Below are 57671 nucleotides of genomic sequence, written 5' to 3'. Positions count from 1 at the left end.
CGGATATTGCTACGCTGCAATCTCAGGGCAGAAAAGTACTGTTATCACTGGGGGGTGAGAACGGTATCCTGCAACTGAATACCGCTGCCAATAAAACTTCATTTGTTAATTCAATGAAGTCGTTGATGGACCAGTATAACTTTGATGGTTTTGATATTGACCTAGAAGGTGGTTCTAACCTGGTACTTAACAGTGGTGATAATAACTTCATGAATCCTACTACGCCTAAAGTGGTGAACCTGATCGCTGGTATTAAAGAGGTGATCAATTACCGCAAAGGCCTGGGTAAAGATTGCTGGCTGACCATGGCGCCAGAGACTTATTATGTTCAGGCAGCGTATGCTTCTACCTATTCTCCATTGGTGGGTGCTTATCTGCCATTGATCTATGGCTTGCGCAATGAGTTACAGTTCATCCATCCGCAATTGTACAATACCGGTCCAATGACGGGTATGGATAATAAAAACTACTCTTCAGGCACAGCAGATTTCATTGTGGCTATGACAGAAATGCTGTTGAGTGGTTTCACTGTTGCAGGTACCAACCAAACTTTCCCTGCCTTGCGTGAAGACCAGGTAGCCTTTGGTTTACCTGCTCAAACTTCTGCAGCTGGTTCAGGTTACACCACCCCGGCGAATGTGAAGAAAGCGTTGGATTACCTCACCAAAGGAACTTCATTCGGTGGCGGTTATGTAATGAGAAAATCAAGCGGCGGTTATCCTGGTTTAAGAGGTATCATGACCTGGTCTGTTAACTGGGATAAAGCGAATGGTGATGAATTTGCCACTAACTACTATGACTACTTCTTTGGCAATACAGGTGGTGGTAACAATGCCCCTGTGGTGAGCATTACTTCACCTGCTTCCGGTGCTAACTTTACTGCGCCAGCTACTATTGCTATCACTGCATCAGCCAGCGATAACGATGGTTCTGTTACCAAAGTGGAATTCTTTAATGGCGGTACTAAACTGGGTGAAGCAACTTCAGCTCCATACAGCTATACCTGGAGCAATGTGGCTAACGGTACCTATTCACTGACTGCCCGTGCAACTGATAATAAAGGTGCTGTAACCACTTCTGGTGTTGTTTCTGTTACTGTTGGTACAGTTACTGGTGGTGGTTGTAATGGTATCCCGGCCTGGACGGCTACCGATGTATACACAAGTGGCAAACAGGTTGTGTACAATGGTAAAGTGTATGAAGCAAAATGGTGGACACAAAACGAACAACCTGATACGCATCTGGGCGATGGCATGGTGTGGAAATATATCAGTGATTGTAACGGCGGCGGCAGCAACAATGCCCCTGTTGTTACCCTTACCTCACCTGCTTCTGGTGCTACTTTTACGGCTCCTGCAACAGTGGCTATAGCCGCAACTGCCAGCGATGCGGATGGTACAGTAAGCAAAGTGGAATTCTTCAACGGCGCTACCAAACTGGGAGAAGCCACTGCAGCTCCATATAGCTATACCTGGACCAACGTAACCAATGGCACTTATGTTATTACTGCAAAAGCAACTGATAACAGTGGAAATGCAACCACTTCAGCTTCTGCAACTATTGTTGTGAGCATCGGTGGCGGTGGTTCTGGTAATTGTGCCGGTGTAGCCGAGTACCAGCCTTATCCAAAGATCTATAACAAAGGCGACAAAGTAACCTATAATGGCAACCTGTACGAAAGCCTGTCTGATGCCCTGTACAATGTTACACCGGGTACAGCTGACTGGTGGTGGAAACCATTAGGTGCCTGCTCTGCAACTACAAGAGTTACTACGGCAACCAATATGGCAAGTACTGCAGGCGGCGCTTCTGTAGTGCCTAACCCGCTTACTGGTAGCTCTGCTCAGGTGCTGAAATATGCTGAAGCTGGCGACCAACTGGTTGTTGAAGTTCAGAATATAAGCAGTGGAAATGCAGTGAGCAGTCAGTCCTATACCGCATCAGTGACTGGGGTGAATAGTATCACTATTCAAACCGGTAAACTGACGCAAGGTATCTGGATCGTTCGCATCACCAACAAGAAAACCGGTAATGTGAGCTTGACCCGGTTGGTGAAACAATAGGATGACAACTGAAGAAAGATAAATTGATCAGTACGGAATGAGGAGTTTACATTCCGGATCTCTTCGGAGCACAGGTTATTGGAAAAACCAAACAAGGAACAGGAAGTGCGGGGTTACCCCACTTTCATGTTCCTTGTTCTTTTTATCGGCAATCCTCAATCGGCAATCGGCAGTTTTGGACTCACGAAATTTGAGCCTCACTTATCGTGAAACGTGAAATCCCGACAAGTCGGAACAGGCTGTGAAACGGCAAAGCCTACAATTCAGGTAGCCTATCAGAATCGAGTATAGCTATTAGTCGGAGATTGCCCATTGCCTTTATCAACCCTATCAACTAATTCAACTCTGTCAACTTACTCCTCTTTCATTTGACTAACCAGCCAGGTGATCAAAATGCCCAGTAAGGCAATGATGGCTATTGACCAGCGAAGATTAAATGCTTCTGCAATAAACCCAACCATTGGCGGCACAATTAAAAAGCCAAAATATCCAATGGTGGAAACACCTGCGATCGCCGGTCCGCCACTCATATGTTTTACTTTACCCGCCATACTAAATACCATGGGCACTACACACGATAAGCCAAAACCTGCCATCATAAAGCCCAGACCGGTGGTAATAATATATGGACAAATAGCCGCCAGCAACAAACCGCTTAAGATAAGCAGTCCACTATATTTCAATACGGCTTTTACTCCGAAATTGTTTGCCAGCTTATCGCCCGAAAACCGTCCCAATGTTACGGCCACCATATAAAATGCATATCCCGCAGTAGCTAATTCTTTGGAAGTATGTACCGCTTTCTTCAGATAAATAGCGCTCCAGTCGTACATGGTACCTTCGCAGGCCATGGCGGCAAAACACATGAAACCCAGTTTTAACAGGGCTTTATCGGGCATTCTGAATTTTGTTTTTTGTAACCGCTCGTGTGGTTGCGGTTGCTGGTGCACGCTGTCCTTGAAGAAGATAATACAAAGTGTGGTCAGTAAAATACAAACAGACAGGAAATGCCAGGAGGGGTCAATGCTGAAAGAAACAAGCAATGATCCAATGGCGGCGGCTGCAAAACCGGCCACACTCCAAATGCCATGAAAGGTGGCAATGATGGAGCGGTCGTATAATTTTTGTACGCCAATGGATTGTGCATTGGCCGAAATATTGAAAAGGTTGCGCGAAGAACCAAAAAAGAACAACACCAGCACCAGTTGCCAGGTTTCGCGGGTAAAGCCAACGAGGCATAACATGATATTGAACATCACGGCACCGGCAAACATGATATAACGGCTGCTGAAGCGTCGTAACAAATATCCGGTAACCGGCAGGGTGCACATTAAACCTGCAGGCAACGCAAACAATACAGCGCCCAATTTTCCTTCACTCAAATGTAAATTCTGTTGAATGGTTGGAATGCGGGAGGCCCAGGAAGAAAAACCAAAACCCGAAACAAAAAAGAAAACAGCAGTAGCAATACGGGACTTCCGTGGTGAATCGCTGGTTGAAGCACTAATCATAACAAGTATAGAACGAGATTAATTATTCAGTCAATTTTTTAATATGCCCCGATGTATCGGGGTTTCATGTTCCATGATGCAGCAGCATTGAACGCGAAACTAAGCAGTAGCCGCTACTACCATCTTTCTGTCAAACATTACCTGTTTGCGGTATCCGGTAGGGCTAATGCCTTTGTATTTTTTGAAAATGCGGTTCAAATGGCTTTCGTCAGTGAAATGCAGTTCATTGGCAATCTCGTTAATACGCATATCGCTGTGCAGCAATCTTGTTTCAACCAACCTTAACTTATAGTTGGTGATATAGGTTTGTAAGGTTTCGCCGGTATGCTTTTTAAAATATTCGCTGAGGTAATTGACGGATATCTGAAAGGAGTTGGCAATCTGTTCTGCCTTTAATAATTCAGGTTTATAAATATTGGCCTGTACATAATGAATGATCTTTAAAGTAGTGTCATCATTATTTGCTTCAGGCTTCATTCTTTTGGGCGCCTTTATATATATATTGCGGGCTACGATCGAGAGCACCGTATTCACTATCTGGTTAATGATCTCCTGGTGATAGGGTTCTTTATTGATGTGTTCTTTTATCAATCCTTCTATCAGTGCCTTTACCAGTACCCGATCGCTCATCCCTTTCAAAATGCAGCCGGGTGAATGTGTGGTATTATGGAAGATGTATTCCAGTTTATTGATCCATTCTTTTTGCTGACTATTGGCCTGTTCGTTTTGTGATTTGAAGTAGATATCGTTAAAACGGATCAGGAAAAATTTAGTAGTGGTTTTGACAGTCACTTTATGCATGTCTTGCGGTGTCAATAAAAACAAATGACCGTTGCTGTACTCGAATTTGTTTTTATTAATGCAATGGGTGCCAGTACCATCAATGATATAAACCAGTTCAAAGAAGTTGTGTTTGTGAGCTGGTTTCAGGACCTCATCGGTTTCTTTATAAACTATCTCAAAGGGGTGATGAAGGTAATCTACGTGCATACCTGCAAAAGTACAGAATAAACCCAAAATTGTACAACGGAATTCCCCGGGGTATTTGCAATTTTACAGTCCTATAGCAAACATGTATATCCTGACATTCGCCCAATCATTGATAACCTGCCTAATGAACAAGGGGCAAACATAACGACCTGGCTACGATGCTGTCATTAAAATCAGATTAAAAAAGCGAAGTATATATTCTTCTCTATAGAAGAACAGGTTCTTCGTTAACGTTCAATTAACAACCAAGCATGGTCTTACCATTTTATACATCATCAACCCAAAAAAGTACAATGCGGATTAATGCATTCCCGGCTATTGTTATAATAGGATTACTATTATTGGGCACTCAGGAAAACGCAAGGGCCCAATCGGCACAACCGTTGACATTATCTGACGCCATTAATACCGGATTAAAAAATTATCAAAGCATACAGGCTAAACGCAGTTACCTGAATGCTTCCACTGCATTGGTGCAAAATACCCGCAATGAGTATTTGCCCAATGTGATCGCCTCCGTGCAACAGGATTTTGGTAACATTAACGGACAATATGGACCATTGGCAGCGGTTGGTGGTGTGGCTGGTGTTTCATCAAGCGGCCCCATAAGCCCTTCACAAAACTGGAATTCTTCCTTTGGTGGATTATATTTTTTAAATACCAACTGGGAAGTATATTCATTTGGCCGGCTGAGATCAAAGATCAACCTGGCTTCAGCACAGGTGCAGCGCGACTCTGCTGACCTGATGCAGGAGCAGTTTGTACAAAGCGTGAAAATCGCCGGTGCTTATTTGAACCTGCTTACCGCACAACGGTTGTTGAAGACTGCACAGTCGAACCTCGACCGGTCCTTGTATGTAAAAGAAGTGGTGACTGCGCGTACCCGTACCGGTTTAAATGCCGGCGTTGATTCTTCCATTGCCAATTCAGAAGTATCTCGGGCGCGGTTGGCCATTATTGATGCCCGCAACAGTGAATTGCAGTATCGTAACCAGCTGGCGCAATTGCTAAACGTGCCACCCGCCGAGTTTAGCCTAGATACCGCCTTTATTAGTAATGCGCCGGTTGAAGTAAAGACCAATGCGGCCGTTACACAAAACCCTCAGGTAAAGTTTTACCAGTCGCGCATCAATCAAAGTGATTATGCCACTGCGTATCTCAAAAGAAGCATTCTGCCCGGGTTGAATCTGTTTGGCATTATTCAAACAAAGGGTTCCGGTTTTGATTATACTTATTCTCCCACCAATCCCAAATACTCGCAGGATTATTTTGAAGGCATAAAACCTACGCGCACCAACTATGTGGCCGGGGTGTCTATTGCCTGGAATATTACCAGCCTGGCAAAAATAAAGAACCAGGTAAAAGCGCAACAGTTCCTTACCGAGGCATATAAAAATGAATACAACCTGGTGACCACCCAATTGCAAGACCAATTGATACTGGCCGATCAGCGGATAGAGAACAGTTTGCAAAGTGTACAGGAAGTGCCGGTGCAATACAAGGCTGCTTCTGATGCTTATTTGCAAAAAAGTGTTTTGTACAGAAATGGATTGACCAATATCGTTGACGTGCAACAGGCGCAATATGCGTTGAACCGGGCCGAAGCCGATTTGAATGTGGCTTATATTAATGTATGGCAATCATTGTTGTTGAAAGCAGCTGCTTCGGGCGATTTCGATCTGTTTGTTAAGCAAGTGAAGTAAGCGAACAGCAATAAGGCGTGCCACGGTTCGAACAAAGCGTGCCACGGTTCAAAACCGTGACACACCTGGAAAGTAAGACAATAGACAAAAGTTAGTATTTCTAAATAGCGAATATGAACCTGATTAGATTAGCATTACGGAAACCTATAACGATACTGGTGTTGGTAGCGGGGTTGTGCTTTTTTGGTGTGAGCGCAGTGCGTAATATCAAAATTGACATCTTCCCATCGCTCGATCTGCCGGTTATTTATATTTCCCACCCATTTGGTGGTTATACCCCTACCCAAATGGAAGCCTTTTTCGGTAAAAACTATGTGAACCTGTTATTGTATGTATCTGGCGTAAAGAGCATTGAAACAAAGAATATTCAGGGTCTAACGTTGATGAAGCTGTCATTTTATCCCGGAACCAACATGGCCCAGGCTGCAGCGGAGGTCAGCGCGTATTGTAACCGTGCGCAGGCGATATTCCCCAACGGCTCCCAACCGCCATTTATCCTGCGGTTCGATGCCTCTACGTTACCAGTGGGCCAGCTGGTATTAAGCAGTCCCAGCCGTAGCAATAACGAGCTGATGGACCTGGCCAACGTATACGTTCGTTCGGCCTTTACTTCTATTCCCGGTCTGGTTTCACCGGCCCCTTTTGGCGGTAACGTTCGTACGGTTGTTATTAAAGCCGATCCCGAGTTGCTGCGTGCGCACAATATGACGCCCGATCAACTGGTGGCGGCCATCCGTATCAACAATCAAACGACGCCTTCAGGTAACGTGCGTATCGGTGATAAGAACTATATAACTCCGACTAATACCCTTATCAAAACCGTAAAGGATTTTGAGAATATCCCTTTATATAAAGGTGGGGTACAGAATGTGTATTTGCGCGATGTGGCCACTGTGGAAGACGGCGCCGATATTACCTCTGGTTATGCATTGGTGAATGGGAAGCGCTCGGTTTATCTGCCCATTACCAAATCGGCCGATGCCAGTACCTGGGAAGTAGTGCAGAACCTGAAAAAGGCCATCCCCAAATTCCAGGCCCAGTTGCCGGAAGATGTAAAGTTGTCGTATGAATTCGACCAATCAGTATATGTTATTAATGCGGTGAAGAGTTTGATCTCGGAAGGTGCCATTGGCGCTATCCTCACCGGTTTAATGGTGTTGTTATTCCTGGGGGATGCCAGAGGCGCGTTGATCGTGATCCTGACCATTCCTACCTCTATTATTTCAGGGGTGTTGTTCCTGTCGTTGTTCCATCAAACGATCAATATCATGACGCTTAGTGGTCTGTCATTGGCTATTGGTATCCTTGTGGATGAATCGACAGTGACGATTGAAAATATACACCAGCACTTTGCGATGGGTAAGTCGAAGGCGACGGCCATCTGGGATGCGTGTAAAGAAATTGCCTTTCCCAAATTGCTGATCCTGTTGTGTATTCTGGCGGTTTTTGCCCCGGCGTTCACTATGGGCGGCATTCCGGGTTCTTTGTTCCTGCCGCTGGCCCTGGCCATCGCATTCTCTATGATCACTTCTTATTTCCTGGCCCAAACATTTGTGCCTATTCTGGCCAACTGGATCATGAAGGCGCATCCCGCCAATCATGCTTCCCAGGAGAAAATGCATGCGGCCATTGCCGGCGATCATGACACCTGGGACCAAAAGAAAGTGCTCTTGGAAAAAGAAGAGAAGGATTTGACCCGGTTTGAAAAATTGCGGAATCGTTTCCTGCGTTTTCTGCAACGCTTATTCACCGTTCGTAAACCGGTTGTTATCGCCTATGTAGTGCTGGTAAGTGGTGCTGCGTTCTTGTTGCTGAATAATATTGGCCGCGACGTATTACCTCGTACCAACTCCGGACAATTCCAGTTGCGGTTACGGGCCCCTGAAGGTACCCGTATAGAACGCACAGAAGGTTATATGTTGAAAGCGCTCGCTAACCTGGATGATCTGGTAGGCAAAAAGAATATTTCCGTTACCTCGGCATATATTGGGCAACACCCGGGTTTGTTCAGTACCAGTCCTATCTATCTGTTTATGCCTGGTCCTAATGAAGCGGTGGTACAGGTTCAATTGAATGAAGACTATGAAGAAGATCTGGATAAGCTGAAGGAAAGGATCAGGGAGAAACTGCAAACTACCATGCCAGATGTGAAATTGTCGTTTGAACCTATTCAATTAACAGATAAGATCCTGAGCCAGGGTTCGCCTACACCAATTGAGGTTCGGCTGGCAGGCAGAAATAAAAAACTGAATGAAGCCTATGCCCAAAAGGTAATTGAAAAATTAAAAGCGATCCCATACCTGCGTGATGTACAGTTGGGTCAGAGCACTAAGTACCCCGCTATCAATATTAATATCGACAGGAACCGGGCGGCGCAACTGGGTGTAGATGTTACTGACATTTCCCGTTCGCTGATCACGTCTACCTCTTCTTCCCGGTATACAGAAAAGAACGTATGGGTAGATGAAAAGTCGAACCTGTCGTATGGCGTAATGGTGTACGTGCCTGAGAATAAAATGACGAGTGTGAACAGCATTGGTGAAATACCCATCCTTAATAACCAGCCACGCCCGGTCCTGAGTGACGTTGCCTCTATAACACCTGATACAACTTACGGCGAAAACGACAACCTGGGGGCTATGCCTGTGTTGACCGTTACTGCCAATATAAATAACAAAGACCTTGGTTCTGCTGCCCGTGATGTACAAAAAGCCCTGCAAACAATGGGTGAATTACCCCGGGGGTTAACGGTTGAACCAATAGGTATGACGAACGTGCTGACCGATACGCTGGAAAGTTTACAAAACGGTTTATTGGTGGCGATTGTGGTGATCTTCCTGATGCTGGCAGCCAACTTCCAATCGTTTAAGGTTTCGTTGGTGATCCTGGCCACTATTCCGGCGGTGATCTTAGGATCGCTGATCATGTTGAAATTGACCGGTTCTACCCTCAACCTGCAATCGTATATGGGTATTATTATGTCGGTGGGTGTGTCAATTGCCAACTCGGTGTTACTTATTACCAATGCCGAACACCTGCGCCTGCATAATGGTAATGCGTGGGAGTCGGCGAAGGAAGCGGCCGCCCTGCGGTTACGCCCTATCCTGATGACCACCATTGCGATGGTAGCGGGTATGATCCCCATGGCTTCCGGTTTGGGTGAAGGTGGTGACCAGGCTTCCCCATTGGGACGTGCGGTAATTGGTGGTTTGATCGCCTCTACATTTGCCGCCCTGTTTATTCTGCCGATGGTATTTGCCTGGATGCAGGGTAAAACAACAACGAAGTCGGTATCATTGGACCCAACCGATCATGATAGTAGATTTTATGAAGCGGATGCCGAATAGGATCATAAACAGTTTTTAGTAAGTAGTAATTTTGTAAGTACATCATAGAAAACAGCGAATATGCAACTGAGAAATTTAATACATAAAGCAAAGGGTCTTACTGCAATAGTTAATACACCTTTGGCCCTGATCGCAGGCGTAGGCCTGTTGGCTTTATTACCAGGCTGTAATTCCTCGAATGGAGAAGAGCCTGCAAAAAATAAAGTGGAGACCCCCGCCGCTGTACCCGCCCTGGAAACAGTGTCCCTGGAAAAGGGTATGCTGTCTACCAATTTGTCACTTCCTGGTGAGCTGGTTGCTTTTCAACAGGTTGACCTGTATGCAAAAGAAAACAGCTTTGTAAAGAAATTGAATGCTGATGTGGGCTCTGAAGTTCGCATTGGCCAGTTACTGGTTACCATGGAAGCGCCTGAACTGACTTCGTTGGAATCGGCTGCCCAATCGAGATTGAAATCGCAGGAAGCAATATATATAGCAAGCAAGGCAAACTACGACCGGTTGCTGGAAACCAGCAAAACACCTGGTACTGTTTCGCAAAACGACCTGGACCAGGCCCTGGCTAAAAAGAACTCCGATCTTGCGCAATGGGATGCGGCAAAAGCGCAATACCGCGAAGTTGCCGACCGAAAAGGCTATCTGGAAATAAGAGCGCCATTTAACGGGGTGATCACAACCCGTAACGCCAATCCCGGCGCCTATGTAGGCCCTTCTGGTAAAGGGTCTGAGTTCCCGTTGTTCACCCTGCAGGAGCAAAAGAAGTTGCGTTTGGTGATCTACGTTCCGGAAGCCTTTACCGGTTACCTCGATCAACAGGATAAAGTGAACTTTACGGTAAATGCCTTCCCCAACGAAAAATTCACCGCCCAGGTAAAAAGGCTCGCTGGCGCACTGGATGCCCGCCTGCGTTCACAACACATTGAAATGGATGTGGCCAATGAGAAAAAGAGGTTATTGCCCGGCATGGTGTCGAGTGTGACCATTCCTTTATCAACCAAAGACAGCTCGTTCATCTTGCCCAAATCGGCTGTTGTTAGCTCGCAGGAAAGAGTGTTTGTGATCAGAGTAGTGAATGGTAAGGCCGAATGGGTGGATGTAAAGAAAGGCCGGGAGAACGATGGCAAAGTGGAAGTATTTGGCAATCTGACCGGCGGCGATACTATTGTAAAAACAGGTAGTGAGGAAGTTAGAGATGGCAGCGCTATAAATGTAAAGAAGTCTTAATAAAGTGTAAGATTGAAACTTTTTAGTTCGTTTATAGTTTTTAGATAGGATTTGTTTTGTAGATTTAGCATTGTGCTGAAGGATAAAAAAAGCAAAAAAGCCTCTCGATGTATCGGGAGGCTTTTGACTTTCAGTGGTTTTTCAACTATCTTATTCTCTCATGTAACTTTTGTAAAAATTCGGTATTCTCATCATCTGCATATGTACCATACCCATTCACTAAGGTTCCCAGGGCTCCGGAGGGCGCTTCAATGGCAAATATTACTGCTTCATCTGCCGGGTCGGAGGGCCCTTCAAACCGGTACACTTCTTTTATCTCAAAATCGTTGTGGCCAAAATGAGTATCCAGTTTATCACTGGTGAGCCGGTTATTGCGGATATTAAAATCGTGTGTATAACCCCGTTTTTTCAAATCGGCCAATGCTTCGGTGATGGTATCGTATGCGTACATAGTAGGTGATTTAATTAATGAAAGGCTGACCTGTAAGAACTTGTCCGCCTTTGGCGGATGCATCATTTGAGCTTGCATTAATAGAGGGTTCAGTTGCACCTGACAGGTCTAGATTATTAAAAATAGTGACCTGTCAGGTTCGATTGATCTTCTTAATTGTTCAATACCCTATGACGAACCTTACAGGTCAGCCACTACAAAGTTAGGATTCTTTAAATATTAAATCATTTACCTGACTGATCTCATCCTGGTTAATGGTATGGCCCATATTCTTATAGATCTTTTGCGTAACCTGGGCATTCATCTCCGTCAAAATTGCCGTAGAAGCAAGTACCCGGTCAACGGGCACATGCGGGTCAGGATCGCTGGTGCCGATAAAGATGGGTGTTCCAGCAAAATCGCCGGTATAATTCTCTTTATAGATCTGGTCGCCAATTAAACCGCCGGTAAAAGCTACTGCACCGCCAAATCTGGAAGCGTGGCGTGCCACATACTCCAGCGTTAAACAGGCGCCTTGAGAAAAGCCAAGGAAATAAATGTTTTCCTTTTTAATTCCCGTGGCCTCTATATCTGCTACTACATCATTTACTACGGCCAGCGCGCCTGATAACCAGGGCTCATTGTCTTTAGGCGCAGCTAGAAAAGAATAGGGATACCAGGTATTATTGGTAGCCTGGGGTGCAAACAGCGCGAAGTCATTAACCGGCAAATGCTGCGCTAATCCCAGAATATCTTCTGCACTGCCGCCCCGCCCATGTAACATAACCAATGCTTTGGTGGCTTCGCCTGTTTGCTTTCCAGCTTTTATTACTTGTTTTGTATGCATATTACTGTACCAGTTTGGGTAATACTTTTTCTATCGTTTCGCGGTCGCTTTCATACTGCACGGGTAATTTCAAATGAGTACCCAATTCATTTACCGGTTCGTCTACTGCAAAACCCGGATTGTCTGTAGCCAGTTCGAACAACACACCACCTGGTTCGCGGAAATATAAAGAGTAAAAATAATTTCGGTCTATTTTCGGTGTTATATTATATCCTTTGCTTGCGATCTTTTCGCGGTATTGCATCAGTAATTGGTCGTTCTTCACGCGAAATGCTACGTGGTGATTGGTACCGCCGGCAACCAGTCCGTGTGGAACTTCAGGTTCTTCCACGAGGTCAACAATGGCGGCGTTCTCAATGGCATCGGTTACAAAGCGATACCTGTTTCCTTCCTGCTTCAGTAATTTATAACCGAAGATATCGGTCAAAATGCTGGCAGTGGGTTTTATATTTCGAAGGGTTAACACAATACTGTGAAATCCTTTAATGGCTGTGTCTTTTTTTATCTCGCTGGTTTCCCAGGGAGTACGGTTGTCTGCGCTGGCTTCCACCAGTTGTATGCGTAAACCATCAGGGTCTTCAAAACGAAGGATCTGTTCGCCAAACTGTTCATCAATTTGACCGAAGCGCACTGCATGTTTTTCAAAATGTTTACCCCAGAAATCGAGACTGCCTGTAGGTACCGCATAACCGATGTCGGTAGCCATACCGGTACCTAAACGGCCAGGGTGTACATGCGTCCAGGGGAAGAAGGTAAGAATGGTACCAGGGGTGCCGTTCTCATTACCATAATAAAAGTGATACGTGTGCGGGTCATCAAAATTCACGGTTTTCTTTACTAATCTTAAACCAAGCACTTTTGTATAAAAATCGAAATTGCGTTGGGCCTCACCGGCTATAGCCGTAATGTGATGGATCCCGAGAATTTTATCTTCCATAATTGTAAGTTCTAATGTGAAAGGCTAAGGTTTATCCGGCTGATTCCGGGTGAAACACCTGCCTTTCGACAGGGGAGGTGTTTCACCCAGGCCATGAACATTAAGCTTGTTTTACCAATTGTATCTCAGCATTGAAGCGAATATCATCACCTACTACTACATTACCTGCTTCAGTTACTGCACTCCAAGTTAAACCAAATTCTTTTCTGCTTATTTTACCATTAACAGTAAAACCAGCTTTTGTTTGTCCGTAAGGGTCAACTACCACGCCACCAGACTCAACTGTTAATACTACCGGTTTGGTGATACCTTTGATGGTTAAGTCACCGGTCAGTTTACCTTCTTCGCCATTCAGCTCCAGTTTGCTGCTTTTGAAAGCGATCTGGTTGTGATTGCCAACGCTGAAAAAATCGTCAGATTTCAGGTGGCCATCTCTTTGCTCGTTGTTGGTATCGATAGAGGATACATCAATTGTAGTTTCAACGGAATTCACTTTGCTGAAATTGTCGCCTTCAGTGCTGGCGGTTACATTAAAGGTGTTGAAACGTCCGCTAACGGTACTGATCATAAGGTGTTTTACTTTAAAAGTAATTTCACTGTGCATCGGATCGAGGGTCCATTTAACTTGTGCCATTTGTTTGTATTTTTTTGGTTGTTGTTATTATCATTTATTGACTCCACAAATTTCGCTCGGAAATAGGTGGTAGAGAATAGTGATATAATGGAATCTGTTGTACATTTTATGGGGAGTGTAAGAATGCGGTGATATATAATGGGTTAGTAGCTGCAATTTAGGAGCCATAGGGGGAGTTGATCGGGAAGTTGATAGAGTTGATAAGGGTGATAAGGGAGTGGGTAAGAGGTTGGCCAGTTGATCAGTTAACCAGTTGATCAGGAATACAAGTTGATAGAGTTGACGGAGTTGAAAGAGTTGACAGGGGGATAGGGGCGGTAGGAAGTAAGAGGTAAGAAGTAGGAAGTTGACGTTTAGCAAGACCCTGAGCGTCCTGAGCGGAGTCGAAGGATCGAAGGTGGGGCCGTGAGACCGAGCGTAGTCGAGGGCTCAGGTTAAGTAGGAAGAGTGAGCGTTCGAGCCGTAGGCGAGAAAGTGAGTGGTCAGTGGTGAGTTATGAGCGATTTCGCGACATTGCAACAATCCGAAAAATCGGAAACCGTTTGCCTTCTGCCTTCTGCCGTCTGCCGTTTGCCTGAAGCGAGTATAGCTATTAGTCGGAAATTGCCCATTGCCCATTGCCCTCTGCCTTCTGCCTTAACTAAGTTTTAACAGCTGCAGATCGCAGTGAACTTTTACTTCATCGCTTAGTAATAAACCATTCTTGTCGAACAGCTGGTTCCAGGTAATATTAAAATCTTTACGGTTTAGTACGGTGTCCATATCAAATCCAGCCTTGGTATTACCCATGGGGTCGGCGCACATACCCAAAAAATTGGCGGTAAAGGAGAATGGATGTTCTACACCTTTAACCGTTAATATGCCGGTTACTGCTATATTCTTTTCCTGCATGCTAACAGTGGTTGATCTGAACTGGATCATCGGGTACTGTTTTGCATCAAAGAAATCGGGTGAACGCAGGTGGTTGTCCCGCTCATCATTACCGGTAGTCAATGCATTTACATATATGGTGAGATTGATCTCGCTATTGCAAAAACCATCCTGGCCGCTCACCACAGTTCCTTCAAACTCTCTGAACCAGCCTGATACAGTACTGATCAACAGGTATTTGGCATCGAACCGGATGGTTGAGTGTATGGGGTCGATGGCCCAGGTTGCTTGTTTTACGCTTGTGCTCATAATTTCAAATGTCAAAATAACAGAATATCAGTGCATCAGGCAATTGATGATCGCAGGATAATGTTGTATATTTTATGGGTTGGATCATTCTTTTTGGTTCTTGTTCCGGAAATCAGTAAAGTTTTCGCCGGACGCGTTTTTGAAAAATTTACTAAAGTGGGCGGTATCGTCAAATCCCAGCTGGTAGGCAATTTCTTTCATGGTAACCCTGGAATACACGGCCTGCCTTTTGGCTTCCAGGATAATCCGTTGTTGAATATGATGACTGGCGGGGGAACCGGTTATTTTCTTTACCACTTCGTTCAGATGGTTGGGGGTAACGGCCAGTTCTTCAGCATAATCGGTAACCATCTTTTTGGTAGTGTACTGCTTTTCTACCAGCGCAAAGAATTGTTTTACCAGGTCAATGCTTTTTGAGTGTGCTTCATTTTCTTTTGGCCGTTCGTATTGCCGGGTTAGGTAGATCAGGAAGATCTTCAGGAAACCGCGCAGGATTTCGGCCCGCAAAAGGAAGAAGTTATTGAACTCCTTCAGCATCTTGTTAACGGCGTCCTGCATTTCTTCACCCATATCCCAACTTACTTTTATTACTGGTGAGTTGGAAAATGTATAGAACAAGCCGGTATTGAACAGCAGGTCATAATTCTCTTCGCCGCCGCCCAGGAACTCGGCCATAAAAGAGATCACATAACCTTCTATGGGGCCGGTTGCTTTAAGATCATGCACCTGTCCGGGTGTAATACAGTAAACAGTATTATCTTCCAGTTCATATTGCTCCAGGTCGATCAAATGCGTGCCTGTGCCTTTTTTTACCCAAATGATCGCAAAATAATTATGCCGGTGCGGACCTTCGTTTTGCTGGAACCGGTTTTGCGCTATCCATTCTGTGGTGTGTATCTCAAAAGGTACATTCACCGCCGATTTGTTGAGTTCCAGTATAGGATTGCTTAAGGACATGGTATAACTTAAAGAGCACCAATAATAAATCTTTTTTGTGGTATTATTTTATTCGCTGATCAATAAACTGTTGGCCACTTTAAAACTTACCACCACCGATTTTTTTCCCTTCAACAACAGGGTGTAATTCTTGTCAAATTCTTCCACTTCTTTCACTTTTATAGTATCACCCAGGGAAAGGCCAATCTTGTCGAGGTAATTCAAAAAGGCTGAGGAGTGATCGGTAACGCCCGTGAACTTACCCTGACTGCCAGGCGTCAAAGATGCCAGTAATACCGATTTGCTGATAGCGAAGATGCCTTTGGCATCGGGGATGGGATCGCCATGTGGATCGGTTTTTGGGAAATCAAGATAGGCGTCCAGTTTGTCTATCAGGTCCTGGCTATGAATATGCTCCAGCTGCTCGGCAATTTCATGTACCTCATCCCAGCGGAATCCCAGTTTATCAACCAGGAATACTTCCCATAACCGGTGCTTGCGAATGATGCCAATGGCTGCCAGCCTGCCTTTTTCCGTGAGTTTAAACCCTTTTGATTTTTGATAAGCCACCAGCTTTTTGGTGCTCATTTTCTTAAGCATATCGGTAACGGAAGCCATGTGAATGCCCAATACCTGTGCCAGGGCGGAGGTGGCTACCATTTCACCGTTGGCTTCCTGCAACTTATAGATGGCTTTCAGATAGTTTTCTTCTGCAGATGAATGCACGTGCGCGTTATTTTTTGGGCAAATTAGGGAAAGATGGACAAAAGCTATAATATTAGGCTCGCCTAATTTTTCTTGTTTTGTTGATCTAATTATTTATTTTTGGACAACTTTAATCTCTGTTTATGAAAAAGCAATGGCTGGTGATGGGTGCGCTCATTACTGTTATTTTGGTGGCAATTGCCTGTGAGAAGATCTTGCCGGGAGCACCTGCACATGACTCCATTCTGGATGGCCCCATTGAAGGATTGACTGGCGAACAACATCAGTTGTTCCTGCGGGGCGATGTGGCGTTCAATGACGATGTGTTTACTGCAGCCAATGGGTTAGGGCCGCTGTTCGTTTCCACCAGTTGTGGCAGTTGCCATGCCGGGGATGGCAAGGGACATCCTTTCACTACATTAACGCGGTTTGGACAAACCGATAGTACTGGAAATAAATTCATGCAATTGGGTGGCCCGCAATTACAAAATCGGGCGCTTCCTTCTTTTATGCCGGAACAGATACCCCTGGGCGCTACTTTTTCAAAATTCACACCGCCGGCGAATACTGGTTTGGGCTTTCTGGATGCGGTGACTGATCATACGATCCTTTCTTTAGCTGATGAACACGATGCCGACGGCGATGGAATATCGGGGCGTGTAAATTGGATAACGCTGCCTGTGTATATCACCCATCGTCCCGGCACCGTGGAGCGTAATAACAAATACATTGGTCGGTTTGGTAAAAAGGCTGCCGTTTACGACCTGATGCAACAAACCGCCAATGCTTACAACCAGGATATGGGCATTGTTTCAACTTACGAACCTTATGATTCGTATACCCACCAGGACCTCGATCCTGAGGTAACGAACCAGAAAGTGCTGGACCTTGTATTTTATTTAAGAACACTGAAAGCGCCGATCCAGCGAAATGAGAATGATGCCGATGTGATCAGCGGGAAGCAGTTGTTCACGAGCATCGGTTGTGCCAAATGCCATATCCCCGAATTAAAGACAGGCGATTGCTCCATTGCAGCACTGGCCAATAAAACATTTCACCCATATACCGATCTGTTGTTACATGATATGGGCCCTGGTTTGAATGATGGGTATACGGAAGGTTCGGCGTTGACTGAAGAATGGCGAACGCCACCCTTGTGGGGATTGGGCCTCTCGAAAAACTCGCAGGGTGGACAATACTACTTACTGCATGATGGGCGGGCTTCAACCATTGAAGATGCCATCAAAGGCCATGGGGGCGAAGGAAAGGCCAGCAATGAGCTTTTTCAAAAATTATCAGCCGCCGATCAGGTTTTGCTGATCAAATTCCTTGAATCACTATAATTCCGGAAAGATTAAGAAATTTAATTCACGCTAATGAACCGCAGAGAATTTCTTGTAAATAGTTGCTCCGCCTGTTTGGGCGCAACCGCTGTATCAGGTTTATTGTCGTCCTGTTCCTCCACCCGCTATACCAGTGGCACCATAGGTCAGGATGGCATTACCGTAAGCGCCGATGAATTTAAGATGAATAAGAAAGGCAAAACTGGTTACCGGCCATTCATCATTGTACGAAACGACAGCCTGAAATATCCAATCTATGTCTATCGCTTTGGCGAAACCGAATACAGCGCCGTTTGGATGCAATGCACCCACCAGGGCGCTGAATTACAGGCCTCCGGTGATCAGCTGCAATGTTCGGCACATGGGAGTGAGTTCAACAATAAAGGAAAGGTTACCAACGGCCCCGCCGATAAAGACCTGCGCAGTTTCCCCGTTATGGTAAACAACAATGAATTATTTATCGATCTGAGAAAAGTATGAAACGTCCATGATAAAATTTTCATTATCTGTATAAAGCAATGAAAATTTTATCATGGTAAGTTCCATCTGGCCCCCCCTAAAAAATAATAAATATCAGATGAAACAGTATTACTTATTAACAATGTTGCTTTGTTCATCTGCAGCCTTGTTGGCACAGATAGACCCGGTGCTGCTGCGTCAAACCGAAAAAGATACAAGTGGCCTAAAGATGAATATGGACGCCATCTACAATCGCCCGTTCTTACAATTGGGTAAACTGCCTGTGGCGCTGGGCGGTTATGTAGAAGCCAATTATCAGTACCTGAAAGAAAATGGCATCAGTGAAGGGCATCAGTTCCAGATGCGGCGGTTGACGCTCTTCGTTTCTTCTTCTATTGCCAAACGCATAAAATTCTTAAGTGAAATAGAATTTGAAGATGGCACAAAGGAGATCAACATAGAGTTTGCCTCTGTTGATTTTGAGCTGTCGCCCCTGTTGAATTTTCGTGGCGGGGTTGTGATGAATCCGATTGGCGCATTCAACCAAAATCACGATGGCCCTAAATGGGAGTTTATCGACCGGCCCATTTCGGCCACCCAAATGCTGCCAGCAACCTGGAGCAATGTTGGCTTTGGCATATTTGGGAAAAAGTATGTGAAGGACTGGGTATATGCCTATGAAGCCTATTTCACCAATGGGTTCGACGACAAGATCATCAACAATGAGGAGGGTAAAACCTTTCTGCCCGCCTCCAAAGAAAATGCCGACCGGTTTGAAGAAAGTTTTAATGGCAGTCCACTGTTTACCGGTAAGATAGCGGTTAAGAACCGGAAGGTAGGGGAGTTGGGGCTTTCGTATATGGGCGGTATTTATAATAAGTACCAGGAAGATGGATTAACGCTCGATAAAAAAAGACCGGTGAATGTGTTTGCCATTGATTTTAATACCACCCTGCCTAAATCAAATACCTACATCAATGGCGAATGGGCCTGGGTGCATGTGGATGTACCGGAAACATATACCGAACAATACGGCCGTAACCAACAGGGCGGATTTGTTGATATTGTGCAGCCCGTGCTCAAACAGCCTATGATGGGTTTTGAAAAGGCCGTTCTGAATGTGGCGCTGCGACTGGAGTATGTAGATTGGAACAAAGGCACTTTTAAATCGACCGCTGGCAAAATTTCGGATGAGGTGTTTGCCTTTGTACCAGCTATCAGCTGGCGGCCGACCCCACAAACGGTGATCAGATTGAATTACCGCCATAATACACAACATGATATTTTAGGTAATCCGCCTTCCAAAATTGCGGGTTTTCAGTTCGGGTTCTCTACCTATTTTTAATTGACGGAGTTGCCCCTGTATATTGTCGCATTTCACCCCCGGTAAAACCAGTTTTCAGGCGTAGGTTTGTTCTCTCAAAAAATACCTATATGCGACGACTGGTTTTATTCATGCACGTAAGCCTTGATGGTTTTGTTACCGATCCCAACGGGGGTATGGGTTTTATAAAAGTAGATGAAGAGATCTTTGACTATGTCGGCGATCGAACAAATCTTGCTGATATGGCTTTGTATGGCCGCGTTACTTACGAAATGATGGATGCCTACTGGCCAACGGCTCCTGATAAACCTAATGCTACCAAACACGAAAAAGAACATGGCGCCTGGTACAACAAGGTGGATAAAGTGGTGTTGTCAAAAACCATGAAAGGACAGCAGCGACCCAATACCATCATCATCAGTGAGGATGTGGAGCACCGGATAAAGTCATTGAAACAGCAGGCCGGTTCAGAGATCCTTATCTTCGGAAGCCCCTCTGCAGCCCATTCCTTAATGCAATATGGATTGATCGATGAGTTCTGGTTGTTTGTGAACCCCGTGTTGGTGGGCGGTGGCACTCCTTTGTTCAACAACACCCAATTGCCTGCAGAGTTGAAACTGGTGAAAAGTAAGTCGTTTTCTAATGGAGTGGTTTGTCTGGGTTACGAGAAAGCGTAAGATCGTTGAATTGCCGTATGCTAATAACGAGCTTGAGTGTTTATAAGAAAACGAAATAAGAGGTAGGAGGTACGAAGTAGGAAGGGGCTGATTTTCTTACCTCTTACTTCCTACTTCTTATTTCAGCAGCTTAGATCCATTTCGCAAGTCTTCTCAAACTAGCAATATTATAAACCGGGGCAAACACATCTATAAAGGGCATGGCCGCCTTCATTCCGGCAACTTCCGGTTTATAGGCACCATAGCCGGCGAGCGGGTTTAGCCAGATCACCTTTTTGGCCTTGGTGTGTATCTGGTGCATGCTTTCTTTCAGGAGGTCAATATTGCCCGTGTCCCAGCCATCACTTAGTATAATTACAATAGTTTTGGGGTCGATCAATTTGTTGCCATAGCCGGTAATAAACGCATTCAGGGATTCTCCGATGCGGGTGCCACTGTTCCAGCCTTCGTTTCCGGTACTGAGTAATTCCAGTGCTTCCTGGAAATATTTTTGTTTCAGCATGGGTGTTATTCGTTGCAGTGTGGTACTGAAGATAAACGTTTCCATCCGGGCGTATACCTGTTGAAAAGCGTATAAGAACTGCAACAGAAAGCTCGAGTACAATTCCATCGATTTGCTTACATCGCACAGCATTAATAGTTTTACGCGGTTACGTTTGGGGCGGCGATGTATGATGTCGATCAACTCACCTCCCCGGCGCAGGTTCTTTCGTAAGGTTTGCCGCAGATCGGGCAGATCGACCCTGTTCGATAGTTCGTACCGTCGGTTGGCTTTGGCGGCCAGCCGTCGCGATAAACTGCGGATGGCTTTCATTAGCTCGGCTACTTCATGGTCGGGTATGGCGGAAAAGTCTTTTTGTGTTAATGATTCCCTGATGCTGTAACTGGCGGTTTCTTCTGTTTCTTTTTTGGGATTGCCTTTTAACCAGGCACTGAGCTGTGCAAATTGCGCTTCGGGGGTGGGCGGCTTTTTCTTTTTTGCTGCTTCTTTATGCTTGGTATCCAACAAACGATCGAGTTGTTTCCAGTACTGGCGGAAGAGATTGTCAAAGTCATCGAGGTTGGCTTTGCTACGGCAGATGATCATTTTCAGCAAAAGAAAGAACGACTCCTGGCTGATGTAATCAAATTGTTCCAGCGATCTCAGAATAAGGGTTTCTTCCTCTATACCAACGGTAAACCCATGTTGCCGAAGGTAGCGGCTAAACATAATAATGTTCTGGGAAAGTGACGTTAAACGCGTTTTCATCTTTAATGAAATAAAGACATTTCTTACATCTTGCTTCCTACTTCGGGCTCTTATGATCTGTTAATTCCACTTTTGGGTTGATGCCTGTTTTTTCAAGTAGCTCACTCAATGAGAGCTGCACTTGTCTTGTATCCTGCCATTCTTTTAACACCACACCCAGCGTTTGTTCAATGATGGTTTTATCGAGGTGATCAATGTGCAACGCCGATAAGGCCATGGCCCAGTCCAGCGTTTCAGCAAGGCCTGGTGTTTTCTCCAGTTTCATTTTTCGCAGTTCCTGCATAAACCGGGTGATCTGTTCACTAAGCTTTGCATCGATGGCCGGGACTTTATTTTTTACGATCAGCCATTCTTTTTCAAAATCAGGATAGTCGATATACAGGTACAAACAGCGGCGCCGCAGGGCTTCACTTAATTCGCGGGTCCTATTACCAGTAAGTATTACCTGTGGTATATGGGTAGCTTTTATAGTGCCTATTTCCGGGATGGTGATCTGCCAGTCGCTCAGTACTTCCAATAAAAAACTTTCAAACTCTTCGTCGCTGCGGTCAACTTCATCAATTAATAGAACAGGTTGTTGCGTATGGGTGATAGCCTGTAACAAAGGGCGTTTCATCAGAAAGGGTTCGCTGAAGATAGTCCGTTCTTTTTCATCAATGGTGTGGGTATCGTGTTCTGTCATTTTTAGGTGCAACAGTTGCCGCTGGTAATTCCATTCGTACAGGGCATGCGTGGCATCGAGCCCTTCATAACATTGCAGGCGAATAAGATCGGTTTGCAAAGCATTGGCCATTACTTTGGCGATCTCTGTTTTGCCCACGCCTGCCGGACCTTCAATTAACAAAGGCTTGTTCAACTGCAACGAGAGGAACACTGACATGGCCACGGATCTGTCAGTGATATACCCTTGTTGAAGAAGCATGGATTGTATATCGTGTAGTTGGAGCGTCAAACTATACCTTAGATCTCTTTTAGCTTTTCACTGCCATCAGGGCTTTTTTCAAATACACCTTCGATAAATGCCTCCGGTAGGGCTCCGATGCATAATGATCACTCATTACGTCTACATTTTGTAAAGCAGCCAGCATGGCTGCTTCTACAGACGCATCATCGATTGCCTTTCCGCTTATTGCCTGTTCAGCGCCAGTATCACGAAATGCATGGTCCCCCACACCCGTAAAGGCGATATTTGTTCGGCCATCAGGAAAGCGCATAACGGCACAAGCGGCCAGCGCAAACCGCGAAGCAGGTTGGGCAAATTTTTGATAGGTACTTTTGGTGCCATCAGGTGGAATGGCAATGCGAACGGCTGTGATAAGCTCATTCGGTTCCAGCACGGTTGCAAACAGTCCGGTAAAGAATTCAGTGGCTTTTATGTTGCGTCTTCCTTTGACTCCCTGCATCTCAATGGTGGCGTCGGCTGCCAGCACCATGGCCGGCCAGTCTGCAGCCGGATCGGCATGCGCCAGACTGCCTCCAATGGTCCCCCAATTACGGACCTGCATATCGCCAATCGTGGCAGCACCTTCTGTGAAGAAGGGCAGGTGTGTTCTGATAAGGTTATGATACATGATATCTGCATGGGTAGCGCCGGCGCCGATCACAATCTCCCCATCTTCTTCTTTTATATCTTTTAAAGCGGTAATACCGCCAATATCAATCAGTTTACCCGGCCGGCTTAACCGCAGCTTCATGGCAGGTATCAGGCTATGGCCACCGGCCAGTATTTTGAGATCGTCGCCCGATAAAGCGGCAATGGCTTCTTCTACTGTTTTTACTTTTTCATAGTCAAATGCAACTGGGATCATAATGCTTATTAATTAAGGTTTTTGTAAATCGTGAATCGTGAATCGGCAGACGTGAAAAGGCAATGGGAAATAGGCAATGGTGAATCGTGAAATCCCGACAAGTCGGGACAGGCTGTCAAACGGGAACGTGATTCCTTATCAACTCTATCGACCCTATCAACCTGATCAAATGGTCAACTGATCAACTCATTCATCGCCCTCCACACGCGCTCTGAGGTAAGCGGCATACGAATATCCTTTACCTTATGACCACCGCTCCACAGGGCATCTATCACGGCATTGACAATAGCAGGTGCGCTGCCAATGGTACCAGCCTCGCCGGCGCCTTTCACGCCTAATGGATTGTGAGGACAGGGTGTTACCTGACTGGCAGTCTCAAACATCGGCAGGTCATCGGCCCTTGGCATGCAGTAATCCATATACGAACCATTGGTGAGTTGTCCGTTCTCGTCGTATTCGGCGCCTTCAAACAGTGCCTGGCCAATACCCTGTACCACACCACCATGGATCTGTCCCTCTACGATCATGGGATTGATCACATTGCCCACATCGTCTACCGCCACAAAGCGTTTTAACGATACCTTGCCGGTTTCTTTATCAACTTCCACTACGGCAATATGACAGCCAAATGGATACGTGAAATTGGCGGGATCATAAAAGCTGCTGAAGTCAAGACCCGGTTCCAGGTCTTTGGGATACACATGCGGCACATAGGCGGTGAGCGCTATTTCCCCAAACCCGATTGATCTATCAGTGCCTTTCACGGTGAACTTGCCCGATGCGAATTCAATATCATCAGCACTGGCTTCGAGTTTATGGGCGGCTATCTTCTTTCCCTTTTCAATGATCTTTTCGATGCTTTTCATGATCGCGCTGCCGCCAACTGCCAGGCTGCGTGATCCATAAGTACCCATTCCAAAAGCTACGCTGTCGCTGTCGCCATGCACCACTTCCACGTCTGTAAGATTAATGCCTAACTTATCGGCCACTATCTGGGCAAAAGTGGTTTCATGGCCCTGGCCATGCGAATGTGAGCCGGTGTATACGCTAACCTTGCCGGTAGGTTGTACGCGAACCTGGCCCACTTCAAACAAACCGGCCCGGCAACCGAGTGAGCCTACAACAGCCGATGGCGCAATGCCACAGGCTTCAATATACGTAGAGAAGCCAATGCCCACCAGTTTACCATTGTGGGCGGCTTCCTGTTGAGCACGGCGTACTTCGGGATAATTCACCATTTCCAACCCTTTCTTTAAAACACCCTCATAGTTGCCGCTGTCGTATTGCAGCGCTACCTGGGTTTGATAACCGGGTTGTTGTACGCCATCAAATGGTGGAATAAAATTTCTAAAACGCAGGTCGGCCGGGTCAACGTCCATTTCCAGGGCAGCCAGGTCGATCAACCGTTCCAGTAAGTAGGTAGCTTCCGGACGACCGGCGCCGCGGTAGGCATCTACCGGGGTGGTATTAGTGAAAACAGCAGTTACATCAACATTTATTTTAGGGGTGGTATATAGGCCTTGCAGCAGGGTGCCATGTAAATAGGTGGGTATGCAACTGCTGAATGTTGATAAATAAGCACCGAGATTGGCGTAGGTCTTTACTCGCAGCGCCACGATCTTTCCTTCCTCATCAAAACCCATTTCAGCTTTGGTAACATGATCGCGGCCATGTGCGTCGAGCAAGAAACTTTCACTTCTTTCTGATGTCCATTTTACCGGACGGTTTAGTTGCTTGCTACACCAGGTAAGCAAAGCTTCTTCGGTATAATGAAAGATCTTACTGCCAAAACCGCCCCCTACATCAGGGCTCACCACGCGCACTTTATGTTCAGGGATACCCAATACGAAAGCGCACATCAGTAAACGGATCAGGTGGGGGTTTTGTGAACTGGTATACAGGGTATATTTTTCCGAAACCGGATCATATGAACTATTATAGCTGCGTGGCTCAATGGCATTTGGCACCAGGCGTTGGTTCACGAATTCAAGGGTGGTCACATGCGTGGCTTTGTCCATGGCTTCTTTCACCTCTTCCAACGGATTGCCAAGGGCCCAGTCAAAACTTTTATTATTAGGCACGTCGTCATGTACCAGGGCAGCGCCGGGTTGCACGGCTTTATAAGCATCCACCACGCAAGGCAGTTCTTCCAATTCCACTTCTACTGCTTCGGCGGCATCGGTAGCCTGGTCTTTTGATTCAGCGATAACAATGGCAATAGCATCGCCTACATGCCGGGCTTTGTCGGCCACCAGCAGGGGATGTTTGGGTTCCTTCATGGTATCGCCGTTTTTGAAATTCACCTGCCAGCCGCAGGGAACGCCATTTACGTTAGCCAGGTCGGCACCGGTAAAAATGGCTATTACGCCCGGCATGGCCCTGGCCACACTGGTATCAACACGCACGATCCGTGCATGGGCATACTGGCTTCGCACAAACACCGCGTAGGTTTGCTGGGGTAGAATAATGTCGTCGGTATAATTTCCATGGCCAGTAGTGAACCGTTTATCTTCAACCCGTTTTACGGACCGGCCTATTAATCCATTGGTGCTCATATAATGTAATTAGGTTATTGTTAATGTAAATGAATTTGGAGGTTCAGACCTGGCACTTCGTACATCCTACTTCCTACTTCTTACTTCTTATTTCGGCCCATTCAGTGTACCGCTTCGCTCATCTTCATCTTCTCCGCAGCGTACTGAACTGATTTTACAATATTCTGATACCCCGTACAGCGACAGAAGTTTCCTTCCAATGCATGGCGAATAGACTCTTCCGTTGGTTGTGGATTGTGTTGCAGCAGGTCTGCAGCCATCATGATCATCCCTGGCGTACAAAAACCACATTGCAGTCCATGGCATTCATTAAACCCTTCCTGCAGCGGATGCAATTCGCCGTTGTGCGACAATCCTTCAATGGTGGTTATTTCGCAACCATCGGCCTGAACAGCCAGCAGCGTACAGCATTTGGTTGCTTTGCCATTTACATGTATAGTGCAGGCGCCACAACTGCTGGTATCGCAGCCCACATGGGTGCCTGTTAGCCGCAATACATCGCGTAAGTAGTTGACCAGTAGTAGCCGGGGTTCAACCATATGACTGTATTGCAAACCGTTTACAGTAACATTGATCCTGGTACTCATGTAGTTTGTTGGTTTAGTATTTGAACAATATATTTTTAAGCGGTCGTGTTGTTGAGTTCCTTTTCCAGGTTTGCAAAAAATTGTTTGCTGAGCGTGTTAGATACCCCACCCATGACCCGTTGCCCCAGCGAAGCCAGCATGCCGCTCAATTTTACATCACCTTCAAAGGCGATCTCTGTATCATTAGTGCCTACGGGTAGTAGGTTGATCTTAATGGCGGCATTGGCATTGCCTATTTTACTGTTTTGTTGACCTTTTAGTGTAAAGCTGCTTGGCTCCTGCAGATCATCCAGCTGCAGGTTGCCGGTAAAGGAGCCATTGACGGGACCCAACTTTATGTCGAGCGTTGATTTATAAGTATGATCACCGGTTTCTTCAAGATGGGAAATGCCGGGCACTACCCGGGCAAGGGTATCTTTGTTCATCAGGGTCGCCCAAACTTTGGGTGGCGCTGCATGTAACACATGTTTCCCTGCTAGTTGCATATGGCAATGTATTTAAGTTCGCAGGGAACGGAATAATAAGGTCAGCTTGTGATAATGGCAATCGTTAATTTTCCTCTATTAAGTTAGAGAAAAAAAATGAAGGAAAGAAAAAATAAGCTGGGGGAGGGTAGGAGGTAGGAGGTAAGAGATAAGAGATTGGAGGTTGACCAGTTAACCTGTTGATCAGCTAACAAGGCGGAGTTGATAGCGTTGATTATGTTGATATGGGAAGGAGGTAGGTCACCTGCGCCAAGGCTTCGGCGACCGAAGGAAGTAAGAGGTAGGAAGTAGGAGGTAAGAAGTAGGAAATGCAGATATTCATACTTCCTACTTCCTACTTCTTACTTTGGCTGTTATATTCCCAGATACTTGTTTATTGTTAATTGCTCCTGATCTTACGGGTACAACAAATACTTCTTCCGCATCTGTTTATATTGCGACAGGCCCGGTTCCCAGGAGTCCTGGATCTCTTTTACTGATTTGCCTTCCATGATCTGTTTTTTGAATTCGGAAACGCCGGCCAGGTAATCGATATTACCGATCTGTTTGCTGATAGACCGGTCAAAGAACCGGGCTTTATCAGGAAATGCGTTATATAATTCAATCATCCATTCAATATTGATCCTTTTGGTTTTGCGGAGTTTTGATACATCATATTTGCGCAGATCGATCCCGTAACAAACTTCATTCATATATAACGGGGTTTCACTCATGCCCGGAATGCTAACCGGAGTAAAAGAAAAGGAGTATTTGTCTTTTAACACCGGCGCGCCCAAAATGGTAAAGGGAAATTGGGTGCCGCGACCCAGGTTAACGGCAACCCCTTCAAACAAACAGGTAGATGGATATAATAGAATGCTTTGCTGTGTATTTAAATTGGGAGAAGGTTTTACCGGCAGCACATAGTCCATATCATGTTTGTAATTCTTTACTGGAATAATGGTGAGCTTACAGGTTTTTTTGCCGGGCAGCCAGCCTTCGCCGTTGATCATTTTGGCAAATTCGGCAATGGTCATGCCATGGGCAATGGGAATAGGAAACTGCCCGATACCGGATTTGTTTTTCATATCGAGAATAGGGCCATCCACCAGGTAGCCATTGGGATTGGGCCGGTCGAGGATCAACAGTTCTTTATTGTTTTCAGCGCAGGCTTCCATCACATCCCGCAGCACGTTGATATAGGTATAAAAACGGCAACCCACATCCTGTACGTCGAAGATCATTATATCAACATCGGCCAGATCGGCTTCTGTTGGTTTTCTTTTAGAACCATATAAAGAAATGATTGGAATGCCGGTAGCTGAATCGGTCTCATCAGTTACATGGATCCCGGCACTGGCCTTACCCCTGAAGCCATGTTCGGGACCAAATGCTTTTACGAATTTTACCCCGCGGTTTATAAGGCTATCTACCAGGTGTCTTTTGCCAATGATGGTAGTAGGGTTGGCCAGAATTGCTACCCGTTTATTTTTGAGAAGCGGAAGGTATTTATCAGTTTGATCAGCACCTGTTATGATCTGGACAGTAGGCCGGGGGGCGTAGGCAGTGGGTGCCTCCGGCTTCTTACTTTCTACTTCTGATCCCAGCATTAAAGAAAACAAAATAGCCATTACACTGTATAGCCTCATAATTGAAAAATTGAATGAATTAATGATCGATCTTCTTCCTTTCTGTTATATACCCAAACCGAACAAAATTTGTGCAAATGCTAAGATAACTTCTTCAACACTTCCTGATGCACCGCCCTGTAATTTTTTTGCTTTTTAATTGCTGGTTTTCACGTTTCTGCATCGCTGACTAATAATATCATTTAACAAAAGTTCAAAGAGTGCAAAAAGGCGCAACAGGCAACAGGTCTTACGAACTTAATAACAAACAAATGCGAAACCTGATTTTCCAGTCAGCTGGATAATTTATCAACACTACAACCTTATGCCAGTCAAAAAAACAGCTGTATGCGAAGGTTATGCGGGGGGAATTGCTTCGGGTATGGGCCGGGAGGACGCTGGGGTTTGTTCGGGTCTTGTTCGGCTTTTCCCAATGAAAACCGGGTGTTTCCCTTAGAGAGACCCGAAGAAATCCCGAACAATGATGTGCTTAAACCCAGCATGATACTAATGCAATATGGAAGGCAATTGCGGGCGGCTCAGGCGGTTGGGATGGGAGTTGTTGAGGAATGGGGATTAAATTTTTACGGTCTGGAATATCCGGTGCGGCAATTAAGCCCCACTTACTGGCAATGGTAAACCTTGGTTTTTAAAAGATATGGACTGTCCTGGCACAACCTGCCTGTAGCATTATAAGAAACCATTCTGGCCCTTATTTTACCTTAGTAAGAATAATCTCCATTCGGCGCAATCAAAGGCTTTTTAGGCCTATTATCGCTTAGATGTCACCGAAATAGGTGTATATCTATACCGAAACCATGTTAAGTCCTGGTCATCCTGCAGTTTACTTCCAGTCAGATTCTCTCCAGATGTAGTCCTACAGGCCATTTCCCGCCTAAAAACGCCACTGAAACGCCACCGAAATGCCACCAAAACGCCACTGCTCAGTGGCATTTTTGTGGGATTTTCCTTGCCGTTCGGTGGGATATTTAGTATATAAGTGATATATATCACTAGGATCTGCACTATGTCTGACTAGGGTCCTGCCCGGTTTTTATTATGCTTTTATCACCATATTAAGCAGTTGTGTTTAAATTCCCCAACTTTTCAACCTGATCCTTAGGATGTGTTTTTGCGTTAGATCGCGTGGCTGGCAATTAGCATCACTTTTGCTATAACGTTAGAGAAAACGTCTTGCCGCCAAAATGAATAGAGAGGGGAATTTGTCGGGATCGTGGGCGCATTAGGTTTCTATATCGGTATAGATGCAGTTCGATCTGGTTCCTGTGATTTTAATTCAGGCTATTATCGGTAACAGCCGGCTGGCAAAGAATAGTTGGGTGGCCGTCAGAATGTAGCGTAGTTGCCTGGAAGTGGTCAGGAAGTGGTCATACTACCGGAGTCTCCAGCGCATACTCAGAGCTCCCCACAACAATGCTATCAAGCCAAACTAAAAGTTGACCAGGATCAAAGACTTAGCCCTAATGCCGGTTTTTTATGCGGGGTGCCGGCCTACGCAAACCGTTCGTATGTGATATAAACCAGTTATACAGTTTTCGGCAAAAAAGTGTGGCTTTCAGGGGATACTTGCAGCCTTAGACCCGTTTTACCAATAGTCTAAACTTTTTGTTCAACCCGCTGGCAATTGAGGCATGCTTTTGACTACATGATTCCCCCTCCGTTTTTCAGCAAAAAAAATGATGTAAACCACGTATTATGCAATTCAACAAGGTTTTTGCACTCTTATTGCTCCTTTCGGCAGCCTGTGAAAGTATGGCCCAAAACAAATTCCAGTGGAAACAGGCGTCTGCTGGTGGCTACACCTATAAATATGTGACCAATGACCCCATGCAAACCAGGTTTTATACCCTGAAGAATGGATTATCGGTCATTTTAACTGTTAATCACAAAGAGCCACGTGTTGTATATCGCATGGCGGTGCGCACCGGCAGCAACAACGACCCCAAAGATCATACTGGGTTGGCCCATTACCTCGAGCACCTGTTGTTTAAAGGGACCGATAAATATGGCTCGCTCGACTGGGCAAAAGAAAAACCGTATTTAGATAAGATCGATGCCTTATACGAGCAATATGGCGCTACCAAAGATTCTGCTGCCCGTGTAGCCATCTATCACAAAATAGACAGTATTTCCGGCGTTGCTTCGCATTTTGCCATAGCTAACGAATATGATAAGTTAATGAGCAATATTGGTTCGCAAAAGACCAATGCCCATACCTGGGTGGAGGAAACTGTTTATGAAGAAGACATTCCATCCAATGCAGTTGATAAATTCCTGGCCGTTCAGGCAGAACGTTTCCGCAAACCGGTGTTCCGCCTGTTCCATACTGAGCTGGAAGCCGTATATGAAGAAAAGAACCGCTCGCTTGATAATGATGGCGCCAAAATGCAGGAAGCCATGATGGCAGGGCTGTTCCCCACGCATAACTATGGACAGCAATCAACTATTGGCACCATTGAACATTTAAAGAACCCTTCTTTAATTGCCATCAGGAACTACTACAACAAATACTACGTGCCCAATAACATGGGGATTATTTTGTCGGGCGATTTTGATCCAAATGCAATGATCAAAAAAGTAGAGCAGACATTTGGCTATATGCAAGCCAAACCTGTACAGGAATATAAGAGCGCACCCGAGAAGCCTATTACAGCCCCTGTTGTGAAAGAGATCTTTGGACCTTCTGCCGAGAACATGCGTATTTGTTTCCGTACTCCTGCCGCCAGTGCCCACGAAGCCATGGTGCTGGACCTGGCATCATCCATATTATCGAACGGGAAAGTTGGTTTGTTCGATCTGAACCTGAATATGCAACAGAAAGCTCAGGGTACACAGGCTGGCTTGATGCAATATAAAGACTATGGGGTGTTTATAATGGCTGGTATGCCGAAACAGGGTCAGAAGCTGGAAGACGTGAAAGACCTGTTGATGGGTCAACTGGAGCTGTTGAAAAAAGGTGATTTCGATGAAAGCATGATCAAAGCCATAGTGGCCAATACCAAGTTAGACCTGTTGCAGGCGCTCGATAATAGTACCAGCAGTGCACAACAGTTAATGGATGCATTTATCAAGAACCGTTGCATGCAATGGGATAAACAGGTGTCGTACCTCGATGATATGGCTAAAGTTACCAAGACCGAACTGGTAGCTACGGTAAATAAATACCTGAACGATAAAAACTATGTGCTGCTCTATAAAAGGATCGGCACGGATAAAAGTATCGTAAAAGTAGAAAAGCCAGCCATTACACCCATTGAGACCAATGCCGGCAAATCATCTGATTATGTAAAGAAGATGGAAGCTATTGCCGTGGGTGATATTCAACCGCTGTGGCTGGATTACGAAAAGGATATCAACCTTTCAAAAAATGGCATCGCTGATGTATTATACGTGCAGAATAAATCGAACGAGCTGTTCACTTTGTACTATCAGTTCGATATGGGCACCTGGAATAATAAGTTGTTGCCCCTGGCTACCTCCTATCTGCAGTTTTTAAGCACTGATAAATATTCTGCAGAGCAGATCAGTAAATCATTTTACAATATTGCCTGTAACTTCAACATCAGCGCCAGCAATGAAATGACCACCGTTGTAATAAGTGGATTGCAGGAGAATTTCGAAAAAGCGGTGGGTTTGTTTGAAGAGGTGCTGGCCAATTGTAAACCCGATGAGGCTGCATTGGCAGCATTGAAATCGCGGGTAATGAAAGCAAGGGCCAATGCCAAAGCCAATAAACAAAGCATCTTGCAGGGGCTGATCTCCTATGCCCGCTATGGCGCTAAAAATCCGTTCAATTCCGCATTAAGCGATGCAGAGATCGATCAGTTAAAAGCAACTGACCTGGTGAACGAGTTGCACAGCCTGATGCAGTACAAACACCGCATCATGTATTATGGCCCACTTGCCAATGATAATTTTAAAAATACCATTGCCAAATTGCATACGTTGCCAGCCAGTTTTAAAGCTTATCCTGCAAAAGTGAATTTTACACCAGCGGTCCAAACTGCCAACCAGTTGTTGTTCACCAATTACGATATGGTGCAAAGTGAAATTGCCTGGATAAGGAACGATGTGGGTTACGATGCTAATAAGGAAGTAGTGGTGAATGTATTCAATAACTACTTTGGTGGCGGTATGGGTTCCGTTGTATTTCAAACCATCCGGGAGTCAAAAGCGCTGGCTTATTCAACTTATGCTATGTACAATACACCTTCTAAAAAGGAAAATCCTTTTTATATGATGGCGTATGTAGGTTGTCAGGCCGATAAAATGAATGAGGCCATCAAAGGCATGAATGAATTACTGACCGAACTGCCAGCATCTGAACAACGGTTCGAACTGGCCAAAACAGGTTTCAAAAAAGACCTGGAAACCAAACGGATCACCAAGGAAGGTATTATCGATGCTTATTTGACTGCCCAGCAAAAAGGTTGGAAAGGTGATTTCCGTAAAGATGAATATGCGGCCCTGTCTGCCCTTAAACTGGAAGATGTTCAAAAGATGCATAAGGAACAGATCAGCGGCAAGCCTTATACGTATTGTGTAGTGGCTTCAGATAAAAAGATCAAACTCGATGACCTGAAGACGATCGGTGAAGTGAAGACGCTGACCCTCGAAGAGTTATTTGGGTATTAAGCTGGTGGCTTGATAAGTTAACGAGTTAACTGATTAATATAGCCTGGTAAATTGATGTCGCTTTGGCGGCCTCGGTTTACCAGGTTTTTTTATGGGGGAATGAGCTGTAACCTGTAACCGCTTTCTGGCGTCTGAAGGAATATTTTCCTTATCTTTTTATAAAATATTAACCATAATGTATAAGTACTATCTGTTATTAATAGGGCAGATCATAATTTATGCCAATACGTTAGGGCAATCAAAACCGGTTTATTCAAAAGAAGTGGAAGACAGGATAAGAAAAGTGGAAACGAGTTTGGCCAGTTGGGTGCAATTTAAAGACAGCAGCTTGTGGACGCTTGCTGACCGGATGGTTTATTACCGCGTACCGGGTGTCAGTATTGCTGTAATTAAAGATTACAAGATAGATTGGGTGCGTGGATATGGATTGGCCGATTCTGCCGATCAACGGAAGGTAACTACCACTACCAGATTCCAGGCCGCTTCCATCAGCAAATCGCTAAACGCGCTTGGGGTCTTACGCCTGGTTGATAAAAAACAGCTGGACCTGAACGGTGATGTAAATAATTACCTGCGCAGTTGGAAATTTCCCTCAGACTCCTTTACGCAACAAAAGAAAATAACGCTGGCGCATCTGTTGAGCCATACGGCGGGATTAGGTGTGCATGGTTTCATGGGATATACTTACAAGGATACTATTCCTACAGATAATGAAATACTCGATGGCAAAAGACCTTCCAATTCACCTGCTGTAAGAAGTTTTGCTGAGCCTGGTAAAAAAATGGAATATTCCGGTGGCGGTACCATGATCACCAAGAAAGTGATCATAGATAATACCGGTATGGACTATGATAAGTATATGGAAAAATTCGTGCTTAAACCACTTGGCATGGAGCACAGCAGCTTTACGCAGCCGCCCTCTCCGAAGATCAGTTCACAATTGGCAGCCGGTTATACCATGGCCGGAGCGATGCCCGGTAAATTCAATATTTATCCTGAACAGGCGCCTGATGGTTTGTGGACAACGCCGGAAGACCTTGGCCATTTTATCATTGAAATGCAGCTGTCATTACAAGGGAAGTCAAATAAGATCTTATCAAAAGAAATGACCACTACCATGGTCACACCCTTTGGTAATAAGTCATCAGCGTTGGGTGTAATGACAGATAATCGCGGCGGGATCCATTATTTCAGGCATGGTGGTTCTAATGTTGGATATAAATGCGAGTATGTTGCCAGTATGGATGATGGGAACGGCCTGGTAATTATGACAAATAGCGATGAGTACAGTATCATTCCCGAGATCATCAACAGTGTGGCCGCCGTTTATCAATGGAAAGACTTTTATAAACCGAAAATAAAAACAGTAATATACCCCGATACCAACAAATTGAAAGAGTATGTGGGGAAATACAAAATCAATAATGCTACAGTAACTTTTAAGCAGGAAGACGGCAATCTTTATCTCAGCACGAATGGAAATCCCTTTTCGCGGGTGTATTTTGAATCGGAGGATACCTTTTTTATTTATTCTGAGCCGGGTACGACGGTTCGTTTTGGCCGGGACCAGCAGGGGGTTGTTGTTACCCTGATCATCCGTAACGGCGATGAGGAAATGCGGGCTGAGAAAATAAATTAAAGAACGGCAGATGGCAGACGGCAGATGGCAGACGGCAGATGGCAGACAGCAAATGGCAGACGGCATTAATCAGTCGGTAATACTGGCGCAAACGTAGTATAGGCTTTTGGCTTGCAGCTTTTTCCGTACATTTAGTGTCAATTATACGATTAAACACTTGCTGTATGAAAAGACTGACCTGCTTTCTTGTATGTATTTTTGTTTGCATGGGTGTGGTGGTTCAGGCCCAAATGGACCAGCAACTCGTAAAAACCAAAAGCCCTTCGGCCGCCAAAGCCATAAGTCCCAACCTCTTTGGTATTTTCTTTGAAGACATTAACTACGCGGCTGACGGCGGTTTGTATGCAGAGTTAATTCAGAACCGGTCATTTGAATACAGTGCCAGCGACAAACGCGACTGGAATTCCCTGACCGCCTGGCAATTTACCAAGGAAGGGTTTTCGTATGGGACCATTTCTGTTGAGACCAGCTCACCGGTCCATTCCAATAACCCGCATTACGTAGTATTGAATATAGAAGAAACAGGCCGGGATGGCGTAGGGTTGAACAATACCGGTTTTGATGGCATTGTAATAAAGGCTGGCGAACAATACAATTTTTCTCTTTTTGCAAAACAACTCACGGCAAATGCGATCCCGGTAACAGTGCAGTTGCGAAGCAAAAAAGGAAACCTCACTAATGAAGCTACTATCAATACCGATTCAAAAGACTGGAAAAAATATACCGCTACATTGACCGCCACCCAAAGCGATGACAGCGCCATGTTGGTAATTGTTGCGAAAGCGACCGGTAAAATAGCGCTGGATATGCTCTCCCTGTTCCCGCAAAAAACATTTAAGGACCGCTCTAATGGTTTACGTGCTGATCTGGCGCAGACTATTGCCGATCTGCAACCGAAATTCATGCGTTTCCCCGGCGGCTGCCTGGTACATGGCGATGGATTGGGCAATATGTATCAGTGGAAAAACACCATTGGGCCATTAGAGCAACGCATTGAGCAAAGAAATATCTGGAGTTACCACCAGTCTGTTGGTTTGGGCTATTTTGAATATTTCCAGTTTTGTGAAGATATTGGAGCCAAACCATTACCAGTTGTAGCAGCAGGTGTTAGCTGCCAGAACTCGGGTGGTACCTGGCGTATTGGCGGCACAGGACAAAAGGGATTGTCTGAAGCCGAGATGAAAGTGTACATCCAGGATGTGCTTGACCTGATAGAGTGGGCCAATGGCGCGTCTACAACAACGTGGGGGGCTAAACGCGCAGCGGCTGGTCATCCCGAACCATTTCACCTTCAGTATATAGGGATCGGCAATGAAGACAAGATCACGCCGGTTTTTAAAGAGCGTTTTAAAATGATCTATGAGGTAGTTCATGCCAAACATCCCGAGATAACTATTATTGGCACAACAGGCCCTTTTCATTCCGGCGAAGACTACGATCTGGGTTGGAATTTTGCAAACGAAGTAAAAGTGGACATGGTTGATGAGCATTATTATGAAAAACCAGAATGGTTTATCAATAACCTTAAACGTTATGATAATTACGCCCGTGCCGCTTCAAAAGTATATGTAGGAGAGTATGCCGCACATGATGTGAAACGCAGGAATACGTTGCGTTCCGCTCTGGCAGAAGCATTATACATGACCTCGCTGGAGCGTAATGGTGATGTGGTATTGTTTGCTTCCTATGCGCCATTATTAGGCCGTAAGGGGCATACCCAATGGAATCCCAACCTGATCTATTTTACCGGAACACAAATATGTCCCACAATAAATTATTATGCGCAAAAGCTGTTCACCAATAATGAAGGGGATTTATATTATCCCAATGTTATCACTGCCAATGTAGCAGACACTGCTAAAACTTTTGCAGCTTCCTGTGTAAAGGATAGCAAAACTGGCGATGTTATTCTAAAAATAGTAAACAGGGATTCCATTAACCTATCTGCAAAAATAAACCTGTCTGGATTGGGCGCATTGAATACAAACGCAGTGGTTACCCTGTTGAGCGGCGACCCCGATGCCGAGAACAGTTGTGAGAGTACCCAAAATATAACACCGAAAACATCGAATATTACTGTAAATAAATCTTTTACTTACCAGGCACCGCCAAGTTCATTAACAGTCATTAGGATCCATACAAAGTCCTCCGGTAAAAAAGTAAATGTGGGTAAAAAATAAATCATCCCGACACAATAAAATAACATAGTGTATAACGGTACTGGTCCCGACAAAGTCGGGACTCTTTTTTTGCTTATTGGGTGTAATTAGTAATTTTGTTGTGTATAAAGTATCATAGCGATCTGCCTGCCCATTAAAATCATTTAATCAGTACTATGAAAAAACTAAGTCTAGTTTTATTGGGATTGGTCATTTCCTGCCTTGCTATTTCCCAAACCTCCACTCAATATGAAGTATATGCATTAAAGTATTCATCTATAATGAATGATTCTACTTACACGGCACATGAAAAAGACAGTGTAAGCGTTGATTTCATGATCTGGCTGATCAAGGGGAATGGGAAATATATTTTAATGGATGCGGGCTATTTGTATAGTGTGGAATCAGCGAAGAATTTTGATGTGATCGATGACCTGCGGCCCGATTCTACGCTGCAAAAGCTGATGTTGAAACGGGAGGAAGTCACAGATATTATCCTAAGCTACCAGCACCTGGACCATATTAGCAGTATCGATCTGTTTCCCAACGCCCAGGTATGGGTGCAGAAAGATGATTACAATTACTTCACTACTACGGCCTGGCAAAAAGGTGGCGTAAACGGCGAGTTCAACAGAAAGGAAGTGAAAAAGCTGGTAGATGTGCATGGTGCCGGCCGGGTAACGCTGTTTGAAGGATATAATAAAGAGATCATTCAGGGATTGAAAATGTTCCCCGGTTCAAGAAAACCATCGTTACCACAATATGCATTGGTAAAAACAAGCGTGGGCAATATGGCACTTGCTTCAGACAATATCTGGATCTATTACAACTCCGATTTTGTAACGCCAGCGCCTGCGTTCCGCACCTTCGATGCCAATGGTTATATAAAGGCCATGCAAAAGATGCAAACGCTGGTGAATGATGAGAAATTGATTGTACCCGGTTATGAAGGCTCTGCCTTCACCAAATTCCCCATAATTACGGAAGGGGTCATCAGAGTGAAATAAACAACTTACAGGTATATATGAAAGGTCCTCCTGATGCCAGGAGGACCTTTTTTATTTGGGTTGCATCTGGGCGGATTTTAGGGTATTTTTCAAAAATGTACCCATCCCGGGGTGACCTTTTATTATTTTGACCATTCATTACATAAAGATTCATACATGCAGGATCAAAGGATTATAGAATTGATTGGGTTAAACAAGCACGATCAGGCCCTGTTGGCACTGTATAAGAACTTTCCGGCCGTACGTAAGATGATCCGGTTGAAAGGCGGCAATGCCCAGGATGCAGAGGATGTTTTCCAGGAAGCCCTGATCATTTTATGCAGAAAGGTCAAAGAAACGGAATTTGTTCTCCACGCTCAATTAAGCACCTACCTGTTTAGTGTTTGTCGTTTTCTTTGGAAAGACGAATTGAAGAAAAGAAAAAAACAATCGGTACTTGATTTTGAAAGTGGTTTGAGCACGATGGAAGAGCAACAATGGGAGGGCTGGGTAGAAGAGGAAGCCCGCATCGGCCTGGCTGAAAAAGTAGTTCGGGAATTAGGGGAGCGTTGCCGGGAAGTATTATTACTCTTTTATAACGGCGGTATGAAGCTAAAAGACATTGCAGCCAAAATGGGGTACAGCTCAGAAAACACGGCAAAGAACCAGAAATACAAATGCCTGGAAGCTGCAAAAAATAAATTGAGAGACATGAAACAGGCTATTCAAACCATTTAAAGTTGTGTTATGAGAAATGAACTGGAGTTAATAGCAACTATTGAAAAATATTTGAACAATGAAATGTCTGCTGAGGAAAAAGCAGCATTCGAAAAAAATATGGCAGCCGACCCACATCTTCAGGAAGCGGTAGCCCTTCAACAAGAAGTTATGCAAGGCATAAACAATCTTCATTTAAAACAGAAAATACAATTGGCACGCAAGCGGTATTACCGGCATAGAAATCTTACAAGATGGGGGCTAACCGGTTTGGTGATCATTATTACTATTATTTCAATTCTTTATTATTTAAGGCATCACCATACCTATAAGGAAAAGCATGCTGTTGTTGAACTTAATGAGCAAGGTCAGCAACAATGGGCCGATGCTGACAAAAGGCTGATACCACAGGTGTTTGTAATAAATGCTGGTAATGACACCATCGTGGAAACAAAGGGCGGACTGGTGATACAGGTACCGGCCAATGGATTCCTTGATGAAAACAAACAACCGGTTACCGGCAAAATGGAATTGATCATAAAGGAAGCAATGGATGCTGCTTCCATAATGCGTGCAGGGCTTTCAAGCACATTTGGGATTCAATTACTGGAGAGTGCGGGCATGTTTTTCGTAGATGCACGAAAAGATGGAAAGATAATATCAATTAATCCAGCTACCGGTTTGTATATAGAACGACCAACCGATACCTTGTTACCAGGAATGAAATTGTTTAAGGGGAACCGGTTAGCTGACGGACGAATTGATTGGGTTAACCCGAAACCGCTTGAACAGGATCTTACACCGGTTGATATAAACTTACTGAATTTTTATCCGCCTGGATACCTCGACTCTTTAGCAAAATGGGGTTATAATTACAGGAATAAAAAATTTACAGATAGCTTGTATTATTCTTTTTCAGATCTCTTTCTGTACCCTTCGTATCTTGAAGAAGAAGGGGAAGATGTTGATAATACACCAAAATATAAACACACCCCGAAGCCATGTGGCATCAACCCTGCCAGGATAAAAGCTATCTGGAGTAATAAGTTTCAAAACACCTTGTTGGCCACCCGGGAATTTGAGGAGCGGCTTAGGTACATCTATAAAACCGATGACAACAAGGTACTTGATCTGTATGTAAACAATCTGGATAAAAAATTGTCGGACATCGACTCCATGGTTACACGTTTGATAACGGGCACGTTGAAACAACAATTCCTTGTCTTTGCTGCCCGGCACGACGGGAAAGTAAAGATAAGCTCAATACTCACTCAAAAACTGCGTCAGTATTATGAAACCAAAACCAGCATCTTTATGGAAGCAGTTGCTAAAACAAACCGGGAGTTTTGGAATAAACAGATGCAGATGGATAGTTTGATAAATGAAAGGCAAGTGAAGCATCAAAAGGAGTCGCAGGAAAGAACGTCCCGTCTTTTTAAGGAAGAACTGGACCTTAATCTGAAAAATGTTTATCATCAGTTAGGGTACGATACAGGTTTTACCCCGCGTATACCTACAAATAAAGTATATAAAGTGGCAATTAGGGAGACGGGCTGGTATAATATTGACCGGTTTGTAAATGAAGAAACGGCTACGCGTACATCAGGCAATTATACAGACCCGAAAACCGGTAAAACGGCCACCATCAAATACCAGCCGGTTTCCTTCCTGGTAAATAAGCAGGAACAATTTGATACGCTCTTCGTATACCTGCTTCCCGATAAACTCAGCAGCTTTATGAGGTTGACCCAGGTAAACGGGAGGTATGCAGAGAACCTGAACGAACAGATAAAGTACAAACTGGTTTGCATTGCCTGTAAAGGCGGTCGCATGTTCTATTATTTGTTGTCCGGCATTGAACCGAAGGTTTATACAGAAATTGAGTTAGTTGAAATAAGCCAAAATGAACTGACGCGGGTATTGAACAGGGAAGGAAGTGCCCAGCAAGAATCAGACGTTCAAAAGGAGCTGGCATTCTTTCGGTTTTATAACAATGATGTAAAAAGACAAAAGCGTAATGCCGAATTAGAGGAACTAAGGTGGAGGATGTTCCCTATTATTTATCATTGTATGGATGCTAAGTAAATGCAGACAGCCTTCAGTGAATTGAACTGAAGGCTGTTTTAATATATTTTACGGAATTATAAGGATAACACTTTCTTCAACTGTCCGGCAAACTGATAGTCATTTCTGGCATGCGGCACTTTCTGTTGCATGCCTGTTTTGCCAGATGCTTTCAGATAGGTCTCAAACCCACCTTTAGGTACAACCGTGATCTTTAGTGGTTCAATGGCTTTATGCGTTACTACATCTTTATAAGAAAAATTTCTTGTGCAGATCTGGTTGTCAAGGCGTTTGGCGAAATCTTCCATATCAGCAGGCGATTCACCAAACTCTATAAACCATTCGTGATAGGGGAGCGATCCATCATCCATTATATGGGGTGCCACCGTGTATTCTACTATGGTAGCGCCACATGCCGCCGCTGTTTCTGCAATCGACTTCTCCGTTTCTTCCACCGTCACGTGCTCGCCAAAAGCGGAAATATATTGGGCAATTCTTCCTGTAATTTCAATCCGGTGTGGGAAAACTGTTTTAAATCGTACGGTATCGCCGTTGATATAGCCCCACAAGCCGGCATTGGTGTTTAATACCAGGGCATAGTTTACACCGGGTTTCACATCGTTCAGTGATACCCTGTTCACCTGTTCTTTACCAAGTGTTTCTACCTCTACAAATTCAAAAAAGATCCCATTGTTCAGGATCAATTGCATGCCCCGTTCATTCAGGCGGTCCTGGTATGCCAGCAGCCCTTCGGTAGATGGATAGGTCTCGAACACATCAAATGGCATATTGATGTATTTCTTTATTTCCGGCATAAAAGGTTCATAGTCCATTCCGCTTAAAATGAGCAATTGGAAGTTCGGGAATAACTGGTTGAAATCCTTCCCGGTTTTTGCTTTGAGCGACCTGAGAAAAACCAGCAGCCATACAGGCATGGCTACTATGATACGGATGTCATTGGCTTCTGCCAGATCGATCATAGCCTCGATCCTTTCTTTGTAATCGGGAATGGCGTTTATTTCATCGGAAGGCAAACGGAGCCATTTATACCACCAGGGAACACAACTGTTTCCAATAGTGGAGATGGGCGCTGTTTTAATCCCATTGATATACTCAAAAAAATGGCCATCGGAAAAGAACAGCGATTTGCCCTTTAAAAAAGCCAGCTTTTTATTTTTATGAGAATAAGTAAGAGGAGCATATTGTCCGCCGCCAATATGGTTTTTAAGCGAGTCTTTTGTTACCGGAATGTATTTCGTATTGCTTGTAGTACCGGATGTTTTACCAAAGAAGGCTGGCCGGCCTTTCCATAATACGTCTTTTTCACCTGATTTTATTCTTTCAATGTACGGCAGTAATTGTTCGTAATTCCGCAGAGGCACATGTTGTTTAAAATCTTCATAGGTGACTATACTGTCAAATGAATGGTCTTTCCCGAAAGCTGTATGCTTTGCTTCATCAACAAAAGAATGCATAAGTGTGTCCTGGCAGGCTATGGGATCAGCCAGCATATCGGCCACGCGTTTGTACTTGATCCTGATAAAGGACGACAAAAAGGAATCTACTAATTTCAAGGGTTCTGGGGTTTAAGAGTGATCCGATCCTGCAAAGGTAGGAAGGCTTTTTAATTATACAATTCGCTGTTTGTAATTGATTCATAACCAGTTTTTTGATAGTAAATAGCAGAGGGCAGAGGGCAGAGGGCAGAGGGCAGAGGGCAGAGGGCAGAGGGCAGAGGGCAGAGGGCAGAGGGCAGAGGGCAGAGGGCAGAGGGCAGAGGGCAGAGGGCAGAGGGCAGAGGGCAGAAAAATTTTGGGCGGCGTAAGATAGTTATTAATCTCAACAGTCGCGAGCAAACCCACAACTCACAAAATAAAAAGCCCCGGCCATTACAGTCAGGGCTTTACGCTCTTAGTGAAGTTTAATTACCTGTCCGGTATTTGCGCCCAATACACTCTTGCGAAAGCCATATTCCAATTGCTTCATGGTTACCGGCATTTCACCGGGAAAAAAGGGAAAGTATTGTGGTGAATTTTCAATAACGGAGGGACTAACCGCATTGATGCGGATACCTCTTTCCAGTTCAATGGCGGCAGCCCGCACAAAACCTTCCACAGCTGCATTGGCGGCAGCCGCATTGGCAAAGTTCTTTTGCGGGTCATGCGTTAAGGCGCCCGTAATAAGGGTGAATGAGCCTTTGGGATTGATATAATGCTGTCCAATTAGCACCAGATTGATCTGACCCATCATTTTTCCTTCCACGCCTTTCCGAAATGCCGCGTCGTTCAGGTTTTTCCAGGGGCCTACATAAGTAGGGCCAGCTGTTGAGATCAATGCGTCAAAAGCGCCCACTTTCTTATACATGTTTTCTATTGATTCCGGTGAAGTGATATCCAGGGGGAGATCAGGATTACTACGATCTGTACGAACCACTTCATGTTCTTTTTCAAAAGCATTTGACAAATAAGTACCCATAGTGCCGGAGGCACCCACGATTATAATTTTCATCTTTTGTTATTTATATGTTTTTTTAGAAAAATGACGTATCAGGAATTCGAGGAATGGCAACGCGATGAACACCATCCAGGGAACGAGGGCAATGGTTAGAATAAATGTTCTTACATACAAGGAAAGCATGGACAACTGCTGCCCAAAAAGAAAAAGGAATAATGTAATAGAAGGATAAATAACCAGCCAGATCTTAAGAGCGGCTAATAATCTTGCTTTTGCTATCATCTTGAGTTTGTTTTTTCGTTACTCAAAAGTAGCCCGGGAGATACCCGTTAAGATAGGATCGTTGTGGAGTTGAATAGGACTTATTTGAAGTTCTTTCGGAATGCTTCAGGGGCATGCCCCGTGTGTTTTTTGAAAAACCTGATAAAATAGGAAACATCTTCGTAACCCAGGAGATCGGCAATGTCTTTTACCTGGTTGGAAGTGGCCAGCAAATATCTTTTTGCCTCAAGGATGATCTGTTCGTTAATAAGCTCGGAAACTGTTTTACCTGATGATGTTTTTGTAATGGCGTTTAACTGGTAGGGCGAGAGATTTAATAATTCAGCATATTGAGAAACGTTTTTTAGCCGGTCTATGTGGGTCTCGAGCAAATGGTTAAAGTCCTCAAATCGTTCCTGGGTGTAAATTCCTTCCGGCTTTGCTGTTTCTTTGGGGTTACGGCTTTGGCGGAGATATTCTATAAAGAAGATATCGAGGTTTGCTTTTATTACTTCCGCATAGCCTTCCTGTTTTGCGACAAACTCGGCATGGATGTTTTCCAGTAAGGAGTGCAGTTTTAAATATTGGGCGGCTGCTACCTGGCAATGATTTTTACTGGCTGCCTTTTTCCATCGTTGTTCGGAAATAGTATGCTTAGGCTGGTAAAAGGTTAAATCAAATTCCATTAAAAAGCCTGTACTGGCTGCCTGCAATTCCAGTTTGTGTACCTGGCCGGGGCGAAGGATGAAAATGGTATGATCGTGTATAGGGTAGGGAATAAAATCTATTTCATGTATACCCTTTCCCTGCTGCAAGGCCAGAACAAAAAAGAAATTGTGTTTGTGAAGATCATGTAACAGGTTATTGCCATTTAGCACCTGTTCCATAGCCCGGATGCTGAATTGACCGCCATCTTGTTGTTTAGGGGAGGAGACTAATTGTCTGACAGGGATGGTTTTCATTAGGCCAAAGGTAGCAAGCTTCTCCGATCATTTAATATACTTTAATACATACGATGCCACCTTATCGGTTTTATCATCAAAATGATGGCCACCTTCTTCCGTTATCACTAAATGATTTTTAGTAGTGAGGTTTTGAACAGGGAACTGACTTTTTTCTGTTCCCAGTATAAATAATATGGGTTTGGGAATTTTATTTACTTCATTTATCACACTATAAGCATCATGCGAGGCAATGCCGATCATTTCAGTCAGGTGAACCTCGAAATCTGTAGAAGTATAAGGAAGCATCAATACCATATCGCTTACTTTTTTTGTAAATGGGGTGCCTGCATAATTGTATAAAAAGGGGGTAATGTCCGCACCAAAAGAATATCCTATTAGTACCACACTGTCGCGCTTCCATTGCGCCAGGTATTTATTAATAAGCTGGCTTAATTCCATGGCCGTTGCTGCAGGCGTTCTCTTATTCCAGAAATATTTGCGGGCATTTAATGCCAGTACCGGATAACCAGCTTTGTTTATTGATTGCAGGAAGTTATCGGAAAAGCCAGTCCAGCCGCCATCGCCTGAAATATAAAATACGAGGGGTTTGGTGGTATCGTTAGCAGGGAATGTTTTTATAGGTAGCTGTGTGTCCTGTGCACCTGACCATTTAAATGAAAATAACAGGGCAAGGACTATAATATATTTCATACAATCAATTTGTTTTCATGACAGCATTCAAGGCAAGTGGCAGTTGCAGCAGGTCGAAATCATGATCGTATACCAGGTATTTGTTTTCCCAAAAGCTGGCATATTTTTCCTTGAATTCACGCAGACCCTGGTAATGCTGAAAGCGTTTTATTTTAAGCGCGGCCAGTTTTACCACTCTTTCAGCCATGTTCTCAGGTTGTGTAATGCCGGTCATAGGCACCATACCCAGGTTAATGTAGGCTTTATTTTGGGTGCGTGCATATTCTATGAGTTTTATGATCAATGCATCCATGGCAGCAGGGGGGGCGTCGGCAGTTTTTCGGATCAGATCGTACGTGCATTCATCTTCTGCATAATCGGGTATAATATTGAGAAATGCCTTGATCTTTCCTTCTGGGTCCTTTAATAATATTATATCCTGTTTTTCCAGTTCACTTTTATCGAACATGCCCTGAGAAAAAATGGCTTCTTCCTTATTAAAGCTTTGTAGCCAGTCATCAGAAACCTGCTTCAGCTCCTGTAATATATTGGTTTCATGCGGGGCTTTTTCTATGTGTACGGTGAAGCCTTTTTTTTGTAAACTGTTCAGCCCATTGCGCAATGATTTTTTATCTCTTCCTTCAATACTGAAACGCGTTACATCAAGGATGGCTTCCTGGCCGATCATCATCCTGCTTTTACGAAGCCGGGTAAACCAGGGAATGCTGCTTTCATTCACCCGGTAAAAAGCTGTATGTAAACCCATTTTTTTGCAATGCTGATCGAATTCCCTCAGGATGCTGTATTTGTTTTCAGGCGCGGAAACAGGTTCTTCCAGCACTATAGCAAAACCGCGTGCAATACGATAGGCAATAAAGCCTTCATGCAGATCTGAAAAGAAATAGAGTTTGTCCTTGTAGTATTTAAAATAATCCACTGCCGAGTTCCCAAACTGTGCCAGCAAATTATTTACTCTTTCGCGGGCGTTTTCAGGTTCTGCGTGCTTTTGCAGCCCTGGTCTTATGAGGGAATACAACAGGAATCCCCAGGTTACAAAACCGGTAACTCTTATCACCCACACAAATTCATTACCAAATCTGGTAAGAGGGCGTAGTGTGGTATCCTGCATCAGCAAAAACATTTTCAAGGTATGCAGCAACGATTGTTGCCAGGTAAAGTCTACACCAAAATGTTTTTTATCAATAAAATAGAAACTGATAAATCCGAACAGCATTACGGCTGCCACACTTATGGCGGCTGTTTTTAAACCCGCTTTTATACGTTGTCTGCTGCTTTGTATCCGGTACTGCGATCTGGTAGCCAGTAATAACAGCATAGTAAAAGCAGCCAGGCTTGCTTCTTCATAATCGAGGGCTTTAGTGAGGTGACCTACCAGCGAAAAGAAAGCAAGGCCAATCGCCATGATCCAGGCATTACGCAAACCTTTCAATAAAAAGGCGGAGGTTACCAGCAGGGCAAGGCCTGTAAAAAGCACCAGCATGTTACTGGCATGAATGCTGCTCAGGGGCAGGTATTCGCGCAGGAGGCGCATTCGTTCATGCACGGGTGGGGTTATAGCAGAAAGGATGTTGATGATGCCCAGCATAAACACCAGCACTACCGGCGCCATTCGGGCAAACAGTTTTCTGCCTTTCCAGCTAAACGCCACCAACCCGCCAGCCAATGGAAGCCAGAATTCAAATATGCGGTACAAGATGGTAATAGATAATGCTTGTGGGGCCGTATAACCAAATTTTTGAAGTATAAATGCCATGAAAAGCTCCACTGCTCCCAGGCCACGCAGGAACGGCGAAATAACCATCATTAACACGGCAATAATGTACGCCGCTGCCGATGCGCTGAATGAAACAGGTAAACCCAGTGCCAGCATGGCCAGGTAAATATGCAGTATGCCACAACCCTCCACGCCAATAGATAAATAAGTGGCGTTTACAACCCCGGATCTTTTTACATCGGCTGACAGCATTTCATGCATCCGTGCTGAGAAGGAAGGGAACCGCTGTTCGATCCAGCGGTAAGGGCCTTTTTTTTGTTTTACGGTAATGGCAATTCCGGTTAGCAGAATAATAATAATAAGCAGGGTTAGTAAGCCCAGCCAGGCGCTGCCTAAACCATTTATGCCAAACATCGTATAAAGAACAACTGGCAGCCCCACTAAAAATACCGTTAATAAACCAGTGAAGGCATACAACGCACTGGCCTGATGTACCTGTAATCTGTTAAAACCCTGCTTGCGTAATTGTGAAGGGAAATAGGCGAGCGCGCTTACACCTCCTGCAGGAAGAAATACGCTGATGAGGTTACGTTTCAAAAACAGGGATACCGCATGTGACCATTTTAAACGAAGGTGTACCGCGGCAAAAGTCTTTACATACATGCCGCTTTGTAACAACACACAGGCTATTGAGATAATGAATGCTGCCGCCAGCCAGGTCCCATTGGCTTGTTTTATCTGGGGAACTATCGCCAGCAATTCTTTTCTTTCGCTCCTGAAAAAAACAATGGCCAGTAACAGGATCACTACCGCTATAATTTCACGCCAGTAAACCTGTGGGGACGCTGATTGTATTTTCAAGCGGGTAGCTTTGATCAGGTTAGCCATAACTTAAAAATTATAGTTAATCAATTGGGTGTTTTTCTTCCTCCAGAATATGCATAACCACGTCTACCAACTGTTGTATTTCAGCCATTTCTCCGGAAGAATCTTTGACCTGGTTTTTCAGCCGGTTCATTTTGGCATTAATAACCTGCATGATGCCTACAGTATACTTTAGTTTGGCCTGTAGTTTCTTCTCATCTTTCAGGTGCGTTTCAATAGCTGAAAAATTATTGACGCCTATTCCAATAAATATAGATGCAACAGCAGATATTATTATTTCAATGGCATTGTTGTGGGTTAGAAAGGTCAGAAAGATCACCAGACCTCCTATTAGTATAAAAAGAAAAACCCTTGGTTGCCTGAATGAACGCCAGATATGAGGAATGTCCGTTTTTAACATCATAACATTGAAAGACCGTATTCGGGTGTAATAATTTGGTGTTCAAGAGGTCTGGAATGCTATCAGTAAAAAACTGTGATATCCTGTTGTATAAAGGTATTTACTTCTTACAAGCTCACTAACTAATGCTTTGTTAATGACCCTGGCAGGTTGCTGATAAAAGCGGAAGGATGCGTAATTAATGGACCCTGATCAACTTATATTTTATATCGCCCAAACTTACTTCCAGGCAGGAATTGTCGGTGCTGTCGGTTTCCAGACAATTTAGTTTATGAATGGTTAAGGTATCCTGATCAAACTTAAACCCAAACTGCTCCATGTTTTTGGGATTTTGCCCCATATCGATCAGGTCCACTTCCATGCCTGGTCCCAGGTAATCATATACCACATCATAGACAGAATAGGTGCCGAGCCCTGTAATATGTCCGTCTTTCGAAAACTGAATGGTGGTCCCAATGGTATCCTTGTATTCGCCGCTGAAAAGGATATCTGCTAAAAAGTTTTCATTGGTTTTGATGAAAGTTTGTTTACCAACTTTCAATTTATTGGCAGATATGATCTGGATGTCATAAGCCAGGTGGCTTACGGTGTCATTCTCTTTGTGAAAAAACTGAAACGAATTATCTTTTTTTACAATCACCATGTCAGGTCCCCCCTCATGAAGGTTTGAAGCCATAGAAGCGGGCTGTAGTGTGCTGGCCGGGATAAAAAGGCAGCAGTTAGCCGAAGCGTGCTGGCTTTCCAGGGGTGATCTGGTGTGTTCTATTTTTTTTACATATGTTTCATTTAACCAAAAACCTGCAAACGGCACAACGGTGTCCGGTGTTTTTAAATTTGAGACAATATGGTCATCGGGCTTTCTGTTGGCTGAATGGCATGCAAATAAAAAGACACTGATCAAAAGAATAACGGATAGTCTAGTCATGGGTTGTTAAGCATTTTTCCGGGAGCACAAAATAGGATACTTGTTAGCGATTTGCAAGTATGTGTTGTTATTAGTATTTTTTATAACATACCCTGTTCGGCAATGAACGGAAAACTGTTCATTTTCGCACACTTTTCAACAGCCTGCTTTCCAAACCATTCGTTCAGAAAGGATTTCACAGTTGGCACAACCGTTGAGCTAGTTTGGCCTTACTTATAGCGTATGTTTAAAAATTATCTAGTAGTAGCCTGGCGCAATCTTGTAAAGGGAAGGATACATTCAGCGATCAATATCCTTGGTTTATGTATCGGTATGTCGGTTGCCATGCTGATCGGCCTATGGCTGCATAATGAACTTTCTTATGATAAGAATTTTAAACACTACGATCGCATTGCACAGGTCATTCAAAATTTGACCAACAACGGCGAAACACAGACGTGGTGGAATGTTCCCTATCCTTTAGCCGATGAATTGCGCACCAATTATGGAAGCGATTTCAAGCACGTTGTTATGGCGGTGAATGTGAATCAGCACCTGGTCACGATTGGTGATAAAAAAATTAAACAGCGGGGCGGCTTTTTTGAAAAGGAAATGCCGGAAATGTTTACACTGGACCTGCTGAAAGGCAGCCGTTTTGCACTTCATGATCCCAATGCGGTGCTTATTTCTGCTTCTGCGGCCAGGGCCTTTTTCGGGAGCGAAGACCCTATGAACAAGATCATTAAAATTGATCAGAAACCGGTGGTAAAAGTGGCAGGTGTTTATGAAGACTTTCCGCTGAACTCCAGTTTTGCCAAACTCAACTTTATTGCAAGCTGGGACTTCTGGTACAATAGCAACAATAAATTAAGGGACATGGAGGACCCCTGGCGGCCTAACTTCACCAGCCTTTATGTTCAATTAAATGAAAACGCATCCATTCAGTCTGTTAATGCAAGGATCAGGGATGCGAAAATGAAGAGGCTAAACCCCGAGTTGCAAAAGAAGAAACCTGCCCTGTTCCTTATGCCTATGCGTAAGTGGCATTTGTATTCCGAGTTTAAAAACGGGATCAACACGGGGGGCGACATTCAATATGTGTGGCTGTTTGGTACCATTGGGCTATTTGTGCTGTTGCTTGCCTGTATCAATTTTATGAACCTCAGTACTGCCCAAAGTGAAAAACGCGCCAAAGAAGTGGGGGTAAGAAAAACAATGGGTTCACCCAGAAAACAATTGATGTTTCAGTTTTTCTGTGAGTCATTGATAACGGTAGCCATGGCCTTGCTTATTTCTCTGGTAGTTGTATGGCTTGCCCTGCCATTTTTCAATACGATCATTGAAAAGGAGATAAAAATCCCCTGGGTTAATGTTTACTTCTGGGTAGTGAGTCTTGTATTTCTCTTGTTTACTGCGATCATTGCAGGAAGTTATCCGGCTTTGTATTTATCATCCTTTAAACCGGTAAAAGTTTTAAAGGGAACGTTCAGGACTGGCCGTTTTGCGACAATCCCGCGGAAAGCGTTGGTGGTGGTGCAGTTCAGTATTTCGGTAACGCTTATCATTGCAACGATCGCTGTGTACAAACAAATACAGTTTGCCAAGAACCGGCCTGTTGGTTATTCACGGGTAAATCTCATTAACATCCCGACCACCGGGTCTGGAATTCATGATCATTTTAATACGGTAAAAGAAGAACTGTTGCAAACAGGAGTTGTTGCATCTGTTACAGAATCGGCGAGTCCAACAACAGGTATAAACAATACCACCAGTGGTTTTAGCTGGCCGGGAAAAGATCCCGATCTGTCTATTGATTTCGGGGTGATAACGGCTTCCTTTGAATATGGTAAAACAGTTGGGTGGAATCTAAAGGAGGGACGTGATTTTTCGAAAGAATTTTCAACAGACACCACTGCTGTTATCCTGAATGAAGCAGCGGTCCGTTTTATGGATCTGAAAAACCCGGTTGGTAAAACCGTAACGTGGTTTGGTCAGTCATTGACTGTAATTGGAGTGGTCGAAAATATGGTGATAGAATCTCCTTATAGCGACATAAAACCCATTATTTACACCTACCTGAATTATCCAGGCGATATGAATATTGTCAAACTCAATCCAGCTGTGAGTGCGAAAGACGCCATAAGCAAATTGGAACCTATCTATAAGCGACTTAATCCCGATCAGCCTTTTGAATACAGTTTTATAGATACTGACTATGCCAAAAAGTTCAATGATGAAGAACGCATAGGAAAACTGGCGGGGATCTTTGCGGGACTGGCCATTCTTATCTCTTGTCTTGGATTATTTGGGTTAACCTCTTTCGTGGCTGAACAACGAAAGAAGGAAGTGGGGGTCAGGAAAGTGTTAGGCGCTACTGTATTTAATTTATGGAACTTATTATCTAAAGAGTTTCTGGCGCTGGTACTTATTTCCTTCCTGGTATCACTGCCCCTGTCGTGGTATTTTACGCATAACTGGTTGCAAAATTTTAGTTATCGTACGGCTTTATCATGGTGGGTGTTTGCGGCAGCAGGAATAGGCGCCTTGTTGATCACACTTGTTACTGTAAGTTTTCAGACATTAAAAGCAGCTATTGCAAACCCGGTAAAGAGCTTGAGGACCGAGTGATATACTGCTGAATAATTTTAGCATTATAGAAACCTTCAAATTCAACGATTTGAAGGTTTTTAAATTTTTATTCTACTTTTGAATGCTGCTTATATGAATAATTAACGATTTGCTAAATATGAAGGAGACTTCTGATAACGATTTGCTTATGCGCATAAGTGAGGGTGACCGACACGCGTTTCGTGAGTTGTATCAGCGCTATACTCCTGTGCTTTACCCATTTATCAAAAGTGTATGTAATAATGATGCGTTGTGTGAAGACATTGTACAGGAAGTATTTATTAAACTATGGGATAACCGGTCAAATGCGTCAAACATAAAGCAGGTTAAGCCCTATTTGTTTAAGGCTGCAAAGAACAGGTTCCTGAATGAACTTCGAAAACAGAAAAACGAACGAACTGTTATAAATAATCGCCTCTACAACGAAATTGATCCCGAAACACCAGAACAGCAATTAACCTTTAAAGAAGGCATGCGCTTGGGAAACGAAGCCCTGTCCAGACTCTCGCCCAAAAGAAGACTCATTGTTGAAATGAGTACACGGGAAGAGTTGAGCCTGGATGAGATCTCGTCCCGGGTTGGTTCTTCAAAAAATGTGGTGAAGAAGCTGCTTTATCAGGGATTGGCCATGATGAAAAAGTACGAGATCATAAAATATTTCAAATAACCATCCCCGCCGCATTCCCCCTTCAACATTCATCTTTCAATCTTCAATCTTAAAAAATTTTTTAAGCGAGGGGTCCTTTTGCCCGCCTTGTGTGTCTTACCCACGATATGGACCAAAAGACATTTGAGGATTTTCTTAAGAAAGTAGCTCAGCAAACACATTCCCCTTCAGAATTAACCGACTTTCTTACCTGGCTGCAGACGCTGCCCCAGGAGGAGGCTGCTATAGCCCTGGACAGGTATGAACAATCGTTCCCTGGCGGAGGGGAAGTTGATAAAGAAGCTCTCAGGCGTATAGAAGCCGGGATTGAAGAACGAATAAATACAGCACCTGCTGTTCGTACCATTCCGCCTAGACGCACCCCTGTTGTCTTTTATCTGAAAATTGCCGCCATGTTCGTGGTGGTAGCATCTCTGGTGTTTTTATTCCTTTATCAAAACCGTTTTAAGAATGTTGAGAAGATATCTGGTCATCAGGCAACTGCAGCCATTGTTCCTGGTACTAACCAGGCTGTGCTGAAATTAAACGGGGGGAGATCCATTCTGCTCGAAACGGTGGCGGATGGCGTTATTACAATGAATGATAAGGCCACCGGTTTTGAGAAAAAGAACGGTTTACTGCTGGCAAAGGGCAACGAACCATCAATCGCTGATGCTGATGAGTTAAACGTGCTGGAAACCCCCAAAGGAGGACAATATCAGTTAGCCTTGCCCGATGGCACCAGGGTATGGTTGAATGCATCAACCCGATTGTTCTTCCCCTCCGTGTTTAAGGCCGATGAAAGAAAGGTAAGACTATTAGGCGAGGCTTATTTTGAAGTGAAACACGATCCCGCTCATCCCTTTATCGTTGAAACAGGTACGGGAGCCTTCTTACGTGTACTGGGAACGAGCTTTAATGTAAGCGCCTACGAGGACGATGCAAAGGAAACAACCACGTTGTTAACCGGAAGTTTGCAGGTAACCCGTAATCAATCGCAGGTATTGTTAAAACCCGGGCAACATGCTGTCGTAAATACAGAAAAAATTGTGGACGTGCAGGAGGTAGAAACCAGTTATGCGGTGGCCTGGAAAGAAGGGTATTTTATGTTTAACCGGGAACCGATCAAAGAAGTAATGAATAAAATAGTACGCTGGTATGATGTAGAGGTGGTGTACCAGGGACCGGTTACTGATACCCGTTTTTGGGGTACGGTATCAAGGTTTTCCAGCGTAGACGATGTACTAAAGATGCTGGAGGCTACGGGGCGGGTCCATTTCACCATTGAAGGAAGAAAGATCTATGTAACCAAATAAATAAGTCATATGAAAATTAAAGGGCCGGAGTGCTGCGAACACCCTCGGCCCTGTTTCTAACTATTTTTCAATCAAGTGTTTCCTTAACTCAATTAAAAAACTATGTAAATCTATGATTTTAAATTCAGGTATAGAGCCTGTACCAACCAAAATTAAAAGCCTGCCCAAACTACTTATTCCTGTGAAGCTGCTCTTCTTCCTGTTGTTTACCATGCTGCAGGTAAATGCCAATAGCTTTGCCCAGGTTATCTCGCTCAAAGGCCGCAACATTCCTGTCGAGCGCATTTTTCTGGAGATCAGAAAACAGGCCGGATTAGCCGTTTTATGCGAAAGCGATGTACTGGAAAGTATTAAACCTCTAACAGTAAATTTCAACAAAACCCCGGTTGCCGATGTCCTGGCTTTTTGCCTTAAGCAAACGCCGTTTACATATCAACTGGAGAAAAACAGTATTGTGATCAAGGCAATTACCCGGCCTGAACAAATGACTGATAGGGAGGTCATGCAGCAACGGATCACGGGCATGGTTACAGATGAACAGGGAAAACCATTGCAAGGGGTAAACGTGCGTACCAATAATGACAGAGGGACCATTACCGCGGCGGATGGAAGTTTCAGCCTGTCGGTTTCGCCTGATGTAACCAGCCTTACCTTTAGCTATATCGGTTACCAGACAAGGACCGTTACATTGACCGGGCAAACCACGTTTGCTATAACCTTGAACAAAATGCCCGACAATCTGAATGAGGTGGTGATAATTGGTTATGGAACGAAAAGAAAGGTTGACCTGGTAGGCGCTGTTGACCGGATAAAGGCGGCGCAAATTGAAGAACGGCCTGTAGGCAATGTGATGCAGGCGCTGCAGGGCTTATCACCCAGTCTGGTTATTCAGCAACGCAATATGAACCCGAATAACAATTCGATGAACATCAACCTGCGTGGCATCAGTACTATTAGCAATAACTCACCCTTACTGGTGATCGATGGAGTGATCAGTAATGATGTTAGCGACATGAATAACCTCAACCCCAACGATATTGAAGAGATCTCCATTTTAAAGGATGCTGGTAGCGCTGCCATTTATGGATCACGCTCTGCCAACGGGGTTATTCTCATTTCCACAAAAAAAGGGAAGGAGGGCATGAAGCCTGTTGTCAGCTTCAGTGCCCTGGTGGGTTCTCAAAACCCGCAGATCCTGATCAAGCCTTTGAAAGGTTATCAGAACGCGCTGCTTCGCAATGATTCCTATATTAATTCAGGCGCTGATCCCATTTACTCACCCGAGCAAATCCGTAAGCTGGCTACGGGCGACAGCGAATATTACCTGAAAGGCATTTTAAAAAATGCGCTGCAGCAAAATTATGATCTTAGTATACAGGGCGGATCGGCGAATACCAGTTATATGATCTCGCTGGGGTACTACGATCAGCAAAGCAATTTTAAGGGGCCCGGTTACGGATTGAAACGTTATAACCTTCGCTCGAATGTTACCACTACAGTGGGCCGGTTAAAACTGGCCACCATACTTTGGTATAACAGAAGTGAAGGAAATGCTTACCAGGGCGATGAAGGGTTCCTGATCGCTGATGCCTCGCGTCTGCCTGTATATAATACCTATGTCTTAAAAGACAGTAGTGGTAAGTATTATAATAATGATGTGCTTACTGGTGGAAATCCTTTGGCCGCGCTGGAACATGGTGGGTACACAAAAACCACCAATGATAATTTCCAGGGAAGCCTGAATGGTGAACTCAAACTGTTCGATGGATTAAAAGCAAAAGGGTTGGTAGGCCTGGATGTTCGGCCGGAAAACCGGTTGATCAGACGGTTTTACTGGCCGGTGTACAGCTTGTCGGGCGGAGAAACACCCGTTAATCAAAATGCTTCGAAAGATTATCATATAGAGGATTACAACGGTAATTCTACACTGCTGAATGTTCAGGCCATGCTTGAATACAATAAGACGATTGCCGGCTTTCACAATATTTCTGCCCTGGCAGGTTTTTCGAATGAATCGTATAGACAGAAACGTCAGGAAATAAGAAAGAGATATGTTGACCCGGTCCTGGCCATTCCTATTGACGGTACCATCATTGATCCCGATAGTTATAACACAGTTGGGGGTACTACGGAAAGAAGTATCTATTCCTATTTTGGAAGGGTTGGCTATGCTTTTGCCGATAAGTACTATGCAGAAGGAAGCTTCCGCTACGATGGGTCTTCCAAATTTGCCCGGAACAACCGCTGGGGCTTTTTCCCTTCGGTATCGCTGGGATGGCGTATTTCCAATGAGCATTTTTTAGATTTCTGGAAAAACAATATCGGCGATCTGAAGATCCGTGGTACCTATGGCAGACTGGGTAACCAGAACGTAGACGATTATCAAACGTTTACCACGTACGATGTCTATATCAATCAATATGGATTTAACAATGTGGGAGTACCCGGAACGGGTTATACATTTGGTAATCCCGAATTAAAATGGGAAACTACCAGTTCTTATAATCTGGGCGCAGATGCCACCTTTTTGAAAGGAAGCCTGAAAGTAGGGTTCGACTATTTTCATAAAACAACGGAAGGTATTCTGCTTGAACCCCAAACACCGATGGTACTGGGTGGGGCAGTACCCAAGGCCAACCTGGGCGAAATGAAAAACCAGGGCTGGGAAATAACCATTGATTATTCCCTGCATCATAACGACTTCACTCATACGTTCGGACTTAATATAGCTGATTCATGGAATGAGGTGACCAAATTCGAAGGAAATGAACAGATCAGCAAAGCAGACGAAATTGAACGCATCATTCGCGTAGGGTTACCACTGTACAGCTATTACGGTTATAAAACTGATGGTCTTTTCCAAAATGATGACGATGTTAAAAGTTCCGCATTGCCTGTTGGGGTATCGCCCAAACCAGGAGATGTAAAATATAAAGACCGAAATGGCGATGGTATTATCAATGATAATGACCGGTATGTATTAGGGCATGCGTTTCCACGGCTTACATTCGGGTTCAACTATTTGGTTCAATGGAAAGGACTTGAGTTAAGTATGTTGTGGCAGGGTGTTGGAAAACGCGACATGGCGTTGAGAGGAGAGACCATTGAACCCTTTCATGGCGGCTATTCATTTGTGATGTTCGAGCACCAGCTCGATTACTGGACGCCTGCCAACCCCGATGCCCGTTGGCCAAGACTAACCGCTCCGGGCACTGCTTCTACTATTAATAATTATGGTAAAGGGTCCGACTTTAACGTCTTTAATGGTGCTTATGCCCGATTGAAGAACATCCGGCTTGGGTACACGCTGCCCAAAAGCCTCACAACAAAATATGGCATCAATATGCTTAACTTTTTTGTGAACGGGCAAAACCTGTTGACGTTCAGTAAAATTGATTTTGTTGACCCCGAGTCTACCGAGTTTGGAAACGACATGAAAGCAAGCGGCGCCAACAGTGCCCGTAATTATCCACGACTTATATATATAGGAGGAGGGGTACATGTTGAATTTTAAAGCACATCAATTCAAACCAGGAATTATGAAAATGAAGTTTGCAGAAATGGTCCTTCTTACTATGCTGTTGATGGCAATGTTGCTGACCGGGTGTGTGAAGCTGGATGTGGTCCCTACTAACAAGTTCACTGATGAAACATACTGGACTACAGAAGATAAGGCCAATTCGGTTTTGAACATGGCCTACAACCAGCTGTTTACAAACGATTATTTCATGTTAAATGAAATTTTAAGCGATAACGTTTACAATGGTTATGGAACTACCAACGAGAAAGTGATTGCGCTGGGGTTGGCAGATGCCTCCAATGCACGCTTTGCCAGTGAATGGAAGTTTTGTTATGGAGGTATAAAGACCTGTCATACGTTCCTGGCCAATATCGATAGGGTAACTACCATGAGCGCGGCGCTAAAGGAAAAAAGAAAAGCCGAAATACGTTTTATTCGGGCAAGTCTTTTTCTGGAGCTGACAACATGGT

The 57671-nt window shown here is 44.4% G+C and carries 44 protein-coding genes (2 of these 44 only partly in view); 20 read left to right on the top strand and 24 right to left on the bottom strand.

Annotation, left to right across the window (positions count from 1 at the left end; genetic code table 11):
* Positions 1 to 2063: the end of an Ig-like domain-containing protein gene (locus J7I42_RS25935; protein WP_209141795.1), read on the top strand. 2308 nt of this gene lie to the left of the window's left edge; only the last 2063 of its 4371 coding nucleotides appear in the window; the start codon falls outside the window, past its left edge; the stop codon is at positions 2061 to 2063.
* A 353-nt stretch (positions 2064 to 2416) separates the two neighbouring features.
* On the opposite strand, the gene J7I42_RS25930 is transcribed toward J7I42_RS25935, so the two are convergent.
* Both J7I42_RS25930 and J7I42_RS25925 read right to left on the bottom strand, forming a co-directional pair.
* Positions 2417 to 3574: an MFS transporter gene (locus J7I42_RS25930; RefSeq protein WP_209141794.1), complete on the bottom strand. Its 1158-nt coding sequence runs from the start codon at positions 3572 to 3574 to the stop codon at positions 2417 to 2419.
* Between the two features lie 99 nt (positions 3575 to 3673).
* On the bottom strand, positions 3674 to 4564 hold the full coding sequence (locus J7I42_RS25925) for an AraC family transcriptional regulator (protein WP_209141793.1): 891 nt from the start codon (positions 4562 to 4564) through the stop codon (positions 3674 to 3676).
* 293 nt (positions 4565 to 4857) lie between these two features.
* Between J7I42_RS25925 and J7I42_RS25920 the strand changes: the two genes are divergently transcribed.
* The 3 genes from J7I42_RS25920 to J7I42_RS25910 all read left to right on the top strand — a co-directional run bounded on the left by J7I42_RS25920 (position 4858) and on the right by J7I42_RS25910 (position 10835).
* Positions 4858 to 6267 (top strand): TolC family protein, encoded by a 1410-nt coding sequence (locus J7I42_RS25920; protein ID WP_209141792.1) that lies wholly within the window; start codon positions 4858 to 4860, stop codon positions 6265 to 6267.
* Between the two features lie 113 nt (positions 6268 to 6380).
* Complete coding sequence (locus J7I42_RS25915; protein WP_209141791.1) at positions 6381 to 9614, top strand: efflux RND transporter permease subunit; 3234 nt, start codon at positions 6381 to 6383, stop codon at positions 9612 to 9614.
* A gap of 60 nt (positions 9615 to 9674) precedes the next feature.
* Positions 9675 to 10835, top strand: a complete 1161-nt coding sequence (locus tag J7I42_RS25910) for an efflux RND transporter periplasmic adaptor subunit (protein WP_209141790.1) — start codon at positions 9675 to 9677, stop codon at positions 10833 to 10835.
* A 145-nt stretch (positions 10836 to 10980) separates the two neighbouring features.
* Here the strand turns inward: J7I42_RS25910 and J7I42_RS25905 are convergent, their stop codons facing one another.
* The 7 genes from J7I42_RS25905 to J7I42_RS35645 form a co-directional block, all read right to left on the bottom strand.
* Positions 10981 to 11286, bottom strand: a complete 306-nt coding sequence (locus J7I42_RS25905) for a hypothetical protein (RefSeq protein ID WP_209141789.1) — start codon at positions 11284 to 11286, stop codon at positions 10981 to 10983.
* Between the two features lie 202 nt (positions 11287 to 11488).
* The gene (locus J7I42_RS25900; RefSeq protein WP_209141788.1) at positions 11489 to 12112 is read right to left on the bottom strand and encodes an alpha/beta hydrolase; all 624 of its coding nucleotides are present in this window, start codon (positions 12110 to 12112) and stop codon (positions 11489 to 11491) included.
* Position 12113: 1 nt separating this feature from the next.
* Entirely contained in the window at positions 12114 to 13049 is a 936-nt protein-coding gene (locus J7I42_RS25895) for a ring-cleaving dioxygenase (RefSeq protein WP_209141787.1), read from the bottom strand.
* Between the two features lie 100 nt (positions 13050 to 13149).
* Entirely contained in the window at positions 13150 to 13683 is a 534-nt protein-coding gene (locus J7I42_RS25890; RefSeq protein ID WP_209141786.1) for a YceI family protein, read from the bottom strand.
* A 636-nt stretch (positions 13684 to 14319) separates the two neighbouring features.
* Positions 14320 to 14862 (bottom strand): YceI family protein, encoded by a 543-nt coding sequence (locus tag J7I42_RS25885; protein WP_209141785.1) that lies wholly within the window; start codon positions 14860 to 14862, stop codon positions 14320 to 14322.
* 84 nt (positions 14863 to 14946) lie between these two features.
* A complete protein-coding gene (locus J7I42_RS25880; RefSeq protein WP_209141784.1) occupies positions 14947 to 15819 on the bottom strand; it encodes an AraC family transcriptional regulator in 873 nt (290 codons plus the stop codon).
* Positions 15820 to 15867: 48 nt separating this feature from the next.
* Positions 15868 to 16524, bottom strand: coding sequence for a metal-dependent transcriptional regulator (locus tag J7I42_RS35645; RefSeq protein ID WP_209141783.1), 657 nt, complete (start codon positions 16522 to 16524; stop codon positions 15868 to 15870).
* A 122-nt stretch (positions 16525 to 16646) separates the two neighbouring features.
* Between J7I42_RS35645 and J7I42_RS25870 the strand changes: the two genes are divergently transcribed.
* The 4 genes from J7I42_RS25870 (at position 16647) to J7I42_RS25855 (ending at position 20306) form a co-directional block, all read left to right on the top strand.
* Complete coding sequence (locus tag J7I42_RS25870; RefSeq protein WP_209141782.1) at positions 16647 to 17846, top strand: di-heme oxidoredictase family protein; 1200 nt, start codon at positions 16647 to 16649, stop codon at positions 17844 to 17846.
* Positions 17847 to 17879: 33 nt separating this feature from the next.
* On the top strand, positions 17880 to 18326 hold the full coding sequence (locus J7I42_RS25865) for a QcrA and Rieske domain-containing protein (RefSeq protein WP_209141781.1): 447 nt from the start codon (positions 17880 to 17882) through the stop codon (positions 18324 to 18326).
* Between the two features lie 97 nt (positions 18327 to 18423).
* On the top strand, positions 18424 to 19650 hold the full coding sequence (locus J7I42_RS25860) for a hypothetical protein (protein WP_209141780.1): 1227 nt from the start codon (positions 18424 to 18426) through the stop codon (positions 19648 to 19650).
* An 89-nt stretch (positions 19651 to 19739) separates the two neighbouring features.
* Positions 19740 to 20306: a dihydrofolate reductase family protein gene (locus J7I42_RS25855; RefSeq protein WP_209141779.1), complete on the top strand. Its 567-nt coding sequence runs from the start codon at positions 19740 to 19742 to the stop codon at positions 20304 to 20306.
* A gap of 130 nt (positions 20307 to 20436) precedes the next feature.
* Here the strand turns inward: J7I42_RS25855 and J7I42_RS25850 are convergent, their stop codons facing one another.
* From J7I42_RS25850 to J7I42_RS25820, 7 genes are all read right to left on the bottom strand, one after another.
* Positions 20437 to 21555 (bottom strand): vWA domain-containing protein, encoded by a 1119-nt coding sequence (locus J7I42_RS25850; protein WP_209141778.1) that lies wholly within the window; start codon positions 21553 to 21555, stop codon positions 20437 to 20439.
* 37 nt (positions 21556 to 21592) lie between these two features.
* Entirely contained in the window at positions 21593 to 22477 is an 885-nt protein-coding gene (locus J7I42_RS25845; RefSeq protein WP_209141777.1) for an AAA family ATPase, read from the bottom strand.
* Positions 22478 to 22526: 49 nt separating this feature from the next.
* Positions 22527 to 23363, bottom strand: coding sequence for an FAD binding domain-containing protein (locus J7I42_RS25840; RefSeq protein WP_209141776.1), 837 nt, complete (start codon positions 23361 to 23363; stop codon positions 22527 to 22529).
* A 173-nt stretch (positions 23364 to 23536) separates the two neighbouring features.
* Positions 23537 to 25918: a xanthine dehydrogenase family protein molybdopterin-binding subunit gene (locus J7I42_RS25835; protein ID WP_209141775.1), complete on the bottom strand. Its 2382-nt coding sequence runs from the start codon at positions 25916 to 25918 to the stop codon at positions 23537 to 23539.
* A 101-nt stretch (positions 25919 to 26019) separates the two neighbouring features.
* Positions 26020 to 26505 carry a (2Fe-2S)-binding protein gene (locus tag J7I42_RS25830; RefSeq protein WP_209141774.1) on the bottom strand — a complete coding sequence of 162 codons (486 nt, stop codon included), beginning with the start codon at positions 26503 to 26505 and terminating at the stop codon, positions 26020 to 26022.
* 35 nt (positions 26506 to 26540) lie between these two features.
* The gene (locus tag J7I42_RS25825; protein ID WP_209141773.1) at positions 26541 to 26990 is read right to left on the bottom strand and encodes a CoxG family protein; all 450 of its coding nucleotides are present in this window, start codon (positions 26988 to 26990) and stop codon (positions 26541 to 26543) included.
* A 395-nt stretch (positions 26991 to 27385) separates the two neighbouring features.
* Positions 27386 to 28618: an exo-beta-N-acetylmuramidase NamZ family protein gene (locus J7I42_RS25820; RefSeq protein WP_209141772.1), complete on the bottom strand. Its 1233-nt coding sequence runs from the start codon at positions 28616 to 28618 to the stop codon at positions 27386 to 27388.
* Between the two features lie 327 nt (positions 28619 to 28945).
* Here J7I42_RS25820 and J7I42_RS25815 point away from each other — a divergent pair, with 327 nt between their 5' ends.
* From J7I42_RS25815 to J7I42_RS25785, 7 genes are all read left to right on the top strand, one after another.
* Positions 28946 to 29236, top strand: coding sequence for a hypothetical protein (locus tag J7I42_RS25815; protein WP_209141771.1), 291 nt, complete (start codon positions 28946 to 28948; stop codon positions 29234 to 29236).
* A gap of 1077 nt (positions 29237 to 30313) precedes the next feature.
* Positions 30314 to 33253, top strand: a complete 2940-nt coding sequence (locus J7I42_RS25810; protein WP_209141770.1) for a M16 family metallopeptidase — start codon at positions 30314 to 30316, stop codon at positions 33251 to 33253.
* 175 nt (positions 33254 to 33428) lie between these two features.
* Positions 33429 to 34892, top strand: coding sequence for a serine hydrolase domain-containing protein (locus J7I42_RS25805; protein WP_209141769.1), 1464 nt, complete (start codon positions 33429 to 33431; stop codon positions 34890 to 34892).
* Between the two features lie 164 nt (positions 34893 to 35056).
* Complete coding sequence (locus J7I42_RS25800; RefSeq protein WP_209141768.1) at positions 35057 to 37072, top strand: alpha-L-arabinofuranosidase C-terminal domain-containing protein; 2016 nt, start codon at positions 35057 to 35059, stop codon at positions 37070 to 37072.
* A gap of 155 nt (positions 37073 to 37227) precedes the next feature.
* Positions 37228 to 38058, top strand: coding sequence for an MBL fold metallo-hydrolase (locus J7I42_RS25795; RefSeq protein ID WP_209141767.1), 831 nt, complete (start codon positions 37228 to 37230; stop codon positions 38056 to 38058).
* Positions 38059 to 38214: 156 nt separating this feature from the next.
* Positions 38215 to 38775, top strand: coding sequence for an RNA polymerase sigma factor (locus J7I42_RS25790; RefSeq protein WP_209141766.1), 561 nt, complete (start codon positions 38215 to 38217; stop codon positions 38773 to 38775).
* Positions 38776 to 38784: 9 nt separating this feature from the next.
* A complete protein-coding gene (locus tag J7I42_RS25785; RefSeq protein ID WP_209141765.1) occupies positions 38785 to 40839 on the top strand; it encodes a hypothetical protein in 2055 nt (684 codons plus the stop codon).
* A 56-nt stretch (positions 40840 to 40895) separates the two neighbouring features.
* On the opposite strand, the gene J7I42_RS25780 is transcribed toward J7I42_RS25785, so the two are convergent.
* From J7I42_RS25780 to J7I42_RS25745, 8 genes are all read right to left on the bottom strand, one after another.
* A complete protein-coding gene (locus J7I42_RS25780) occupies positions 40896 to 42392 on the bottom strand; it encodes a GH3 family domain-containing protein (RefSeq protein WP_209141764.1) in 1497 nt (498 codons plus the stop codon).
* A gap of 337 nt (positions 42393 to 42729) precedes the next feature.
* A complete protein-coding gene (locus J7I42_RS25775) occupies positions 42730 to 43326 on the bottom strand; it encodes a short chain dehydrogenase (protein WP_209141763.1) in 597 nt (198 codons plus the stop codon).
* 6 nt (positions 43327 to 43332) lie between these two features.
* Positions 43333 to 43554, bottom strand: a complete 222-nt coding sequence (locus J7I42_RS25770) for a hypothetical protein (RefSeq protein WP_209141762.1) — start codon at positions 43552 to 43554, stop codon at positions 43333 to 43335.
* 80 nt (positions 43555 to 43634) lie between these two features.
* Positions 43635 to 44495, bottom strand: coding sequence for a helix-turn-helix transcriptional regulator (locus tag J7I42_RS25765; protein WP_209141761.1), 861 nt, complete (start codon positions 44493 to 44495; stop codon positions 43635 to 43637).
* Between the two features lie 27 nt (positions 44496 to 44522).
* Complete coding sequence (locus J7I42_RS25760; protein ID WP_209141760.1) at positions 44523 to 45188, bottom strand: AcvB/VirJ family lysyl-phosphatidylglycerol hydrolase; 666 nt, start codon at positions 45186 to 45188, stop codon at positions 44523 to 44525.
* A gap of 4 nt (positions 45189 to 45192) precedes the next feature.
* Positions 45193 to 47790, bottom strand: a complete 2598-nt coding sequence (mprF, locus tag J7I42_RS25755; protein ID WP_209141759.1) for a bifunctional lysylphosphatidylglycerol flippase/synthetase MprF — start codon at positions 47788 to 47790, stop codon at positions 45193 to 45195.
* Between the two features lie 16 nt (positions 47791 to 47806).
* Entirely contained in the window at positions 47807 to 48190 is a 384-nt protein-coding gene (locus J7I42_RS25750) for an OST5 family protein (RefSeq protein WP_209141758.1), read from the bottom strand.
* Between the two features lie 175 nt (positions 48191 to 48365).
* Complete coding sequence (locus J7I42_RS25745) at positions 48366 to 49112, bottom strand: hypothetical protein (protein WP_209141757.1); 747 nt, start codon at positions 49110 to 49112, stop codon at positions 48366 to 48368.
* 222 nt (positions 49113 to 49334) lie between these two features.
* Between J7I42_RS25745 and J7I42_RS25740 the strand changes: the two genes are divergently transcribed.
* The 5 genes from J7I42_RS25740 to J7I42_RS25720 all read left to right on the top strand — a co-directional run.
* Entirely contained in the window at positions 49335 to 51719 is a 2385-nt protein-coding gene (locus tag J7I42_RS25740) for an ABC transporter permease (RefSeq protein WP_209141756.1), read from the top strand.
* A 118-nt stretch (positions 51720 to 51837) separates the two neighbouring features.
* Positions 51838 to 52386 (top strand): RNA polymerase sigma factor, encoded by a 549-nt coding sequence (locus tag J7I42_RS25735; protein ID WP_209141755.1) that lies wholly within the window; start codon positions 51838 to 51840, stop codon positions 52384 to 52386.
* 107 nt (positions 52387 to 52493) lie between these two features.
* On the top strand, positions 52494 to 53681 hold the full coding sequence (locus J7I42_RS25730; RefSeq protein WP_209141754.1) for a FecR family protein: 1188 nt from the start codon (positions 52494 to 52496) through the stop codon (positions 53679 to 53681).
* A 112-nt stretch (positions 53682 to 53793) separates the two neighbouring features.
* Positions 53794 to 57195, top strand: a complete 3402-nt coding sequence (locus J7I42_RS25725) for a SusC/RagA family TonB-linked outer membrane protein (RefSeq protein ID WP_209141753.1) — start codon at positions 53794 to 53796, stop codon at positions 57193 to 57195.
* 25 nt (positions 57196 to 57220) lie between these two features.
* On the top strand, positions 57221 to 57671 hold the start of the coding sequence (locus tag J7I42_RS25720; RefSeq protein ID WP_209141752.1) for a RagB/SusD family nutrient uptake outer membrane protein. 1181 nt of this gene lie beyond the right edge of the window; the window shows 451 of its 1632 coding nt (coding positions 1-451); its start codon is at positions 57221 to 57223; its stop codon lies off the right edge, out of view.

It is taken from the genome of Niastella soli (assembly GCF_017742245.1).
GTDB classification, from domain to species: Bacteria; Bacteroidota; Bacteroidia; order Chitinophagales; family Chitinophagaceae; genus Niastella; species Niastella soli.
The sequence above is the reverse complement of the archived record's forward strand: the minus strand, read 5'-3'. Positions and strand labels throughout refer to the sequence as shown.

What these genes read in the sequence shown, in the direction of transcription:
- J7I42_RS25920 (WP_209141792.1), top strand. Translation starts at nt 4,858, where the DNA reads ATGCGGATTAATGCATTCCCGGCTATTGTTATAATAGGATTACTATTA.
- J7I42_RS25890 (WP_209141786.1), bottom strand. Translation starts at nt 13,683, where the DNA reads ATGGCACAAGTTAAATGGACCCTCGATCCGATGCACAGTGAAATTACT.
- J7I42_RS25800 (WP_209141768.1), top strand. Translation starts at nt 35,057, where the DNA reads ATGAAAAGACTGACCTGCTTTCTTGTATGTATTTTTGTTTGCATGGGT.
- J7I42_RS25745 (WP_209141757.1), bottom strand. Translation starts at nt 49,112, where the DNA reads ATGACTAGACTATCCGTTATTCTTTTGATCAGTGTCTTTTTATTTGCA.
- J7I42_RS25805 (WP_209141769.1), top strand. Translation starts at nt 33,429, where the DNA reads ATGTATAAGTACTATCTGTTATTAATAGGGCAGATCATAATTTATGCC.
- J7I42_RS25850 (WP_209141778.1), bottom strand. Translation starts at nt 21,555, where the DNA reads ATGAAAACGCGTTTAACGTCACTTTCCCAGAACATTATTATGTTTAGC.
- J7I42_RS25870 (WP_209141782.1), top strand. Translation starts at nt 16,647, where the DNA reads ATGAAAAAGCAATGGCTGGTGATGGGTGCGCTCATTACTGTTATTTTG.
- J7I42_RS25845 (WP_209141777.1), bottom strand. Translation starts at nt 22,477, where the DNA reads ATGCTTCTTCAACAAGGGTATATCACTGACAGATCCGTGGCCATGTCA.
- J7I42_RS25760 (WP_209141760.1), bottom strand. Translation starts at nt 45,188, where the DNA reads ATGAAATATATTATAGTCCTTGCCCTGTTATTTTCATTTAAATGGTCA.
- J7I42_RS25790 (WP_209141766.1), top strand. Translation starts at nt 38,215, where the DNA reads ATGCAGGATCAAAGGATTATAGAATTGATTGGGTTAAACAAGCACGAT.
- J7I42_RS25775 (WP_209141763.1), bottom strand. Translation starts at nt 43,326, where the DNA reads ATGAAAATTATAATCGTGGGTGCCTCCGGCACTATGGGTACTTATTTG.
- J7I42_RS25815 (WP_209141771.1), top strand. Translation starts at nt 28,946, where the DNA reads ATGCGAAGGTTATGCGGGGGGAATTGCTTCGGGTATGGGCCGGGAGGA.
- J7I42_RS25910 (WP_209141790.1), top strand. Translation starts at nt 9,675, where the DNA reads ATGCAACTGAGAAATTTAATACATAAAGCAAAGGGTCTTACTGCAATA.
- J7I42_RS25825 (WP_209141773.1), bottom strand. Translation starts at nt 26,990, where the DNA reads ATGCAACTAGCAGGGAAACATGTGTTACATGCAGCGCCACCCAAAGTT.
- J7I42_RS25905 (WP_209141789.1), bottom strand. Translation starts at nt 11,286, where the DNA reads ATGTACGCATACGATACCATCACCGAAGCATTGGCCGATTTGAAAAAA.
- J7I42_RS25730 (WP_209141754.1), top strand. Translation starts at nt 52,494, where the DNA reads ATGGACCAAAAGACATTTGAGGATTTTCTTAAGAAAGTAGCTCAGCAA.
- J7I42_RS25860 (WP_209141780.1), top strand. Translation starts at nt 18,424, where the DNA reads ATGAAACAGTATTACTTATTAACAATGTTGCTTTGTTCATCTGCAGCC.
- J7I42_RS25750 (WP_209141758.1), bottom strand. Translation starts at nt 48,190, where the DNA reads ATGATGTTAAAAACGGACATTCCTCATATCTGGCGTTCATTCAGGCAA.
- J7I42_RS25900 (WP_209141788.1), bottom strand. Translation starts at nt 12,112, where the DNA reads ATGCATACAAAACAAGTAATAAAAGCTGGAAAGCAAACAGGCGAAGCC.
- J7I42_RS25810 (WP_209141770.1), top strand. Translation starts at nt 30,314, where the DNA reads ATGCAATTCAACAAGGTTTTTGCACTCTTATTGCTCCTTTCGGCAGCC.
- mprF (WP_209141759.1), bottom strand. Translation starts at nt 47,790, where the DNA reads ATGGCTAACCTGATCAAAGCTACCCGCTTGAAAATACAATCAGCGTCC.
- J7I42_RS25770 (WP_209141762.1), bottom strand. Translation starts at nt 43,554, where the DNA reads ATGATAGCAAAAGCAAGATTATTAGCCGCTCTTAAGATCTGGCTGGTT.
- J7I42_RS25785 (WP_209141765.1), top strand. Translation starts at nt 38,785, where the DNA reads ATGAGAAATGAACTGGAGTTAATAGCAACTATTGAAAAATATTTGAAC.
- J7I42_RS25725 (WP_209141753.1), top strand. Translation starts at nt 53,794, where the DNA reads ATGATTTTAAATTCAGGTATAGAGCCTGTACCAACCAAAATTAAAAGC.
- J7I42_RS25925 (WP_209141793.1), bottom strand. Translation starts at nt 4,564, where the DNA reads ATGCACGTAGATTACCTTCATCACCCCTTTGAGATAGTTTATAAAGAA.
- J7I42_RS25795 (WP_209141767.1), top strand. Translation starts at nt 37,228, where the DNA reads ATGAAAAAACTAAGTCTAGTTTTATTGGGATTGGTCATTTCCTGCCTT.
- J7I42_RS25930 (WP_209141794.1), bottom strand. Translation starts at nt 3,574, where the DNA reads ATGATTAGTGCTTCAACCAGCGATTCACCACGGAAGTCCCGTATTGCT.
- J7I42_RS25820 (WP_209141772.1), bottom strand. Translation starts at nt 28,618, where the DNA reads ATGAGGCTATACAGTGTAATGGCTATTTTGTTTTCTTTAATGCTGGGA.
- J7I42_RS25915 (WP_209141791.1), top strand. Translation starts at nt 6,381, where the DNA reads ATGAACCTGATTAGATTAGCATTACGGAAACCTATAACGATACTGGTG.
- J7I42_RS25835 (WP_209141775.1), bottom strand. Translation starts at nt 25,918, where the DNA reads ATGAGCACCAATGGATTAATAGGCCGGTCCGTAAAACGGGTTGAAGAT.
- J7I42_RS25885 (WP_209141785.1), bottom strand. Translation starts at nt 14,862, where the DNA reads ATGAGCACAAGCGTAAAACAAGCAACCTGGGCCATCGACCCCATACAC.
- J7I42_RS25865 (WP_209141781.1), top strand. Translation starts at nt 17,880, where the DNA reads ATGAACCGCAGAGAATTTCTTGTAAATAGTTGCTCCGCCTGTTTGGGC.
- J7I42_RS25895 (WP_209141787.1), bottom strand. Translation starts at nt 13,049, where the DNA reads ATGGAAGATAAAATTCTCGGGATCCATCACATTACGGCTATAGCCGGT.
- J7I42_RS25830 (WP_209141774.1), bottom strand. Translation starts at nt 26,505, where the DNA reads ATGAGTACCAGGATCAATGTTACTGTAAACGGTTTGCAATACAGTCAT.
- J7I42_RS25880 (WP_209141784.1), bottom strand. Translation starts at nt 15,819, where the DNA reads ATGTCCTTAAGCAATCCTATACTGGAACTCAACAAATCGGCGGTGAAT.
- J7I42_RS25840 (WP_209141776.1), bottom strand. Translation starts at nt 23,363, where the DNA reads ATGATCCCAGTTGCATTTGACTATGAAAAAGTAAAAACAGTAGAAGAA.
- J7I42_RS25855 (WP_209141779.1), top strand. Translation starts at nt 19,740, where the DNA reads ATGCGACGACTGGTTTTATTCATGCACGTAAGCCTTGATGGTTTTGTT.
- J7I42_RS25765 (WP_209141761.1), bottom strand. Translation starts at nt 44,495, where the DNA reads ATGAAAACCATCCCTGTCAGACAATTAGTCTCCTCCCCTAAACAACAA.
- J7I42_RS25735 (WP_209141755.1), top strand. Translation starts at nt 51,838, where the DNA reads ATGAAGGAGACTTCTGATAACGATTTGCTTATGCGCATAAGTGAGGGT.
- J7I42_RS25740 (WP_209141756.1), top strand. Translation starts at nt 49,335, where the DNA reads ATGTTTAAAAATTATCTAGTAGTAGCCTGGCGCAATCTTGTAAAGGGA.